Origin of the sequence: Lentibacter sp. (assembly GCF_965657785.1) — a bacterium.
GTDB lineage: Bacteria > Pseudomonadota > Alphaproteobacteria > Rhodobacterales > Rhodobacteraceae > Lentibacter.
The window spans coordinates 1-54,602 of sequence record NZ_CBFHPP010000012.1 but is presented as its reverse complement, the minus strand read 5'-3'; the positions used below and the strand labels follow the sequence as shown (position 1 = coordinate 54,602).

The 54,602-nt window shown below is 59.2% G+C and carries 59 protein-coding genes (1 of these 59 running past the window's edge); 35 read left to right on the top strand and 24 right to left on the bottom strand.

Going from position 1 to position 54,602, the window contains the following annotated elements:
* The 3 genes from ACTF58_RS08770 to uvrC form a co-directional block, all read left to right on the top strand.
* Nucleotides 1–149 carry the 3' portion of a calcium/sodium antiporter gene (locus ACTF58_RS08770; protein ID WP_438991600.1) on the top strand. It extends 820 nt beyond the left edge of the window, so only the last 149 of its 969 coding nucleotides appear in the window; its start codon lies off the left edge, out of view; it ends in the stop codon at nt 147–149.
* Entirely contained in the window at nt 146–928 is a 783-nt protein-coding gene (locus ACTF58_RS08765) for an SDR family oxidoreductase (protein WP_438991599.1), read from the top strand. The genes ACTF58_RS08770 and ACTF58_RS08765 overlap by 4 nt, the downstream gene beginning before the upstream one ends.
* 301 nt (nt 929–1,229) lie before the next feature.
* Nucleotides 1,230–3,098 (top strand): excinuclease ABC subunit UvrC, encoded by a 1,869-nt coding sequence (uvrC, locus tag ACTF58_RS08760; RefSeq protein WP_438991598.1) that lies wholly within the window; start codon nt 1,230–1,232, stop codon nt 3,096–3,098.
* Between the two features lie 10 nt (nt 3,099–3,108).
* On the opposite strand, the gene ACTF58_RS08755 is transcribed toward uvrC, so the two are convergent.
* Entirely contained in the window at nt 3,109–3,513 is a 405-nt protein-coding gene (locus ACTF58_RS08755; protein ID WP_438991597.1) for a BrnA antitoxin family protein, read from the bottom strand.
* 177 nt (nt 3,514–3,690) lie between these two features.
* Here ACTF58_RS08755 and pgsA point away from each other — a divergent pair, with 177 nt between their 5' ends.
* The 4 genes from pgsA to ACTF58_RS08735 are packed head-to-tail and all read left to right on the top strand — an operon-like array spanning nt 3,691 to nt 6,209.
* The gene (gene pgsA, locus ACTF58_RS08750) at nt 3,691–4,356 is read left to right on the top strand and encodes a CDP-diacylglycerol--glycerol-3-phosphate 3-phosphatidyltransferase (protein WP_438991596.1); all 666 of its coding nucleotides are present in this window, start codon (nt 3,691–3,693) and stop codon (nt 4,354–4,356) included.
* 3 nt (nt 4,357–4,359) lie between these two features.
* On the top strand, nt 4,360–4,605 hold the full coding sequence (gene moaD / locus ACTF58_RS08745; protein ID WP_438991595.1) for a molybdopterin converting factor subunit 1: 246 nt from the start codon (nt 4,360–4,362) through the stop codon (nt 4,603–4,605).
* Nucleotides 4,606–5,055: a molybdenum cofactor biosynthesis protein MoaE gene (locus ACTF58_RS08740; protein ID WP_438991594.1), complete on the top strand. Its 450-nt coding sequence runs from the start codon at nt 4,606–4,608 to the stop codon at nt 5,053–5,055.
* Nucleotides 5,052–6,209, top strand: a complete 1,158-nt coding sequence (locus ACTF58_RS08735; protein ID WP_438991593.1) for a winged helix-turn-helix domain-containing protein — start codon at nt 5,052–5,054, stop codon at nt 6,207–6,209. The genes ACTF58_RS08740 and ACTF58_RS08735 overlap by 4 nt, the downstream gene beginning before the upstream one ends.
* Here the strand turns inward: ACTF58_RS08735 and ACTF58_RS08730 are convergent.
* The 3 genes from ACTF58_RS08730 to ubiA are packed head-to-tail and all read right to left on the bottom strand — an operon-like array spanning nt 6,206 to nt 9,490.
* Nucleotides 6,206–6,544, bottom strand: coding sequence for a hypothetical protein (locus tag ACTF58_RS08730; RefSeq protein ID WP_438991592.1), 339 nt, complete (start codon nt 6,542–6,544; stop codon nt 6,206–6,208). The genes ACTF58_RS08735 and ACTF58_RS08730 overlap by 4 nt on opposite strands.
* Complete coding sequence (locus tag ACTF58_RS08725) at nt 6,541–8,460, bottom strand: OmpA family protein (protein ID WP_438991591.1); 1,920 nt, start codon at nt 8,458–8,460, stop codon at nt 6,541–6,543. The genes ACTF58_RS08730 and ACTF58_RS08725 overlap by 4 nt, the downstream gene beginning before the upstream one ends.
* A 58-nt stretch (nt 8,461–8,518) precedes the next feature.
* Nucleotides 8,519–9,490, bottom strand: coding sequence for a 4-hydroxybenzoate octaprenyltransferase (gene ubiA, locus ACTF58_RS08720; protein ID WP_438991590.1), 972 nt, complete (start codon nt 9,488–9,490; stop codon nt 8,519–8,521).
* A 12-nt stretch (nt 9,491–9,502) separates the two neighbouring features.
* Between ubiA and ACTF58_RS08715 the strand changes: the two genes are divergently transcribed.
* The 3 genes from ACTF58_RS08715 to ACTF58_RS08705 are packed head-to-tail and all read left to right on the top strand — an operon-like array spanning nt 9,503 to nt 12,174.
* On the top strand, nt 9,503–10,237 hold the full coding sequence (locus tag ACTF58_RS08715; protein ID WP_438991589.1) for a 16S rRNA (uracil(1498)-N(3))-methyltransferase: 735 nt from the start codon (nt 9,503–9,505) through the stop codon (nt 10,235–10,237).
* Nucleotides 10,234–10,773: a hypothetical protein gene (locus ACTF58_RS08710; RefSeq protein ID WP_438991588.1), complete on the top strand. Its 540-nt coding sequence runs from the start codon at nt 10,234–10,236 to the stop codon at nt 10,771–10,773. Before ACTF58_RS08715 ends, ACTF58_RS08710 begins: the two co-directional genes overlap by 4 nt.
* A gap of 30 nt (nt 10,774–10,803) precedes the next feature.
* On the top strand, nt 10,804–12,174 hold the full coding sequence (locus ACTF58_RS08705; RefSeq protein WP_438991587.1) for a glutamate--cysteine ligase: 1,371 nt from the start codon (nt 10,804–10,806) through the stop codon (nt 12,172–12,174).
* A gap of 198 nt (nt 12,175–12,372) precedes the next feature.
* Here the strand turns inward: ACTF58_RS08705 and plsY are convergent, their stop codons facing one another.
* From plsY to ACTF58_RS08680, 5 genes are read right to left on the bottom strand one after another with little or no spacing between them, the layout of a single operon-like run.
* Nucleotides 12,373–12,981 carry a glycerol-3-phosphate 1-O-acyltransferase PlsY gene (gene plsY, locus ACTF58_RS08700; RefSeq protein ID WP_438991586.1) on the bottom strand — a complete coding sequence of 203 codons (609 nt, stop codon included), beginning with the start codon at nt 12,979–12,981 and terminating at the stop codon, nt 12,373–12,375.
* A complete protein-coding gene (gene pyrC, locus ACTF58_RS08695; RefSeq protein ID WP_438991585.1) occupies nt 12,981–14,249 on the bottom strand; it encodes a dihydroorotase in 1,269 nt (422 codons plus the stop codon). The genes plsY and pyrC overlap by 1 nt, the downstream gene beginning before the upstream one ends.
* A gap of 1 nt (nt 14,250) precedes the next feature.
* Nucleotides 14,251–14,661 (bottom strand): hypothetical protein, encoded by a 411-nt coding sequence (locus ACTF58_RS08690; protein WP_438991584.1) that lies wholly within the window; start codon nt 14,659–14,661, stop codon nt 14,251–14,253.
* Nucleotides 14,658–15,170, bottom strand: coding sequence for a hypothetical protein (locus tag ACTF58_RS08685; protein ID WP_438991583.1), 513 nt, complete (start codon nt 15,168–15,170; stop codon nt 14,658–14,660). Before ACTF58_RS08685 ends, ACTF58_RS08690 begins: the two co-directional genes overlap by 4 nt.
* The gene (locus ACTF58_RS08680) at nt 15,163–16,137 is read right to left on the bottom strand and encodes an aspartate carbamoyltransferase catalytic subunit (RefSeq protein WP_438991582.1); all 975 of its coding nucleotides are present in this window, start codon (nt 16,135–16,137) and stop codon (nt 15,163–15,165) included. Before ACTF58_RS08680 ends, ACTF58_RS08685 begins: the two co-directional genes overlap by 8 nt.
* A 103-nt stretch (nt 16,138–16,240) precedes the next feature.
* Between ACTF58_RS08680 and ACTF58_RS08675 the strand changes: the two genes are divergently transcribed.
* From ACTF58_RS08675 to ACTF58_RS08655, 5 genes are all read left to right on the top strand, one after another.
* On the top strand, nt 16,241–17,029 hold the full coding sequence (locus ACTF58_RS08675) for a uracil-DNA glycosylase (RefSeq protein WP_438991581.1): 789 nt from the start codon (nt 16,241–16,243) through the stop codon (nt 17,027–17,029).
* Nucleotides 17,026–17,568 (top strand): molybdenum cofactor biosynthesis protein B, encoded by a 543-nt coding sequence (gene moaB, locus ACTF58_RS08670; protein ID WP_438991580.1) that lies wholly within the window; start codon nt 17,026–17,028, stop codon nt 17,566–17,568. The genes ACTF58_RS08675 and moaB overlap by 4 nt, the downstream gene beginning before the upstream one ends.
* Complete coding sequence (locus ACTF58_RS08665) at nt 17,565–18,017, top strand: NUDIX domain-containing protein (RefSeq protein WP_438991579.1); 453 nt, start codon at nt 17,565–17,567, stop codon at nt 18,015–18,017. The genes moaB and ACTF58_RS08665 overlap by 4 nt, the downstream gene beginning before the upstream one ends.
* 72 nt (nt 18,018–18,089) lie before the next feature.
* Nucleotides 18,090–19,550 carry an efflux RND transporter periplasmic adaptor subunit gene (locus ACTF58_RS08660; protein WP_438991578.1) on the top strand — a complete coding sequence of 487 codons (1,461 nt, stop codon included), beginning with the start codon at nt 18,090–18,092 and terminating at the stop codon, nt 19,548–19,550.
* A 3-nt stretch (nt 19,551–19,553) separates the two neighbouring features.
* Entirely contained in the window at nt 19,554–22,934 is a 3,381-nt protein-coding gene (locus ACTF58_RS08655) for an efflux RND transporter permease subunit (protein WP_438991577.1), read from the top strand.
* On the opposite strand, the gene ACTF58_RS08650 is transcribed toward ACTF58_RS08655, so the two are convergent.
* Nucleotides 22,919–23,698 (bottom strand): protein-disulfide reductase DsbD domain-containing protein, encoded by a 780-nt coding sequence (locus ACTF58_RS08650; RefSeq protein ID WP_438991576.1) that lies wholly within the window; start codon nt 23,696–23,698, stop codon nt 22,919–22,921. The two genes, ACTF58_RS08655 and ACTF58_RS08650, sit on opposite strands and share 16 nt — an antisense overlap.
* A 128-nt stretch (nt 23,699–23,826) precedes the next feature.
* Here ACTF58_RS08650 and ACTF58_RS08645 point away from each other — a divergent pair, with 128 nt between their 5' ends.
* A complete protein-coding gene (locus ACTF58_RS08645) occupies nt 23,827–24,387 on the top strand; it encodes a YqgE/AlgH family protein (protein ID WP_438991575.1) in 561 nt (186 codons plus the stop codon).
* Nucleotides 24,388–24,509: 122 nt separating this feature from the next.
* On the opposite strand, the gene ACTF58_RS08640 is transcribed toward ACTF58_RS08645, so the two are convergent.
* Nucleotides 24,510–25,457 (bottom strand): L-threonylcarbamoyladenylate synthase, encoded by a 948-nt coding sequence (locus ACTF58_RS08640; RefSeq protein WP_438991574.1) that lies wholly within the window; start codon nt 25,455–25,457, stop codon nt 24,510–24,512.
* 96 nt (nt 25,458–25,553) lie between these two features.
* Between ACTF58_RS08640 and ACTF58_RS08635 the strand changes: the two genes are divergently transcribed.
* The 5 genes from ACTF58_RS08635 (at nt 25,554) to ACTF58_RS08615 (ending at nt 29,603) form a co-directional block, all read left to right on the top strand.
* The gene (locus tag ACTF58_RS08635; RefSeq protein WP_438991573.1) at nt 25,554–27,275 is read left to right on the top strand and encodes an acyl-CoA dehydrogenase; all 1,722 of its coding nucleotides are present in this window, start codon (nt 25,554–25,556) and stop codon (nt 27,273–27,275) included.
* Nucleotides 27,272–28,312, top strand: a complete 1,041-nt coding sequence (locus ACTF58_RS08630) for an MBL fold metallo-hydrolase (RefSeq protein WP_438991572.1) — start codon at nt 27,272–27,274, stop codon at nt 28,310–28,312. The genes ACTF58_RS08635 and ACTF58_RS08630 overlap by 4 nt, the downstream gene beginning before the upstream one ends.
* Before the next feature lie 4 nt (nt 28,313–28,316).
* On the top strand, nt 28,317–28,772 hold the full coding sequence (locus ACTF58_RS08625) for a DUF6173 family protein (RefSeq protein ID WP_438991571.1): 456 nt from the start codon (nt 28,317–28,319) through the stop codon (nt 28,770–28,772).
* Nucleotides 28,773–28,852: 80 nt separating this feature from the next.
* Nucleotides 28,853–28,987, top strand: coding sequence for an aa3-type cytochrome c oxidase subunit IV (locus tag ACTF58_RS08620; RefSeq protein WP_438991570.1), 135 nt, complete (start codon nt 28,853–28,855; stop codon nt 28,985–28,987).
* 4 nt (nt 28,988–28,991) lie between these two features.
* On the top strand, nt 28,992–29,603 hold the full coding sequence (locus ACTF58_RS08615; RefSeq protein ID WP_438991569.1) for a hypothetical protein: 612 nt from the start codon (nt 28,992–28,994) through the stop codon (nt 29,601–29,603).
* Here the strand turns inward: ACTF58_RS08615 and ACTF58_RS08610 are convergent.
* Together ACTF58_RS08610 and ACTF58_RS08605 are read right to left on the bottom strand one after the other, a co-directional pair.
* Nucleotides 29,600–29,926, bottom strand: a complete 327-nt coding sequence (locus ACTF58_RS08610) for an AzlD domain-containing protein (RefSeq protein ID WP_438991568.1) — start codon at nt 29,924–29,926, stop codon at nt 29,600–29,602. The two genes, ACTF58_RS08615 and ACTF58_RS08610, sit on opposite strands and share 4 nt — an antisense overlap.
* Complete coding sequence (locus ACTF58_RS08605; RefSeq protein ID WP_438991567.1) at nt 29,923–30,639, bottom strand: AzlC family ABC transporter permease; 717 nt, start codon at nt 30,637–30,639, stop codon at nt 29,923–29,925. Before ACTF58_RS08605 ends, ACTF58_RS08610 begins: the two co-directional genes overlap by 4 nt.
* A gap of 55 nt (nt 30,640–30,694) precedes the next feature.
* Between ACTF58_RS08605 and ACTF58_RS08600 the strand changes: the two genes are divergently transcribed.
* From ACTF58_RS08600 to ACTF58_RS08580, 5 genes are read left to right on the top strand one after another with little or no spacing between them, the layout of a single operon-like run.
* Complete coding sequence (locus tag ACTF58_RS08600) at nt 30,695–31,570, top strand: formate dehydrogenase accessory sulfurtransferase FdhD (RefSeq protein WP_438991566.1); 876 nt, start codon at nt 30,695–30,697, stop codon at nt 31,568–31,570.
* Complete coding sequence (gene mobA, locus ACTF58_RS08595; protein WP_438991565.1) at nt 31,567–32,154, top strand: molybdenum cofactor guanylyltransferase MobA; 588 nt, start codon at nt 31,567–31,569, stop codon at nt 32,152–32,154. The genes ACTF58_RS08600 and mobA overlap by 4 nt, the downstream gene beginning before the upstream one ends.
* The gene (gene mobB / locus ACTF58_RS08590) at nt 32,151–32,642 is read left to right on the top strand and encodes a molybdopterin-guanine dinucleotide biosynthesis protein B (RefSeq protein WP_438991564.1); all 492 of its coding nucleotides are present in this window, start codon (nt 32,151–32,153) and stop codon (nt 32,640–32,642) included. The genes mobA and mobB overlap by 4 nt, the downstream gene beginning before the upstream one ends.
* On the top strand, nt 32,639–33,472 hold the full coding sequence (locus ACTF58_RS08585) for a molybdopterin guanine dinucleotide synthesis (protein ID WP_438991563.1): 834 nt from the start codon (nt 32,639–32,641) through the stop codon (nt 33,470–33,472). The genes mobB and ACTF58_RS08585 overlap by 4 nt, the downstream gene beginning before the upstream one ends.
* Entirely contained in the window at nt 33,456–34,730 is a 1,275-nt protein-coding gene (locus ACTF58_RS08580; protein ID WP_438991562.1) for a molybdenum cofactor synthesis domain-containing protein, read from the top strand. The genes ACTF58_RS08585 and ACTF58_RS08580 overlap by 17 nt, the downstream gene beginning before the upstream one ends.
* A 134-nt stretch (nt 34,731–34,864) precedes the next feature.
* Here the strand turns inward: ACTF58_RS08580 and ACTF58_RS08575 are convergent, their stop codons facing one another.
* Nucleotides 34,865–35,809 carry a glycosyltransferase gene (locus tag ACTF58_RS08575; RefSeq protein ID WP_438991561.1) on the bottom strand — a complete coding sequence of 315 codons (945 nt, stop codon included), beginning with the start codon at nt 35,807–35,809 and terminating at the stop codon, nt 34,865–34,867.
* A gap of 209 nt (nt 35,810–36,018) precedes the next feature.
* On the opposite strand from ACTF58_RS08575, the gene ACTF58_RS08570 reads away from it, so the two are divergent.
* Nucleotides 36,019–38,757 carry a DUF4214 domain-containing protein gene (locus ACTF58_RS08570; RefSeq protein ID WP_438991560.1) on the top strand — a complete coding sequence of 913 codons (2,739 nt, stop codon included), beginning with the start codon at nt 36,019–36,021 and terminating at the stop codon, nt 38,755–38,757.
* 82 nt (nt 38,758–38,839) lie between these two features.
* Here the strand turns inward: ACTF58_RS08570 and ACTF58_RS08565 are convergent, their stop codons facing one another.
* From ACTF58_RS08565 to ACTF58_RS08550, 4 genes are all read right to left on the bottom strand, one after another.
* The gene (locus ACTF58_RS08565) at nt 38,840–39,826 is read right to left on the bottom strand and encodes a DUF2793 domain-containing protein (protein WP_438991559.1); all 987 of its coding nucleotides are present in this window, start codon (nt 39,824–39,826) and stop codon (nt 38,840–38,842) included.
* 125 nt (nt 39,827–39,951) lie between these two features.
* On the bottom strand, nt 39,952–40,875 hold the full coding sequence (locus ACTF58_RS08560) for a LysR family transcriptional regulator (RefSeq protein ID WP_438991558.1): 924 nt from the start codon (nt 40,873–40,875) through the stop codon (nt 39,952–39,954).
* Nucleotides 40,875–41,267 carry a hypothetical protein gene (locus tag ACTF58_RS08555; RefSeq protein WP_438991557.1) on the bottom strand — a complete coding sequence of 131 codons (393 nt, stop codon included), beginning with the start codon at nt 41,265–41,267 and terminating at the stop codon, nt 40,875–40,877. The genes ACTF58_RS08560 and ACTF58_RS08555 overlap by 1 nt, the downstream gene beginning before the upstream one ends.
* 321 nt (nt 41,268–41,588) lie before the next feature.
* Nucleotides 41,589–42,056 (bottom strand): hypothetical protein, encoded by a 468-nt coding sequence (locus tag ACTF58_RS08550; protein WP_438991556.1) that lies wholly within the window; start codon nt 42,054–42,056, stop codon nt 41,589–41,591.
* A 193-nt stretch (nt 42,057–42,249) separates the two neighbouring features.
* On the opposite strand from ACTF58_RS08550, the gene ACTF58_RS08545 reads away from it, so the two are divergent.
* Nucleotides 42,250–42,399 (top strand): hypothetical protein, encoded by a 150-nt coding sequence (locus ACTF58_RS08545; protein WP_438991555.1) that lies wholly within the window; start codon nt 42,250–42,252, stop codon nt 42,397–42,399.
* Nucleotides 42,400–42,407: 8 nt separating this feature from the next.
* Here the strand turns inward: ACTF58_RS08545 and ACTF58_RS08540 are convergent, their stop codons facing one another.
* The 6 genes from ACTF58_RS08540 to ACTF58_RS08515 form a co-directional block, all read right to left on the bottom strand.
* Nucleotides 42,408–43,151 (bottom strand): CDP-alcohol phosphatidyltransferase family protein, encoded by a 744-nt coding sequence (locus tag ACTF58_RS08540; RefSeq protein WP_438991554.1) that lies wholly within the window; start codon nt 43,149–43,151, stop codon nt 42,408–42,410.
* Nucleotides 43,148–43,840 carry a phosphatidylserine decarboxylase gene (locus ACTF58_RS08535; protein ID WP_438991553.1) on the bottom strand — a complete coding sequence of 231 codons (693 nt, stop codon included), beginning with the start codon at nt 43,838–43,840 and terminating at the stop codon, nt 43,148–43,150. The genes ACTF58_RS08540 and ACTF58_RS08535 overlap by 4 nt, the downstream gene beginning before the upstream one ends.
* 76 nt (nt 43,841–43,916) lie before the next feature.
* Nucleotides 43,917–45,575: a phosphoethanolamine transferase gene (locus ACTF58_RS08530; RefSeq protein WP_438991552.1), complete on the bottom strand. Its 1,659-nt coding sequence runs from the start codon at nt 45,573–45,575 to the stop codon at nt 43,917–43,919.
* A gap of 77 nt (nt 45,576–45,652) precedes the next feature.
* The gene (locus ACTF58_RS08525) at nt 45,653–46,048 is read right to left on the bottom strand and encodes a carboxymuconolactone decarboxylase family protein (protein ID WP_438991551.1); all 396 of its coding nucleotides are present in this window, start codon (nt 46,046–46,048) and stop codon (nt 45,653–45,655) included.
* Entirely contained in the window at nt 46,045–46,341 is a 297-nt protein-coding gene (locus ACTF58_RS08520) for a DUF1330 domain-containing protein (RefSeq protein ID WP_438991550.1), read from the bottom strand. Before ACTF58_RS08520 ends, ACTF58_RS08525 begins: the two co-directional genes overlap by 4 nt.
* Entirely contained in the window at nt 46,334–47,026 is a 693-nt protein-coding gene (locus tag ACTF58_RS08515) for a GntR family transcriptional regulator (protein WP_438991549.1), read from the bottom strand. The genes ACTF58_RS08520 and ACTF58_RS08515 overlap by 8 nt, the downstream gene beginning before the upstream one ends.
* Before the next feature lie 87 nt (nt 47,027–47,113).
* On the opposite strand from ACTF58_RS08515, the gene ACTF58_RS08510 reads away from it, so the two are divergent.
* The 7 genes from ACTF58_RS08510 to ACTF58_RS08480 form a co-directional block, all read left to right on the top strand.
* A complete protein-coding gene (locus tag ACTF58_RS08510; RefSeq protein ID WP_438991548.1) occupies nt 47,114–47,716 on the top strand; it encodes an amino acid synthesis family protein in 603 nt (200 codons plus the stop codon).
* On the top strand, nt 47,688–48,512 hold the full coding sequence (locus ACTF58_RS08505; RefSeq protein WP_438991547.1) for an alpha/beta fold hydrolase: 825 nt from the start codon (nt 47,688–47,690) through the stop codon (nt 48,510–48,512). The genes ACTF58_RS08510 and ACTF58_RS08505 overlap by 29 nt, the downstream gene beginning before the upstream one ends.
* Nucleotides 48,509–49,432, top strand: coding sequence for a flavin reductase (locus ACTF58_RS08500; RefSeq protein ID WP_438991546.1), 924 nt, complete (start codon nt 48,509–48,511; stop codon nt 49,430–49,432). Before ACTF58_RS08505 ends, ACTF58_RS08500 begins: the two co-directional genes overlap by 4 nt.
* Nucleotides 49,432–50,469: an LLM class flavin-dependent oxidoreductase gene (locus tag ACTF58_RS08495; RefSeq protein WP_438991545.1), complete on the top strand. Its 1,038-nt coding sequence runs from the start codon at nt 49,432–49,434 to the stop codon at nt 50,467–50,469. The genes ACTF58_RS08500 and ACTF58_RS08495 overlap by 1 nt, the downstream gene beginning before the upstream one ends.
* A 9-nt stretch (nt 50,470–50,478) precedes the next feature.
* Entirely contained in the window at nt 50,479–51,945 is a 1,467-nt protein-coding gene (locus tag ACTF58_RS08490; RefSeq protein ID WP_438991544.1) for an aldehyde dehydrogenase, read from the top strand.
* Nucleotides 51,946–52,020: 75 nt separating this feature from the next.
* Nucleotides 52,021–53,502, top strand: coding sequence for a protein adenylyltransferase SelO (locus ACTF58_RS08485; protein WP_438991543.1), 1,482 nt, complete (start codon nt 52,021–52,023; stop codon nt 53,500–53,502).
* A gap of 476 nt (nt 53,503–53,978) precedes the next feature.
* Nucleotides 53,979–54,602 (top strand): AMP-binding protein (locus ACTF58_RS08480; RefSeq protein ID WP_438991542.1); only part of this gene is annotated, 624 nt, incomplete at its 3' end.

The window sequence follows — 54,602 nt, the reverse complement described above, 5'->3', positions numbered from 1 at the left end:
AGTTCCTTAAGTTTGATCTTTGGGTGATGCTTGCGTCTTCCTTACTGCTCATTCCGTTTGTGTTCCTCAAACGCGATATCACCCGCAGCTGGGGTGTTCTTCTGGTCGGGCTTTACCTTGCTTATATCAGCGCCGTGGTGCTCTCATGAGCGGGGCAGCACTCATCACAGGCGGTGCCCAGCGTCTCGGAGCGGCCATGACGCGCTATCTGGCGCAGCGCGGCTATGCGGTGGCGATCCACTACAATAGCTCTTCAAAAGAAGCGGATGCTTTGGTTGCCGAATTGACAGCCGCGGGGGGGCGCGCGGTTGCTTTGCAGGCAGACCTGCTGGATGAGGACGCAACAGAAACACTGGTGGACCGTGCCACAACGGCTCTGGGTCAGCCGCTCACCTGCCTGATCAACAACGCCTCGATTTTTGAGTATGACACGCTTCAAACCGCAACCCGCACAAGCTGGGAGCGCCATATCGGCTCCAATCTGCGCGCGCCTTTCGTCTTGATGCAGGCCTTCGCGGCCCAAGCCCCCGCTGTGACCCAAGACGCCAACGGCGAGCCGCTTGCCACAGCCCTTGTGGTCAATATGGTCGATCAGCGCCTGCGCAAGCTCACTCCGGAATTCAGCACCTATACCATCGCCAAGATGGGCCTCTGGGCGCTGACCCAGACGGCCGCTCAAGGCCTTGCGCCCGCAATCAGGGTGAATGCGATCGGACCAGGGCCAACCCTTCAGGGGAGCCGCCAAAGCGAGAGCCATTTTGCCCTCCAACGAGAGAATACTGTGTTGCAACGCGGTTCCAACCCTGCCGATATCACAGCCGCGCTGGGCTATTTTCTAGATGCGCCAGCCGTGACAGGGCAGCTCCTCTGCGTGGATGGCGGCCAGCATCTGGCATGGCAAACGCCTGACGTCTTAGGGGTCGAATAGACCGAATAGGCGCATCAGTGATAGAAGTTTTGCACGGGCGCTCAAGGCGGGTCACAAATGCTTTACAAAAACTTAATGAAACCAAAGCCTTGCTCATCCTATATTAAAATATACATTAGAAACAATGGCTTATAAAAGTGCCTAATTTTTAGGCAATTCAATCAAACTGGTTAAAAATAAAGAAAATTTCCGCTTCGCCTTTGGTTATACTCAGACTTATCCACAGGAATCGGGGAGAGCTTTCCTCTTGCTCCCGTCGGGGTAACATTGCAGCCAATAGGCGAATCGAGACAGAGCCGTGATGAACGACATAAATCCAGAAACCGTCCCCAAGGGGCACAAGGTGATTGCCGATTATGTGAAATCTCTCACAGGCGAGCCGGGTGTTTATCGTATGCTCGATGAGCAGGCTCGGGTGCTCTATGTTGGCAAGGCGCGCAATCTCAAAGCGCGCGTTTCAAGTTATGCGCGCCAGTCAGGCCATTCGGGCCGGATCGCACGGATGATCTCTGAAACCGTCACGATGATGTTTCTCACCACAAAGACCGAAACAGAAGCGCTGCTGCTTGAGCAAAACCTGATCAAACAACTCAAGCCCAAATATAACGTGCTTCTGCGCGACGATAAGAGCTTTCCCAATATTCTGGTGACAAACCACGCCTTCCCGATGATCAAAAAGCATAGGGGCGCCAAAAAAGAAAAAGGCCGCTACTATGGCCCCTTCGCCTCTGCGGGAGCGGTGACGCGCTCTCTGGCACAGCTTCAGCGCGTGTTTTTGCTGCGCAATTGCTCTGACAGCGAGTTTGAGGGCCGCACCCGCCCGTGCCTGCAATATCAGATCAAGCGCTGCGCCGGCCCTTGTGTTGGCAAGGTCACGGCCGATGAGTATCGCGAGCACGTCCGGGACGCCGAGCGCTATCTGTCTGGCCGCTCGACCGACCTTCAGGAAAAGCTGGCAAAAGATATGCAGTCGGCCTCGGATGCGATGGAGTTTGAAAAGGCAGCGGCCCTGCGCGACCGTATCAAAGCGCTCACGCAAGTGCAGAGCACCCAAGGCATCAATCCGCGTGGAACAGCCGAGGCGGACGTCATAGCGCTCCACATGGACAAGGGCCAAGCCTGCGTTCAGGTTTTCTTTATCCGCGCAAACCAAAACTGGGGCAATCGCGACTTTTACCCCCGCGTTGGCTCAGAGGAGATCGAGGCCTCAGAAGTGCTCGAAGCCTTCATTGGCCAGTTTTACGACAGCAAGGAGCCACCGCGCCTTTTGTTGCTGTCCCATCCGATCGAAAACATAGAGCTGATGGCCGAGGCGATGAGCGAAAAGGCGGCACGCAAAGTTGAAATCCTGCTTCCCAAGCGGGGCGAGAAGGCCGAGCTGGTCGAGTTTGCCCTGCGCAACGCCCAGCAAAGCTTGGCGCGCAAAAGTGCCGAAAGCGCGACCCAAGCCAAGCTTCTGAAAGGGCTGGCCGAGGCCTTTGATCTACCCGCGCCACCCCAGCGGATCGAGGTCTATGACAACTCTCACATTCAAGGCGCTCACGCGGTTGGCGGTATGATCGTCGCGGGGCCTGACGGGTTTATGAAGAACCATTACCGTAAGTTTAACATCAAGGGCGACGAGCTGACCCCAGGCGATGACTTTGGCATGATGAAAGAGGTGCTCGAGCGCCGCTTCAAACGCCTGATCAAGGATGATCCGCTTAAAAAAGAGGGCCTCTGGCCTGACCTTCTGCTCATTGATGGCGGGATCGGGCAGGTCTCGGCCGTGCGGGCGATTATGGATAAAATGGGCGTGTCCGACATTCCCATGGTTGGCGTGGCCAAAGGGGTTGACCGCGACGCAGGCAAGGAAGAGTTCTACCGCACAGGCAAGCCGCCCTTTGCGCTCAGACACAATGACCCCGTGCTTTACTTCGTGCAGCGGATGCGCGACGAGGCCCACCGTTTTGCAATCGGAACCCACCGCGCCAAACGCTCCAAGGCGATCAGCGCAACGCCGCTAGACGATGTGCCCGGTGTCGGCGCAACCCGCAAACGCGCCTTGCTCACCCATTTCGGGAGCGCCAAGGCCGTCAGCCGCGCGGCTCTGGCCGACCTTAAGGCGGTAGACGGAATTTCCGATACAATCGCCGAAACCATCTATGATTACTTCCACGAAAAGGGCTAGGGCGCGGCGCTCATTCGGGCGGCGGCTCTAGGCCCATGTCACGCATCCGTTCTTCCCGCTCCAGACGGGACAGCTCGATTTTGCGCTGGATCATTTCTTCAAACAAAGGGGTGACTTGTGTGTCGTCATAATGCGCACGCACCATTCCCGTGATCAGAGCTGTCCAATAAATCCGTAGCACAGTGTTGATCTTGGCCTGATAGCCGGGGCCAAGGCTACGAAACCATTTGAGCATATCCGCATCCAGCCTGATGGAGATTTTCTCTTTTTGGCCGCTATAACCAAAGGCGCTGATAGATCCGTTCCACTCCTTTGGCAGCGAGCGATTGACCCAGTCTTGTCGGAGATCCTCCTGCAAGATTTTCAACTCCTCAAACATGGTGATACGGGCTCTGTCTTTTGTCATCCGTGGCATGGGGCGTCCTTTTGCTGAAGAGCCGTCAGATTGGTGCTCAATAATTAACAAACCTAAAGCTCAGCGCACGTGCCCAAGCTGTCCATACTGGTGTATGCACTGCTTGCCCTATAGGCTGCCCCACAGCGTAGATTGTTGCTTTTCCCCCGCCTTTAAACGAGCTAAAAGAGCCTCATTATGATTTGGAATGTGCCTAATATTTTGACAATCCTGCGCCTGCTCGCCGCGCCTGCGGTGGCGGTGATGTTCTTTTCTTTTGCAAGACCTTACGCAGATTGGTTTGCGCTGATCCTCTTCGTAACTGCGGCCATCACAGACTGGTTTGACGGCTATCTCGCACGGACATGGAAACAAGAAACCAAGCTCGGCGCGATGCTCGATCCGATCGCCGATAAGGCCATGGTCGTGATCGCCCTCATGGTCATCATCGGGTATTCCGACACAAGCTGGACACCATGGCTTGTGTTGCCCGCCACGTTTATCCTGTTTCGCGAGGTCTTCGTTTCAGGCCTGCGCGAGTTCCTTGGCGACACGGCAGGCACCCTCAAAGTCACAAAACTCGCCAAATGGAAAACAACCCTACAAATGGTGGCCATTGCTGTTTTGTTTTCCAAAGGCGTGTTCGAACATTACCTCGTTATGGCCGCATGGGGCATGGACGAGGCTCTCTTTGAGGCGATCATGAGTGGCGCTGAAGACGATCTTCAGGGCCTGCGCTGGAAGGCCGAGGGAATGTATTGGGCGGGCCAGGTCGGTGTCGTCCTGCTTTGGCTGGCCGCGATACTCACAATGGTCACCGGCTGGGATTATTTCCGAAAGTCTCTGCCACATCTGAAGGATTAAGCTATGAATGTGCTTTACTTCGCTTGGGTGCGCGAGAGGATTGGTCTGCCACGGGAACAGGTTGAAACCAAAGCAAAAACAGTGGCCGATCTGGTTGTTGAGCTGAGCGCACGCGAAGAACGTTATGCGCTGGCTTTTGCAGATATATCTGCTTTGCGCGTTGCGCTCGATCAAGTGCTTTCAGATTTCGATGCGCCGCTGGACGGCGTTAAAGAAGTGGCTTTTTTCCCTCCGATGACAGGCGGATAAATGGACATAAGGGTTCAGGAAGAGGCGTTTGATCTCGGGGTAGAAGCACGCGACTTTGCGCAAAAGACGCGCGCGTCAGGAGCGGTTGTCACCTTCACAGGGATTGTGCGTGATACAGCCGATGGAACCCTCGACTATATGGATATCGAGCATTACCCTGGCATGACGGAAGCGGCGCTGCGCCAGATTGCGGATGATGCGTTAACCAAATGGTCATTAGAAGACGCAATGATCCTTCACAGGATTGGCAAAATGCGTGCCGGTGAAATGATCATGATGGTCGCCACAGCCGCACGTCACCGGAAGGATGCTTTTGAGGCTGCGGAGTTTTTGATGGATTTCCTCAAATCACGCGCACCGTTTTGGAAGAAAGAAGTCACAAAAGAGGGTGTCACTTGGGTCGAGGCGCGTGATGAGGACGAAGACGCGCTTTCCCGCTGGTCCTCATGAGTGATTTAAGCCTGAGCAACAGCAGCGCGCGCAGGCTTTGGCTCGATCGGCATGGTCTTTGGGGCGCGCCTGCCGGGGCGCTTGATGTGCCACAGATCGGTGCCGATCTGGGCTTTGTTCAGCTTGACTCTATCCGCCATGTAGAGCGCGCCCATGATCATATCTTGTGGTCTCGCAACGCGTCCTACCGTGCCGGATATCTCGGCAAGCATCTGGAAAATCGTGATTTTTTTGAACACTTCACCCATGATGCAAGCCTGATCCCGATGCAATACTTGCCAATGTGGCGGCGGCAGTTTCTCCGCCACGCCGAGAAAATAACCAAAGCGGGCTGGTGGAAAAATATGCCCGATGCAGAAGGGCGTGCAGCCCTTAAGGCGCGCATTGCCCGAGAAGGCCCGCTGTCGACCAAGGATTTTGACAGTGCCGCGCCGCGCCCCAAGGCTATGTGGCAAAGGCCAGCCCATAAGCTTGGGCTGGACTATATGTGGTATGCGGGTGAACTCGCGACCTCGCACCGCAAGAATTTTGTAAAGTATTACGATCTAGCAGAACGTGTTTTTCCAAAGCAATTACAATCTGTTATGTTGAGTGACGCGGAACAGATCGACTGGCTTTGTCGCGCGGCTCTTGAGCGGCTTGGCTTTGGCAACGCTGGCGACATCCAGCGCTTCTGGGGCGCGTGCACAGCAGCCGAGGTCAAAGCATGGTTGGAAGCGCAAAGGGGCGCGCTACTGTCTGTTTCCGTGCAGCAAGCTGATCATAAAACAGCGCAGCTTTGGGCCTTGCCTGAGCTTGAGGCGCGGTTGGCTGGTCTTGCAAAGCCAAGCCGCTCCATGCGTTTGCTCAACCCGTTTGATCCTGCGATCCGTGATCGTAAACGCACCGAACGCTTGTTCGGCTTCTCGTATCGTAACGAGATATTTGTGCCCGAGGCACAGCGCCAATGGGGGTATTACGTATACCCGCTTCTAGAAGGCGAGCGTTTTGTCGGGCGGGTTTTACTGCGTGCCGATCGCAAGTCAGGATGTCTGCACATAACAGAGCTTTGGCCTGAAGATGGCGTGAAATGGGGGGCACAGCGCGGCAAAAAATGGCAAGCCGAGTTCAAGAGATTCGCCCGCTTTGCTGGCTTGGAACCCGTCTTGGATTAGCTATTGCTGTTGCCGCTGCTCACACGCTCGACATAGGCGCGCATTTCTTCGGCCTCGTGACGCGCGTCGCGTAATCCGTCCATAGCAGCGGCTAGTTCTGCTTCCGTTTGTGACAGTTGATTGGTTAGCTCGGCTTCGCGCTGCTGAAGATAGGTGATGGCCTGATCACGGGTTTCTTCGGCTTCATGCAGCTCTTGGGCCATTTTCTCAAGCTCCTCCATGTCACCACGCGAAACCCGCGTGAACCGGTGGATCAGCCAGTTTACAAACCAGCCCATACAAAACGCAATAAACAGGATGATCGCGGTCGCGATGATGAACTCTGTTCTGGTCATTGGTCTTGCCCTTCGCTCGTTGCCGCGTCTTCTGCGGCTTGATCTGTGGTGTCTGATGCACCAGTTTGCTCTTCGCTTTCAAGCGTTGTTTCAACCTCCACAAGAGGTTCAGGGCGCACAAGTGTAATTTCGATACGCCTGTTGGCTTCGCGTCCTTCTTCGGTGTCGTTGGAGGCGATGGGTTGGGTTTCGCCATAGCCTTCGGCTGTGAAACTGCTGGTTGCGACGCGTCTGTCGCGAAGGGCATTTAACACAGCGAGCGCACGTGATTTGGAGAGCGCTTGGTTCATGGTTTCGCGCCCCTGGCTGTCGGTGTGGCCTGCAATTTCCATCCGCAGTTCTGTGCAGTTGCCAAGCACCTCACTGATCTCGTCCAGAGTGCCCAGAGAGGCAGCATCTACAGTGTCACTGCCCGGCTCGAATGTAATTTTGCGAACCTTCAAAATTTCGGCGATTTTGGCTTCGCATTCATCTGGCGTGAGCAGACTTGCAATCGGGTCGAGCTTCTCAAGATAGGTCACATCTACAGAAAACCGTGCGCCCTCTCCGAGCTTGTCTGACAGAATTTTGCTGATCTCGGAGCGTGCGGTTGTGCTGCCGGTGTTGCCTGTGATGGTGATGTCTTCTGCGGTGACACGGGCCGAGCCGTTTGACAAAAGCGAGAGCGCTTCCAGACCCGAGAGGACACGCAGGGGCCACGCGCTGGGGAGCGTTTCGTCCGTGCGGGCGCGGTTGCTGACTGTGGCGCTGCCAAAGCGGGCGGTGGCAAAGCTTTCGGCTGTTTGGGCGACAATCTCGTCGTTCAGCCGTCCGTTGAGCTGCACCAGCCCTTCGGGGCTGAGCGTGGCGATGAATTCGGCAGGGCCTTGGCCCGGATCGGAGGGGTCAGGCGTCAGAACAGCGTGAAGTGCAAAGACATCTGGCAGGCTGTTTTCAAGCGCGCCGACCACACGGTCAAACGCGCGCTGGTCAACCCCCGGGGCGGAGACCAGAGTAATATCAGCATCAGAGAAAGTAACAGACCCGCCGTTCAATTCCGCGATTGCAGAGATTGACTGAGCCGCAGCATCTGACCAGTGAGGCGAAGGCACGCCAAGCCCGATGCGGCAGTCTACGTCGCCCTCAATGCCGGCTTTGCGCGCGGCTGCGACAATTTTCAGGCGGCCTTCTTCAGTATGGGCAGAACAGGTGTCAAACCGTGGCCCAGCCTCGTCTTGCAAGAACCGAAGCGTAAATGGTGTGATCACGGGGCGGGGCGAGGAGATATCAAAGCCGACACGCAAACCAGACGGCGCATCGCGCTTGAGGCGGGCTTCGACCTTGAGCTTGCGTGCTTCACTTTCGGCCATGGCCGTGATGGTTACGCGGCGTGCGTCAATCGAGATTTTTGAGCGGGGCAAAGCCTCGAGCGCTTCAAGGCCAAAATCAACGGCATTGTCCCAACCATCTGGGATGTCATAGTCGGCGCTTTCCAGCAGGTCGGCGATTTCGTCATCGTTCGAGATCTGGGCAAGGCGGCTAATGAGGTCTTCCCGGTCTGCCGTTGAGGGGATCAAACCGATCAGTGAGACATCATTTTCGTTGCGCAATATTTCGATGGAAAATCGCGGCGGAGCCAAGGCAGCAAGGGCTTTTACGTCCATTTCGTCGATTACGCGAGCGGCATCGACAACTGTTCCTGCTGTGCTGATGGCAAGAAAACGGTTGGCTTCGGAGGGGGCAGTGCCGGTGAGCACAACCTGAAGCCCGTCAGCGTAAACTTCGGCCCAAGTCAGCGCCTTTGCATCAAGCGATTGGCGAACGCTATATTCGGAGGTTTCTTCCACAAGAGTCACCGCAAAGCGCGCGGCGATCAGGCTCAACAAAGCGGCACTCGCAAAAGTTCCGGCAAGGATAAGTAGGGATGATACGCGCATAAGACCTATTTTCAGCGGTTACCCGACCTCTCTTAAGGGGTGACATCAGGGGTTTCAATCAAACTAAAAGCGCGACGGCGAAAAACAGCAGAGGGATCAGGCCAGCGTCGCGGTTTGATCGGAAAAGTTTAACCAATTTTGCGCCATCATCAGGTGTAAAATGATTGAGTTGCCAGAGCATATGCCACCCCATCACGCAGGCTCCAAAAAGAGCAATCACCAGAGCAATCGGGCCGCTTGCACTGCCGAGCATGGCGGCAAGGATGGCAACGCCCAGAAGCGTCACCGTGCCTGCGAGAAAGCGCGCAAGCCACATGGGGCTTTGGCTTCCGAACAGGCGGGCGGTTGATTTGATCCCGATGAGGGCGTCATCTTCGGTGTCTTGGTGGGCATAAATCGTATCGTAAAAGAGCGTCCAGACGATCCCTGCGGCGTAGAGATACAGGGCTGGGGCCTCAAGCGCGCCGCGGTGGGCTGTCCAGGCGAGCAGCGCGCCCCAGTTGAAGGCGAGGCCAAGGAAGACCTGTGGCCACCATGTGAAGCGCTTGGCGAAGGGGTAAATGGCGACGGGGACGAGCGCCAGAACCCCCAGCAAGACGGCGGCTGTGTTGAATGTCAGCAAGATGCCAAAAGCGATAAGGGCTTGAAGACACATCCAAACAGCGGCTTGGCGGGCGGTGACTTGGCCCGAGGGAATGGGCCGCGAACGGGTGCGCTCGACCGCGCCGTCAAAGTCGCGGTCTGTGATGTCGTTCCATGTGCAGCCTGCGCCACGCATGAGAAATGCCCCCGCCGCGCAGGCCAGAAAAATCCAGAGATCATGCCATGTGGCGAGGCCGTCATGGAGCATGGCGAGCAAGAGGCCCCACCAGCAGGGAATGAGCAAAAGCCATGTGCCAATGGGCCTGTCGGCGCGCGACAGGCGCAGGTAGGGGCGGGTGCGGGCTGGGGCGTAGCTGTCGACCCAGTTTCCTTTGACGGCGTCAGAAACCTGTCCGTTCTGCTCTGGCGTATTCTGGTCGCTGCTCATATGTTTTGGCCCATGACAGATGTGAAGATCAGATTGTTTGTAGATCACCCGCTGGGGGCGGGGCAATCGCTGGCTTTGGATAAAGCGCAGTCGCACTACCTTTTTGGCGTGATGCGCCAGCAGGTTGGGGCGAATATTGCTGTGTTCAACGGCCGTGAGGGTGAGTGGCTGGCGGAGGTCAGTGAGGCCAGCAAACGGGGCGGTGTTTTGCTCTGCAAGGCGCAGCGCGGGCCGCAGGTCAATCCGCCTGACCTGTGGCTTTTGTTTGCGCCGATCAAGAAAACGCGGACGGATTTTATTGTCGAGAAAGCGGCCGAGATGGGCGCGACACGGATTGTGCCTGTGCAGACAGATTTTACCAATGCGGAGCGGATCAGGCAGGACCGTTTGCAAGCCCATGCGCTGGAGGCCGCAGAGCAGTGTGGCGGCACATTTGTGCCTGAAGTCACTGATTTGGCAAAGCTTTCTGCGCTGTTGGAGAGGTGGCCAGCGGAGCGAAAGCTGATGTTTTGCGATGAAGGGATTGCGGGGCAAGCGGGCGCACAGGCGGCTCTGAAGGCAGCCGGCGTCGGGCCTTGGGCTGTGCTCATCGGGCCAGAAGGGGGCTTCTCGGAGACCGAGCGCGCGCGGCTTCATGCGGCAGAGTTTGCCTATCCTGTGAGCCTTGGGCCACGGATTTTGCGGGCCGATACGGCGGCTGTGGCGGCGCTCACGGTTTGGCAACAGGCTTTGGGGGATTGGGCGTGAGCTTTATCAGGCCTGAGGCTGAAAAATTATTGAGCAAATACAAGGCGGTATTGCTTGCGGGCGTTGTTTTTGCGCTTGGCGGATATTGGGCGTTTTTCTCCTATGGGCTGCTGCCTTGGCTTGGCTATATCGTGATGGGCGCGTCGGGGCTTTTGCTGTTTTCCTTTCTTCAGCGGGCGTGGTTTGCGCGGGGCGAGGGCGGGCGCGGCTTTGTCGAGGTGGACGAAGGCCAGATCAGTTATTTTGCGCCCGACAGCGGCGGGATGATTGCGGTGCGCGAGCTCAGCGAGCTCTCTTATGATGGGCGGCCAAACCCGCCTGTCTGGACCTTGCGTCAGGCAGGGCTGCCTGATCTTGTTATCCCCGTGAATGCCAAGGGCGCAGCAGGGCTTTTTGACGCTTTTGCAGCGCTTCCCGGCCTTTCGGCGGACCGTTTGCTCACAGCACAGCGCGGCGCAAAAGATCATGTGCGCATCATTTGGCGAAAAGATGCGTTGCTGCGCATTGACACCCCGCGCCCGCGGCTGCACTCCTAACGCCTCACGCGAACACATCGGAGCGAACATATGTCTATTCCTCAGTCCGGCGGCGGCCCGATCGAACATTACTCGCAATTGGCCGAATATATGGCCGAGGGGTGTAAGCCCAAGGGGGAGTGGAAGATCGGGACCGAACACGAGAAGTTTGGTTACTGTAAAGACAATCTCTTACCGATTCCTTACGAGGGGGAGCGCTCGGTGCGGGCTGTGCTCGAAGGTTTGCAGCAAAAACACGGCTGGTCGCCTGTGTTTGAGGGCGAAAATATCGTTGGATTAGAAAAGGATGGGGCCAATGTGAGCCTTGAGCCGGGCGGGCAGCTCGAGCTGTCTGGTGCGCCGCTTGATTCGATCCACCAGACCTGTGACGAAGTGAACCTCCACCTCAAGGAAGTGAAAGACATCGCCGATGCGGTCGGCGTGGGCTTTATCGGGCTTGGCGCAGCGCCAATCTGGACTCATGAGCAAATGCCGCTCATGCCCAAGGGCCGCTACAAGCTGATGAACGATTATATGCAAAAAGTCGGCACCATGGGCCGTGATATGATGCGGCGCACCTGCACTGTTCAGGTCAACCTTGATTTTGCTTCAGAGGCCGACATGGTCAAGAAGCTGCGCACCGCGATTGCGCTTCAGCCTGTGGCGACGGCGCTCTTTGCCAATTCACCGTTTTTTGAAGGCAAACCGAACGGCCACAAAAGCTGGCGCAGCCGCGTCTGGCGCGATCTGGATGATGCGCGCACGGGGATGGTTCCGTTTGTGTTTGAAGAGGGCTTCGGCTTTGAACGCTGGGTAGACTATGCGCTCGATACGCCGATGTATTTTGTCTACCGTGATGGCAAATATATCAATGCCTTGGGCCAGTCTTTCCGCGATTTTCTCAAGGGCGAGTTGCCAGCACTTCCCGGTGAAACACCGACGCTGTCTGACTGGGCAGACCACCTGACCACGCTTTTCCCAGAGGCGCGGATCAAGAAATATATGGAGATGCGCGGGGCCGATGGCGGACCGTGGCGCAGGCTCTGTGCGCTGCCTGCCTTCTGGGTGGGTCTGATGTATGACGAGAGCGCCTTGGACGCGGCTCTGGACCTGACCAAAGGCTGGGATGCGGAGACCCGCGAAGCACTGCGCGTGGCCTCATCCGAGCAGGGCCTTCATGCGGAAACACATGGTGTGAAGATGTATGATCTGGCCCGTGAAGTTGTGAAGATTTCGGAAAGCGGGCTGAAGGCGCGGGCGCGTGAGGGCGCGGGCGGAATGATTCCAGATGAGACCCATTTCCTGAGTGCTTTGCAGGAGTCCCTTGAGAGCGGGGAAGTCCCTGCGGATGAGCTTTTGCGCCGTTATGAGAGCGATTGGGGCGGCGACTTGAGCCGTATTTACGCCGATTATTCATACTGAGCCAAAACCGCCTTGGTTAACGCAGCGTCCCGCTTGGTTAACGGAGGCAAAATGGCCTGATTCTAGCGGGGTGTTTTGTGTGCACCCCCCGTGCACCGGGCGTGCACCGGGTGAAACGACCTTTGATTAAGAGAAAATTAGGTAATGCACCGTTCGGTGCTGTGAGGGGTGTGCCGCTATTGCACGCCTCTTTCTGTGTTACTTTTTGCCGCCAAACTTCGGCTCGGTGCCTGCGCGCAGGCGCTCGATATTGGCGCGGTGGGTGAAGAACACCAGCACCGTCAGCGCGATACCGAGAAGCAGAAGCGGCTGCGCGCCCAGAGCGGTCATCCAGAGTGTTGAGACGCTGGCCGCGGCGATGGCGGCGAGCGAGGAGATCCGCCAGATTGCGAAGGCGAGCAGCCATGTGGCGCAGACGGCAAGGCCAACGGCCCAATTGAGCGCGAGCATGAGGCCGATAAATGTGGCGACCCCTTTGCCGCCCTTAAAGCGCAGCCAGACGGGGAAGCAATGCCCGAGGAAGGCCATGAGGCCGGCAAGTTGGGCGGCGTCTTCGCCTGCCATGGCGCGGGCGATCAGCACGACAACGGCGGCTTTGCCACCATCCAGCAGAAGCGTGAGCAGCGCGGCTGTCTTGTTGCCTGTGCGCAAAACATTGGTGGCGCCGATGTTGCCCGAGCCGATGGCGCGCAGATCGCCAAGGTTCATCACACGCGAGACCAGGACGCCAAAGGGCACGGAGCCGAAGAGATAGCCGATAAGCGCCCAGAGGGCGAGGACGGCGGCGGAATGTTCTATCAGGGGCATCAGCCGAAGACCTTTTTACCAGCGACATAGGTTGCCACGACTTTACCTTGCAGGCGCTGGCCGTCAAAGGGCGTGTTTTTGGACTTTGACAGAAGCGTGGTGCGGTCGAGCACGAAAGGCTTGTTTGGGTCAAAGAGCATGAGATCGGCGGGCGCGCCTTGTGCGAGGCGGCCAGAGGCGAGCTGAAGCCGCTTGGCCGGGTTGAGCGCGAGCGCGCGGAAGAGCTGCGCCAGCGTCAAGCTGCCGGCGTGAACAAGGCGCAGCGCGGCGGGCAGCAGTGTCTCCAGAGCGACCGCGCCAGAGGCGGCCTCGGCATAGGGCAGGCGCTTGCTCTCTTCGTCTTGGGGCGTGTGCATCGAGCTTATGGTGTCAATCAGGCCGCTGGCGAGGGCCTCGACGGTGGCGAGGCGGTCATCTTCGCTTCTGAGAGGCGGCTTCAGTTTGAAAAAGCTGCGGTAGTCGGCAACGTCAAGTTCGTTGAGCGTGAGGTGGTGGATCGAGGTGCCTGCGGTGATATCAAGGCCGTTCTTTTTGGCGCGCTCCAGCGCGGGGAGGGCGCGGGCCGTTGTGATCTGGTCGGCGTGGTAGCGCGCGCCTGTCATTTCAAGCAGCGCTATGTCGCGGTCCAGCCCCATGCGCTCGGCCATGGGCGAGACGGAGGGCAGGCCCCGCAGGGTGGCGAACTTGCCCGAGGTCACGGCGGCACCTGCGGAGAGGGTCGGCTCTTGGGGGTGGGCAATGACGAGCGCGCCGAGGGAGCGGGCGTATGTCAGGGCGCGTTGAAAGACTTTGGTGTTGGTCACGACAGCGTCGCAATCGGAAAAGCCGACCGCGCCCGCATCCATGAGGAAGCCGATCTCTGTCATCTCTTTTCCCTCGCGCCCCTTTGTGAGCGCGGCGAGGGGGAGGACATTGACGGCGCTGTCTTCATTGGCGCGGCGTTTGACAAATTCGAGCGCCTCGGGCGTGTCGATCGCGGGGGAGGTGTCGGGGCGGATCGCCATGGTTGTGACCCCGCCAGCGGCGGCGGCGCGGGCGGCTGAGGCGTAGCTCTCTTTGTGGCGTTCGCCCGGCTCGCCGACTTTGACGCCGATGTCGACAATCCCCGGTGCGAGGCAGAGGCCTTTGCAATCGACTGTCTCGTCGGCTTGGGGCGGCTCGCCCTGACCCATGGCCGCGATTGCGCCGTTTTGCACAAGGAGCCAGCCTGTGTCTTCGGTCTGGGCCTCGGGGTTGATGAGGCGGGCGTTTGTGAAGAGGGTTTTCATATCAGCTCCTAGCGCTCGGGGCGGCGTCGCGGGTCTTGAGAATGAGGCGTGCGCCTGCGGCGGGGTCGGGTTGGTATTTGATCAGGTATTTGTCGCCCGTTCGGGTCACGACTTGAAGGGCGGAGAGCATGGGCTTGGCATCGGCGACCGTCTTGAGGGGGATGTCGTGGCCGTCAGGGCCGATCAGCTTGGTGTCGGTGAGTTTCCAGACCATGCCCATCTGTTCGCTCATGGCGTAGGTGCCGCGCGCGCCGATGGCGAGGACGGAGCCGACCACGCCTGTCCAGGGGTGGGGATTGTCGATATAAAAGAGCAGCCCCGACAAGAGCAGCGCGCCGAGGGCGGCGAGCAGGATATGCTCGCGGATATAGGTGCTGCGGGCGGGGGGGAAGCTTGCGATGATCTCGGTCATGGCGTGGCCTTCTCGGGGCTGGGAATATCGGCTTCGTCAGCGAGTGTGCCCATGAGGGCGCGGCGGGCGATGTCGATCTCGCGCTCGATGGTGCGGGGGTTTTTGAGGTATTTCATCAGGACGGCTTGGCCTGTCTCAAGATCAAGGCGCAGGTTTTTGTAGGGCTTGCGCCGTGTGGCGTGGATATCGGCGAGATTGACGGCGGCGTTCTGCTCGGGGGCGTTTGTGTTTTCGTAGATGAGCCTGAGCGAGGTGAGGTGCCAGATATCGGCGCGGTGGGTGAGCCAGCTTGTATAATCATCAAAGATGAAGGCGGAAAACACCGTGGTGAACCCCATGATCGGCAGCCAGTATTCGGGCGGCAGGCCGATGAGCGGGCCGAAGACCACGGCTGTGATCAGGCCGATAATCAGCGAGCGCTGCACAAAGACCCAGATATCGGGTTGGTAGGTGCCAAGGAAGGCCTCGTCGTCCAGAAGGGGTGTGACAGGGGCGGGCGGCTCAGACATAGGCGTCCTTTGCGGCGTCCTGTGAGGCGGCGGCGCGGCTTTCGCGCAGGTTGCGCGCCAGAAGGTCCATCGCGGCCATGCGCACGGCGACGCCCATTTCGACCTGTTCCTGAATGACGCTTCGGGTCACGTCATCGGCGATATCGCCGTCGATCTCGACGCCGCGGTTCATCGGGCCGGGGTGCATCACAATTGCATCTGGTTTGGCGTGGGCGAGCTTTTCCGCCGTAAGGCCGAAGCGGTGATAATATTCGCGCTCTGACGGAATAAAGCCGCCATCCATGCGCTCTTTCTGGAGGCGCAGCATCATCACCACATCGACGCCCTCAAGGCCTTCGCGCATATCGTCAAAGACCTCGACGCCAAATTCGTCGATCTGGCTGGGCATCAGCGTGGGCGGGCCAATCAGGCGGACGCGATTTTCCATTTTGCCCAGCAGCATGATATTGCTGCGGGCAACGCGGGAGTGGGCGATATCGCCGCAGATCGCAATCGAGAGGCGGTGCAGACGGCCCTTGGCGCGGCGGATTGTCAGCGCGTCCAAGAGCGCTTGAGTCGGGTGTTCGTGGCTGCCGTCGCCCGCGTTGAGCACGGCGCAATTGACCTTTTGCGCCAAGAGATCGACAGCGCCTGAGTGCGGATGGCGCACAACAAGCAGATCGGGGTGCATGGCGTTGAGCGTCAGGGCGGTATCGACCAGCGTTTCGCCTTTTTTGATCGAGCTTGCGGCCATCGCCATATTCATGACATCCGCGCCGAGACGCTTGCCTGCAAGTTCGAAAGAGGCCTGTGTGCGGGTCGAGTTTTCAAAGAACATATTGATCTGGGTGAGACCCGCCAGCGCCTCGGAATGTTTGTTCTGGGAGCGGTTGAGCGCGACATATTTGTCGGCCAGATCGAGAATAGAGGTGATGTCGGATTGGGAGAGCGGCTCGATCCCGAGAAGGTGACGATGTGCAAAGCTCATGGGCTGTCCCTCGCAAATTTCATGCGCTTATAAAGCGAGGGTCGGGAGCGTGCAATCTGCTTTCGGTGTTTTGGCGGTCTCACTGATGCGCTAGGATCATGACATGGAATCGGCACAAGACTATTGGGCGGCGCGGGCGGCTCTTGAATGGCAGGTGGAACTTGGCGCAGACGAGGCGCTGAGCGAAACGCCTGTGAACCGCTTTGAACTTCTGGAAAAACCCAAAGCCAAGGCGCAGGCCAATACGCAGGCCAAGGCGGCTGTGGCGGCGCCGCAGGTGCAGAATATTCATGTGGAAGCGCTCAAGATTGATGCGGTGGCCGAGGCGACCAAAGCCGCAGAGGCGGCGCAGGATCTTGGCCAACTGCGCGGGGCGCTGGAGCGGTTTGAGCATTGCGAGCTAAAGCGCGGGGCGCGCAACCTTGTCTTTGGCGACGGCACGCTGGGGGCGCGCGTCATGATCCTTGGAGAAGCGCCTGACCGTGAAGGCGACCGTGAGGGCAAGCCTTTTGTCGGGCAGGCGGGTGCGCTTTTGGGCAAGATGCTGGGCGCGATTGGCCTGAGCCTTGAAGACAGTGTTTACGCCAGCACAGTGATGCCTTGGCGGCTATTGAACCAGTCGGGGCCAAGCCCTGAAGAGATTGCTATGATGCGGCCCTTTGTGGCGCGGCATTTGGCGCTGGCTGCGCCTGAGTGCGTTGTTCTGATGGGCAATATTGCCTGTGATGTGGTGCTGGGACAGCGCGGGATCACGCGGCTGCGGGGCACGTGGGGCAAGGCCTATGGCTTGCCTGTGATGCCGATGTTTCCGCCCGAGACATTGATGCGCCAGCCCGATCTAAAGCGCGCCGCATGGGCTGATTTGTTAGAGATTAAAGCGAGGCTAGGATGAGCAGGATTGACGAAAGCCGTGAGTTTATCCCTGTGAGGATCGCTGTTTTGACGGTGAGTGACACGCGCGCGCTGGCTGAGGACCGCTCGGGAGATGTGCTTGTGGCGCGGCTCACCGAGGCGGGGCATTTGCTTGTGAAACGCGAGATTGTCCGCGACGAGCGCGGCGATATTGCCCAGCAGTTGCGCGACTGGGTGGCGAGTGGCGAGGTTGATGTTATTATCTCGACAGGCGGCACGGGGCTGACGGGGCGGGATGTCACTGTTGAGGCGCATCGTGATGTCTATGAAAAAGAGATCGACGCTTTTGGCACGCTCTTCACCATGATCAGCTTTGGCAAGATCGGCACCAGCGCTGTGCAGAGCCGCGCGACGGCGGGGGTTGCTGGCGGGTGTTATCTTTTTGCGCTGCCGGGCAGTCCCGGGGCGTGTAAGGACGGCTGGGACGAGATCCTGAAGTTGCAGCTTGATTACCGCCACAGGCCCTGCAACTTTGTTGAGATTATGCCGCGGCTGGACGAGCACAAGCGGCGCAAATGAGCGATATTTTCGAGCCATTGGGGCCAAAGGCGGGGCTGCAAGACGGGCCGAACCTCATCAAGGTGGCGGCGATTTATGCGTGCGATGAGCATGGGCGCGCGCTCTGTCAGCTGCGCGACGATTTTGAGAGCGTCGCGGCGGGCGGTATCTGGGGCCTGTTTGGCGGCAAGATCGAGGCGGGCGAAAGCCTGCGCAGCGCGGCTGTGCGCGAGTTTTATGAGGAAACGGGGATTGTGATCGGGGAGAGCGATCTGGAGCCGATGGTTGAGGTGGCTTCGAGCGTTTTGCCGGATTGGCGGATTTATGTCTTTGGGCTGATGCGGCCTGTGCAGCCCGACCAGATCAGGCTCGGTGAGGGCGCGGGATTTGCATTTTTGACAGAGGCGCAGATTAGCGACTACGACTTTATTGCGACCTATAAACAGTTTTTTGAAAAGATTTTCGACTGAAACGCAAATCTCATGCGTATATACACAAGGGCCTTGACTGTGAGGCTCTATGACGGGGCAAAAGGAAGATAGATGCGGTTTTTGCAGCGTGGATTGACGGGGCTTTTTATCTTTTCGGTGACGCTCGGGCTTTTGGCCTATGGGGCGATCCTTGTGCGCGGGGCTGTTGAGGACCGCATGAGCCAGGAGGCGCGGGTTCCGCCGGCGCGGGAGCGGGTTTTTTCTGTGAATGCTCAAAGGGTTGCTTTGGACAGAGTCACGCCTGTGATTTCGGCTTATGGCGAGGTGAAGAGCCTGCGCACGCTTGAAATCCGCCCGGCTGTGGGCGGCACGATTGTGAAAATGAGCGAAAATTTTGTCGAGGGCGGGCGCTTTGCGGCGGGCGAAGTCATGCTCAAGATTGACGATGCGGACGCGCGGGCGGCGTTTGAGCGGGCCGAGGCCGACCAGATGGATGCGAAGGCCGAGGGGCGCGACGCGGCGCGCGCTTTGGCGCTGGCGGGGGATGAGCTGCGCAATGCAGAAGAGCAGGCGGCTTTGCGCGAGCGTGCGCTGGTGCGCCAACAGGATTTGAAAGCGCGGCGCGTGGGCACAGATGCGGCTGTGGAGGCGGCCGAGATTGCCGCGAGCGCGGCCAAGGCGGCTGTTCTCACCCGCAGGCAGGCTTTGGCGCAGGCCGAGGCGCGGCTGGACAGTTCGGCCACGCGGCTGGCGCGGGCGGGGATCCAGCTTGCCGAGGCCGAGCGGCGTCTGGCCGAGACCGAGATTGTCGCGCGGTTTGACGGGGTTTTGAGCAGTGTGAACGCCGTGGAAGGGCGGCTTGTGAGCGCCAATGAGCGGCTGGCGGAGTTTGTCGACCCTGACGCGCTGGAAGTGGCGTTTCGGGTCAGCACGCAGGATTACGGGCGGCTTTTGGACACGGAGGGACGCCTTAAGGCGACCAAGCTTAGGGTCATTCTCGAAGATTTTGGCACCGACCTTGCGACAGAGGCGCGGCTGAGCCGTGCGGGCGCAGCCAATCTGGGCGGGGAGACGGGCCGCGCGCTCTTTGCAGAGCTGGCCGAGGCCAAGGGCTTTAAGCCCGGTGATTTTGTCGGCGTTGAAATTGAGGAGGCCCCGCTTGAGGCGGTTTCGATGGTGCCTGCGACGGCGCTGGGCACCGATGGCTCTGTCTTGCGGATTGGCGAGGACGGGCGGCTTGAGCTTGTGCAGGTTCAGCTTTTGCGGCGGCAGGGGGACAGCGTGATCATTCGCGCGCCAGAGCTTGCGGGGCAGCTTGTTGTCTCAAAGCGCACGCCTCTTTTGGGCGCGGGGATCAGTGTCACGGCGGTTGAGGCAGGGGCCGAAGCGACCGCGCCTGCGGCGCCCGAGATGATCGCCCTCAGCGAAGAGCGGCGGGCCAAGCTTGTGGCCGCCGTGGAGGCCAACAAAATGATGCCCAAGGACGTGCAAGAGCGGCTTTTGACGCAGCTTAAGGCGCCTGAAGTGCCGCTCAAAATGGTGGAGCGGATCGAAAGCCGTATGGGGGGATAAGGGATGCGCGATGTGGGGCTGATCGGCGGACTTATCTCTTACTTCACGCGCCACAGGACTGTGGCCAACCTGCTTTTGGTCAGTCTCATTGTGGCGGGGCTTGTCGCGATGCCACGGATGCGGGCGCAGTTTTTCCCTGATGTGATTGTCGATAATGTTTCTGTGAGCGTCGTCTGGGAGGGCGCGGGCGCAGAAGATGTCGACGCGGGGATTGTGCAGGTTTTGGAGCCTGCCTTGCTCACGGTTGAAGGCGTGGCCGAGGCCTTTTCAACCTCGCGTGAGGGGCGGGCGCGGATTGATCTTGATTTTGAACCCGGTTGGGACATGGCGCGCGCGGCGGATGATGTGCAGGCGGCTGTCGATTTTGTCACGCTTCTGCCTGAGGAGGCAGAAGACCCCAAAGTCGAGCGGGGCGTCTGGCGCGACCGTGTCACCGATGTTGTGATCACGGGGCCTGTGGGCGCGGACCAGCTGGCGCGGTTTGCCGACGAATTTGTCGCGCGGCTGTTTCAGGAGGGCGTGACGCGCACCACGATCCGTGGCGTTTCGGGCCAGAAAACCAATATTATTGTCTCAACGCGCGATCTGATCGAGCATGACATAAGCTTTGCCCAGATTGCGGGAGCGATTGGCGAAGAGGTCAATGCCGACCCTGCGGGCGATGTGACGGGGGCGAATGCGCGGGTGCGCACCGGTGTGGAAAAGCGCAGCCCCGAGCAGATCTCCCAAATTGTGATCAAGGCGCTGGCCGATGGCTCCAAGCTGACGATTGGCGATGTGGCGCAGATCGAGGTTGAGGGCGCGCTGCGGGGCGAGACTTATTATGTCGGCGCAAACCCTGCCATTTCTGTGCGGGTGGACCGCTCGGCGAGTGGCGATGCGATTGGCATTCAGGCCTCTGTCGAAAAGGTTGCGGCCGCGCTTGAGGCGACGCTGCCGCCCGATGTGTCGATTGACCTTATTCGGACGCGGGCCGAGGCGATTACGGGGCGTCTGGATATTCTGCTCGACAACGGCCTGATGGGGCTTGGGCTTGTGGTTGTCTTGCTGTTTTTATTTCTCAATGCGCGCACGGCCTTTTGGGTTGCGGCGGGCATTCCTGTTTCGATGCTCGCGGCGATTGCGCTGATGTTTGCTTGGGGTCTGACGATCAATATGATCTCGCTGTTTGCCCTGATCATCACGCTCGGGATTGTTGTGGATGATGCGATTGTGGTGGGAGAGCACGCCGATGCGCGGCTCAGGAAGCTGCGCGAGGGGCCTGTGGAGGCCGCCGAAAATGCTGCCAAGCGAATGGCTATGCCTGTGTTTTCGGCCACGCTCACAACCGTCATTGCCTTTTTTGCGCTGACCTTTGTGGAGGGGCGCTTTGGCGATCTGATTTCGGATATTCCTTTCACTGTGGTTGTGGTTTTGCTGGCCAGTCTGGTCGAGTGTTTCCTTATTCTGCCAAACCATATGGCGCATTCGCTCAAGCACGCCTTTGAAACCCATTGGTATGATTTGCCAAGTCGGGTTGTGAACCGCGGCTTTGAGCATATTCGCGAGCGTTATTTCCGCCCCATGATGGCTTGGGTTGTGACGCTGCGCTATCCTGTTTTTGCGGCGGTGGTTCTTGTTCTGGCGAGCCAAGTGGCGCTGTTTGTGCGCGGCGATGTGCAGTGGCGCTTTTTCAATGCGCCTGAACGGGCCTCTATTTCGGGCAATTTTGCCATGGTTCCGGGGGCGAGCCGCGAGGACACTTTTGCGATGATGCGCTTGCTGCAAGAGACAGTGACCGAGCTGGGCGTGGAGTATGAGGCCAAGCACGGGCGCAACCCGATTGATTATGTGCTGGCGCAGGTGGGCGGCAACACATGGCCGCCGCTGGCGGGCGCAGACACCAAAGAGCCAGACGAGCTTGGCGCTGTGGCGATCGAGCTGATTGATGCGGATTTGCGGCCCTATTCGAGCTTTGCGTTTCTGGCCGAGTTGCAAGACCGCTTGCCGAGCCATCCGCTTTTGGAAACTGTGAGCTTTCGCGGCTGGCGCTCTGGGCCGGGTGGCTCGGCGCTTGATGTGCAGTTCTTTGGCGCAGATGCCAATACGCTTAAGGCGGCGAGCGAGGCCTTGAAAGAGGCGGTTGCGCAATACCCCGAAGTGAGCGGGGTTGAAGACGATCTGGCTTATGACAAGGGCGAGTTTGTGCTTGATCTGAGCGCGCAGGGGCAGGCGCTTGGCTTTACGATTGATGGCGTGGGGCGCGAGCTGCGCCACCGCCTCAGCGGGCTTGAGGCGGCGACCTATCCTGACGGTGCGCGCTCGGCCACGATCCGCGTGGAGCTTCCTGACGACGAAGTCACGGCGGATTTTATTTACCGCACCCAGTTGCGCGCGCCGAACGGGCAATATGTTGCGCTTTCGGATGTTGTGAGCGTGCGGGAGCAGGCGGGCTTTTCCACCATTCGGCGCGAAAACGGGCTGCGCACCGTTTCTGTGACGGGGGACATCTCCGAGGATGATGCGGCGCGGGCGGCCGAGATTGTTCAGGCGCTACAGGAAAGAATTTTGCCTGATATTGCCTCCAAATTTCAGGTCGAGTGGCGGCTGTCGGGGCTGTCCGAGCAGGAGGGCGACTTTCTCAACGACGCTTTGACAGGGTTTATCCTCTGTCTTGTGGGGATTTATCTTGTCCTCGCTTGGGTTTTTGCAAGCTGGACACGGCCTGCCGTTGTGATGGCGATTATTCCCTTCGGGCTGGTTGGGACGATCTATGGCCATGCGGCGTGGGATGTGCCTTTGAGTATGTTCACGGTTGTCGGCTTGCTTGGCATGACAGGGATTATCATCAATGACTCGATTGTTCTGATCACCACGATTGACGACTATGCCGAAGAGCGCGGGTTGATCCCCTCGATTGTGGATGGCGCGGTTGACCGCTTGCGGCCTGTGCTATTGACCACTTTGACGACAGTTCTGGGCCTTGCGCCGCTCTTGTATGAAACGAGCCAGCAGGCGCAATTCTTGAAGCCGACAGTGATCACGCTGGTTTATGGGCTTGGCTTCGGGATGGTTCTGGTTCTGTTGATTGTGCCCTCTCTGATCGCGATGCAGGCTGATTTTTCAAAGCAGATCAGAAGCCTGCGGCGGGCCTTGCGCGCCAAGGATGCACGGGCGGTTCAGTGGCCTGTCGCGGTCGGTGCGGCGCTTGTCGGCTTCTGGTTTGTGCTGTCGCTGGGGTGGTTTGCGGTTCTGGGGCAGTTTGCGCCGCTGATCGGCGGGCTGGCAGCGGCCAGCACAGCGCTGGCTGCGCTGGGTGTGTTTCTGGCGGGGGCGGGTGTGATTGTCTTGCTGGTCGCGGTGACTGGCATGGCGCTTTTGGCGCGGGCTCAGTCGCAGCCCTGAATATCAACCGCGTTGTCTGTTCCAATCAGGGTGAGGCGCAGGGCCGATCTGTTGAGCGCGAATGCGCCGCTGAGCGCGTGGACCAGCTCGGTTTTGAGCGTGACGGTCTGGCCCTTGCGGCTGATCTCCGGGTCGCTCGCCCAAACGAGGGGGTCGCCTGTCTCAACGGCGGCGTCTTCTGCCCCGCCAAGGTGGGGCAGGCGGGTGGAAACCGTGAGCAAGACACCGCGTGACCCGAGCGCCGTCTCGCAGCTCACCTCATGAGGCTGGCGGCGCGGCACAGTGGCGAGAGCTGCCTTGATCGCTTGGATGTCAGCGCTGTTGTCGGGCGCGATGGTTTCATCAACGGCGATTGCGAAGGGCACGCAGATGTCTTTGCAGACCCCGATATCGACTCTGCCCTTGAGGCGGATCGGCTTGCCCGAAGTCTCGGGCGTCAGAGCGAGGGGCAGCACAAGGCGCTCGGTGTAGATGATCGAGCGCATCCCGTTTTGGGTATAAACGGTGGGGCGGGGCCAGGCGGGTGTGGCGCGTTCAAGATTGCGCGAGCCTTGCCAGTCAAAGCTGGGGGGGATACCCGCATCTCCCGGTGCGCGCCAGTAACTGTGCCAGCCCTCGGCCAGAGTGAGCTCAAGTGCGGCCATGCGCGTGCCGTCAGCCTCGCTCCAGCCGTGCAAAATGCGGGTCTGGACCTTGTCGGCATAGGGGTTGGCCAGCGCAGGCAGCGCGAGAAAGGCCAGAATAAGAGCAAGGGCTTTTGTCATCTGCCCTAGATGGGCCAAAGCGCGCGCAACGACAACTCACAATAGAGCGAGAAAGATTTCGCGGGAGGCCTTGTCGGGAGCGGCGCGGCTTGGCTAAAGTGAGAGCAGGGGTAAAACGGAGCAAGACAGTGCGGAACGAGAGCGATCTGACAGGGCAGCTTCTGATTGCGATGCCTGACATCGGCGATCCGCGGTTTCAGCGCTCTGTGATCCTGATTTGTGAACATTCAAAAGACGGCACGATGGGCCTGATCCTCAATAAGCCGTCCAGTGATGTTTCTTTTGAGGATCTTGCCAAACAGCTTGAGCTGGGCACGCCTGTGGGCAAACAACAGGTCTATTTTGGCGGACCCGTCGAGATGGGGCGTGGGTTTGTGCTGCACTCAAGCGAATATGTTTCGGGCCGCTCGAGCCATCTGGTTCTGGAGGGGCTGCGCCTCAGCACCTCGCTGGATGTGCTCGAAGATATGGTCACAGGCACAGGGCCGGGCGCGGCCCTCCTGATGCTGGGCTATGCGGGTTGGGGCGCGGGGCAACTTGAGGGCGAAATCCTTGCCAACGGCTGGTTGAGCGGACCTGCGGATGCAGAGTTTGTGCTCGGCGGCGGCGGCACCGAAATGTGGAGCGCCGCCCTGAAGCGGCTCGGCGTGACGCCTCTGCATCTCTCGGCAACAGCAGGGCACGCGTGACCCCGTCCTGACGGCCTGCTGCTTTCTTTTTGCCAAAAATATCCTGGGGGGAGCGCGAGGGGGGCAAAGCCCCTCTCGCCCCACCGCGATTTGACGCAGTCAAAGCGCAATCCCTGACAGCGCTAGCGCGGCGCGGCGGCGCGGGCGAGCCTGTCATTGATGGCAAGCCCTATTCCGCGCGCAGGAATGGGCGAAACGGCGATTTTACCCGCTTGCGCATCCAGCGCGCGCAGCATGGCAAAGAGGTTGGCGGCGGCCTCGCGCAGGTCGCCTGCGGGCGAGAGATTGAGCGCTGCCTTTTCAACGGGGCCAAAGCCGAGCAGCGCTTCGTCAGCCTCGGGGGCTGTCACGTTGAGGCGCAGGGCGGCGTCGGGCGCATAATGTGACGCAAGCTGCCCCGGCGCTATGATGGCGGCGGGGGTTGTGGCCTCTGTGAGCGGCTCGCCGAGTGCGGCTTCCAGCTTCTCGCGGGTGATCGAGCCGTGGCGCAAGAGTGTGGGCGCGCCCGCGAGGCTGACGATTGTGCTTTCAAGCCCGATCTCTGCTGCGCCACCATCGAGCACGGCGGCGACACGGCCCGTCAGCCCTTGCAGCACATGGGCCGCCGTTGTCGGGCTGATCTTGCCTGAAGGATTGGCCGAGGGGGCCGCCACGGGGCCGTCAAAGGCCTTTAGAAGCGCTTGCGCGACAGGGTGAGCAGGGCAGCGGATGGCCAATGTGTCGAGCCCTGCGGTCACAAGGCTGGCAATGCCGTGGCCTGCGCGCAGCGGTAGAACCAGCGTGAGCGGGCCGGGCCAGAAGGCGGCGGCGAGGCGCGCGGCCCTGTCGGGCCAGTCAACATAGCGCGCGGCATCTGCGGGGCGCGCGACATGGACGATGAGCGGGTTGAAACTCGGGCGGCCTTTGGCGGTATAGATACCCGCCACGGCCGCGCCATTGCGGGCGTCTGCACCGAGGCCATAGACCGTTTCTGTGGGCAGCGCGACACGCGCGCCCGCGCGCAGGAGGGCGGCGGCCTCGGCTATGCCTGCGGGATCGGCGGAAAGAAGGTGGGTTTCTGAAAGAGTCATGACGCCGCGTTATTGCAGAATTGGGATTTGAAAGCTTGTAGGTCAGGGGCGAGGGCTTGCCAAGCGGTGCTTTGCGGGCCGAAGAAGGAGAAGACCATGAGCTTTCGTGCCCCCGTTCAAGACTATGACTACATCATGCGCCATATTGTCGGCTATGACAAAGTCAGCGCCACGGCGCGCTTTGAAGAGGTGGGTGAGGCGCTGACCTCGGCTATTTTGACCGAAGCGGGACGGCTTTGTGAAGAAGTGCTCGCGCCGCTTCAGCGCAACGGGGATCTGGACCCTGCGCGGCTTGAAGACGGTGTTGTGCACACCTCAAAAGGCTTTGCTGCGGGCTATAAAGCGATCCGTGAGGGCGGTTGGATTTCGGTGGCGGCCAGTCCTGAGTATGGCGGCATGGGGCTGCCTATGACGGTGACCACGGCGGTCAACGAGATGATGAGTGCGGCCTGTCTGAGCATCGCGGTCAACCCGTTGATGACGCAGGGCCAGATCGAGGCGTTGGAGCATCACGCCAGCGACGAGATCAAGGCGATCTATCTGCCCAAGCTCGTTTCGGGGGCGTGGTGTGGCACGATGAACCTGACCGAGGCGCAAGCGGGCAGCGATGTGGGCGCGCTCTCAAGCAAGGCCGAGGACAATGGCGACGGCACCTATGCGATCACCGGCCAGAAAATATATATCAGCTGGGGCGACAACGACTTTAGCGAAAATGTCTGCCATCTGGTGCTCGCGCGCCTTCCCGGCGCGCCTGCGGGCACCAAAGGGATCAGCTTGTTTCTGGTTCCGAAATTCCTGCCGGACGCAAACGGCGAGGCGGGTGTGGCGAACAGCCTTCATGTTGTCAGTCTTGAGCATAAGCTCGGGTTGCACGGCAGCCCCACGGCTGTGATGCAATATGATGGCGCGACGGGCTGGCGTGTTGGCCCCGAGGGCGGCGGTATGGCGGCGATGTTTACGATGATGAACAACGCGCGGCTGGGCGTTGGCTGTCAGGGCATCGGCGCGGGCGAGGGCGCCTACCAAAAGGCGCTGGCCTATGCCAAAGAGCGCAAGCAGGGGCGCACGCCTGTTGCGGGCGGCACCGGCGCGATCATTGATCATGCGGATGTGCGGCGGATGTTGGCGACCATGCGCGCCGAGCTTTTTGCAGCGCGCTGTATCGCCATGGCCAATGCTGTGGCGATTGATATGAGCCATGCCACGGGCGCGCCTGACTGGGCGGCGCGGGCGGCTTTGCTGACGCCGATCACCAAGGCGTTTGGCACGGATACGGGCATCAAGGTGGCCGATATGGGCATTCAGCTGCATGGCGGGATGGGCTATGTCGAGGAGACCGGGGCGGCGCAATATGCGCGCGATGTGCGGGTCACGGCGATTTATGAGGGCACCAACGGCATCCAGTCGATGGACCTTGTCGGGCGCAAGCTCATGGACGGGGGCGAGGCGGCGCATACACTGATTGATGAGATGCAGCGCTTTGCCGAGGGGGCGCGCGCGACGCGGCCACGTATGGCGGGGCTGATCTGGGACGCGACCGAAACCCTGCGCGAGGCGACAGAGTGGATGGTGTCACAGACGGATATGACCGCGCGCTTTGCCGGGTCGGTTCCGTTTCTGGCGGCCTATGCGCGGGTTTTGGGCGGGTATTATCACCTCTGCGCCGCTGTCGCCGAAGGCACCAACGGGCCGCGCACCAAGCTGGCACGGTTTTACATCAACCGCTTGTTGCCCGAGTATAAGGCGCTTCTGGATCATGCCATGCAGGGCGATGCAGACCTCTATGCTCTGGATATCGAGGATTTTGACGTCGCATGAGAGATGATTTGCAGGGCATAAGATATCCGTGGCCAGACGCGCCCGAACCGGGCGGGTGGGTTGAGGTGGCCGAGGGGGTGCTCTGGATCCGCTTGCCGCTTCCGATGGTGCTCGATCATGTCAATGTCTATGCGCTTGATGAGGGTGACAGCTGGACGCTGGTGGACACAGGGTTTCACACCAAGCGCTCTGTTATGATGTGGGAAGAGCTTCTCAAGACGGCGCTGGGCGGCAAGCCTGTGGGCCGTGTGATCCTGACGCATCATCACCCTGATCATATCGGGATGGCGGGCTGGTTTGTGGAGCGGGGCGCAAGCCTTTGGGCCTCGCGCACGGCATGGCTCTTCTCAAGGATGCTTATTCTGGATGTGGAAGAGACGGCGACGCCGCAGGCCGAGGCTTTCTGGCGCGCGGCGGGGATGGACCCCGATATTCTTGCCAAGCGGATGGGCGAGCGGCCCTATAACTTCGCGGACGTTTGCGCGCCTATTCCTGTGGGCTATACGCGGCTCAAGGACGGTGATGTGCTTCATGCGGGCGGGCGCAGCTGGGATGTGCGCGAGGGCAACGGCCATGCGCCCGAACACCTCACCTTCTGGAGCCGTGAGGACAGTCTTGTGCTGTCGGGTGATCAGATCATCTGTTCGATCAGCCCCAATATTGGCGTTTACCCGACCGAGCCGATGGCGGACCCTGTGGGCGACTGGATCGCCTCTTGCGAGATATTTTCCGAACTCGCCCAAGAGGACCATATTGTCCTTGCGGGGCACAAACGGCCCTTTACGGGGCTGCCGTTTCGGATGCGCCAGCTGCGGGAAAACCATGTCCACGGGCTGGACCGTCTGGCGGCCTATATCGAGACGCCGAAGACGGCGGTTGAGTGTTTTCCTGTGCTCTTCAAACGAAAAATTGACCTAGGCACATATGGATTGGCCCTTGTGGAAGCTGTCGCACACCTTAATCATTTGCTATTAGAAGGCCGCGCCGAGCGAAAGCTTGATGAAAATGGCGCGTGGCTGTGGAGTAGCAAAGGGTAGGTTTATGAGCGATATGATTGTCACCTCGGCGGAAGCGATGGAGGCAGACGCGCTGCCCAAACGGCACGAGGCGCATTGCAGCCCGCAGGCGCAGGCGGGCCACAAGCCCACCACCGTGACCCCTAAACCCGTCGCGCAGAAAAGTCCTGCCGAGTGGGCGCATGAGCGGCTGATTCTCTATATCCAGAACTTTGAAGAGCAGCTCGACAACGAACACGAAGTTGCCATGGGCTTTACGGGCGGGGACGCGGGCGTCCTGCGGATCGAGGGTATGGGCTTTTTTGACCCTGACATGGTCACGTTTTACGGCGCGGATGCGTCTGGCGCGAAAACCCAGCTTGTGCAGCACGTGAGCCAGCTTAATGTGATGCTGCGCGCGCTGCCCAAGGAAGTGCCTGCGGCGGCGCCAAACCGGATCGGCTTCCGGCTGGCCAAAGCGCTGGAAGAGGGCGAGGCCTAAAATGCCGCAGCTTGCGGCAATCTAGTGACAGGCGCGCGCAAATGCAGTAATCAGCCCCAAACGCGAATAAGGAGACAGTTATGAGCGACCACAAACACGGCGAAATGGACACCAAAGTTCAAGAAGAAACCTTCAGCGGCTTCATGACTTGGGTCACACGCACAACGATTTTTTGCATCTGCTTGCTGATCTTCGCTTATATGGTCAACGGCTGATCTAATGTTTTGTTTTGCAAGGGGTTTTGCGGCGCTTTTGTTGGCGCTGTCGCTTATGGCTTGCTCAAAGCCTGCCACTTGGGCCTCTGACGAAGACCTTGCAAAAGTGCAATATCGCGACGCGGGGCCGACCAAGCTGACCCTGTTCACGATGATCAACAACCGTTCGGGCGCGGGGGCGCATACCTCGCTTATGATCAGCGCGAGCCAGCGTGTGATCTGGGACCCTGCGGGCAGTTTTTATCATCCGACTATTCCCGAGCGCAACGATGTGCTCTTTGGCATTCGCCCACAGGTGGCGGATGCTTATACGCGCTATCACGCACGCGAGACCTTTCATGTGATTGTGCAAGAGATTGAGGTTTCGCCTGCTGTGGCGGAGCAGGCTTTGCAACTGGCTTTGGCGCGGGGCAATGTCGGGGATGCGCAATGTGCGCTGTCGACCTCGGGGATTTTGAGCCAGCTTGAGGGCTTTGAGAGCCTCAAGGTGGGCTGGTATCCCAAAAAGCTGGCAGAGCAGTTCGGCGCTTTGCCAGGGGTTACGGAGCGCAAGCTCTATGAATATGACAACGCCGATTTGCGCAGCTATGACCCCGCAGAGGTCAAGCTCGATTAACCCAACAGATAGAGCGCCAGATAGAGCGTGGCTGCGCCTGCGGTGATCGAGATCAGGATATTGCGGAACCAAAGCCCTGCGGCCAGTGTCACGAAGGCGGCAAGGCCACGGGGCAGATCAAAGCTGCCGCCTGTGGCGGCGGGCCAGATGATCATCGGGGCGATGAGCGCGGGCAGCACGGCAACGGCCGTATAGCGCAGATGCCGCAGCAGCCATTCTGGCAGCGGCCTGTCGCCGACAAGGCCGAGAAACGTGAAACGCAGCAGGAAGCTGCCAAGGGCCAGAGCGGCGATCACATACCAGAGTTCGGGACGGTCGATCATTTGAAAAGCCCCCGTTTGGTGAGCATGAGTTCGGCTTGTGCGCCTGTGATCATGCCCAAGCTGGCCGCGATGATGAGGCCGAGATTGAAGGGAACCCATGTCAGGCACAGAGCGGCGAGACTGGCGATAAGCGCTGCTGCGAGATGGGCGGGGGTGCGCATCATGGGCGCTATGATGGCGAGGAATGTGATCGGCACGGCAAAGTCGAGCGCAAAGCTTTCGGGGACGCTTTCGCCAATGAGCGCGCCCACGAGGGTCATCAGATACCACATGGGCACAACGGGAATGCAGGCGGAAAAGAAATAGGTGATGCGCTGTTTGAGGCTCCAGCCCGGATTGCGCTCAAAGGCGGCCACCGAGCAGGCGTAGGACTGATCGACAGTGAGATAGGCCACAAGGGCGCGCTGCCAGAGCGGGGCTGCGCCCAAGTGGGGCGTCAGGGAGGCCGAATACATCGCCATGCGCAGATTGACCGCGAGGCCCGAGAGCAGCGCGATCACGGCGGGGGCGTTTTCATTGAGCAGTTGAAGCGTGGTGAACTGGGCGGCACCGGCTATGACCGCGACGGAGAAGAGGAGCGTCTCGGCGATGCTGAGGCCTGCTTCTGTGGCGACGACGCCAAAGACGAGTGCAAAGGGCGAGACAACAAGGATAAACGGCGCGGCGTCGCGTATGCCTTGTTGAAGCGGCGTTTTTGGTGTGGTTGCGCGCATGGCTTGCCTCTACATTGGGTGTAATCGGGCTAACGCGTTTTGGGGGGGAAGGTAAATGGGCAAAGAGACAGACGGCTATATCCTTGCGCCTGACCCTGCGGCGGCGCGGCTGACGCGGGCCGTGGAGGGGCGCGACCAGAGCGGGGCGCTCACCGAGATCAACGTGGTGGAAGAGCGGCCTTTGACGATCTTTCTCAACGCCCGCGAGATTGTCACCGCGATGACGATTGGAGATTATCCCGAGTATCTGGCGCTCGGATTTCTGCGCAATCAGGGGATGATCACCGAGGCCGACAAAGTCCTTGGTGTGGAGTATGACGAGGAGTCCGAAGCCGTGGTTGTGCGCACCGACCAGCGCACGCGGTTTGAGGATAAGCTGGAGAAAAAGACCCGCACATCGGGCTGTGCTGTGGGCACTGTTTTTGGCGATATGATGGAAGGGCTTGAGGGGCTTACGCTTCCTGAGGCGCAGGTGAAACTGTCTGATCTTTATGCACTTTCTGCCAAGATCAACCGCACGCCCTCAATCTATCTGAGTGCAGGGGCGATCCATGGCACGGTGCTCTGCGAGGGCGGCAGGCCGCTTGTTTATATGGAAGATGTCGGGCGGCACAACGCTGTCGACAAAGTCGCGGGGTGGATGCTGTCTGAAGGCGTTTCGCCTGAAGGGAAGCTTCTTTACACCACCGGAAGACTGACCAGCGAAATGGTGATCAAGACGGCGCTGATGGGTATTCCTGCGCTGGTGTCGCGCTCGGGCTTTACCGCTTGGGGCGTTGAAATTGCGCGGCAAGTAGGGCTGACGCTTGTCGGGCGGATGCGGGGGCATCGCTTTGTCTGTCTTGCGGGCGAAGAGCGGCTTCTTTGGGATGCGGACCCTGCGTCTGTGCCCGAGGAGCCGAAGAAAAGCGGACGTAAGGGGGCGCTATGAGACAGCCAGCAGGGGTTATTCTGGCGGGGGGGCTTGCCACGCGGATGGGCGGCGGGGACAAGTGCCTTTTGCCGCTTGGCGGCGCGCCGATGCTTGCGGGGATCATTGCGCGGCTCGCGCCACAGGTGAGCGACATGGCGTTGAACGCCAATGGAGATGCGGTGCGGTTTGCGGGCTTTGGGCTGCCTGTTGTGGCGGATAGCATTGAGGGCTTTGCAGGGCCGCTTGCGGGCGTCTTGGCGGGGCTGGATTGGGCCGCAGGGCAGGGCCATGAGAGCATTGTGACCGCGGCGGGGGATACGCCGTTTTTTCCGCAGGATCTGGTGGCGCGGTTGCTGACTGCCACGGAGGGCATGGACCATCCGCTCGCGCTCGCGGCGACGCCAGACGGGCGACAGCCGACCTTTGGGCTTTGGCCTGTGGCGCTGCGTCATGATCTGCGCGCGGCCCTGACGGGCGGGCTGCGCAAGGTTGTGATCTGGACCGACACGCACGGCGGGCAGATGGCTGAGTTTGCGGATGCGGGGGCCTTTTTTAACATCAATACGCCAGAAGACTTGGCAACAGCAGAGGCGAACTTATGAAACTATACGGGGTCGTTGGCTGGAAGAACGCGGGCAAGACGGGGCTTATGGAGCGGCTTGTGGCCGAGATTTGCGCGCGCGGGATTACTGTTTCGACGGTGAAACACGCGCATCATGCGTTTGATGTCGACCATGAGGGCAAGGACAGCTACCGCCACCGTGCGGCGGGGGCGAGCGAGGTTTTGCTCGCGTCCCGCAAGCGGGTGGCGATTATGCAGGAGATGCGCGGTGCGCCCGAGCCGAGCCTTGAGGCGCTTCTGGCGCGGCTTTCGCCTGTCGATCTGGTTTTGATTGAAGGGTATAAGCGCGACAGCCACCCGAAAGTGGAGGCGTTTCGCGCCGAGACGGGCAACAGCCTGATTGCGACGGAGGATGCGACTGTGAGGGCTGTGGCCTCTGACACGCCGATGGCGCTGGACCGGCCTGTATTTGACCTTGATGACACCAAAGCGATTGCTGATTTCATCTTGGCAGAGGTCGGGCTTTGAGCCTTTTTGACAAGGTTATTATGGTCGATTGGTCGGGTGGAAACGACCGAGGGCCGCGCCCCAAGAAAGACGCGATCTGGGCCTGTGTCGCAGGGGAGGCACCCGTTTATCTGCGCAATCGCGCGCTTGCGGAAGACTGGATCGGAACAGAGATTGCGGCTTGTGAGGGGCGGGTGCTGATCGGGTTTGACTTTCCGTTTGGCTACCCTGACGGCTTTGCCGAGGCGGTGACAGGGCAGGCAGATCCGCTGGCGCTTTGGGCGTGGTTTGAGGCGCGGGTTGAGGACAGCCCGAAGGCGAACAACCGCTTTGATCTGGCGGGGGAGCTGAACCGCCAGTTTGACGGCGTGGGGCCGTTTTGGGGCAATGCTTTGGCGCGCGAGATTGCGGATTTGCCGCGCAAGGGCCGCGCGCGACAGGGCCATGGACTGCGCGAAACGCGGGCTGCGGAGGCGGCGGCCAAGGGCGCGTTTGCCTGCTGGCAGATGTCAGGGGCTGGCTCTGTGGGCGGTCAGGCGATGATGGGGTTGCCTGTCCTGGCGCGGCTGCGGGTGCGGTTTGGGGCGGCGGCGTGGCCGTTTGAGCCTTGGCGAGAGGCCCGTGTGGTTTTGGCAGAAGTCTGGCCCTCGTTGATTGCGCCGCAAGTGGCGCAGGCGCAGGCTGTGGGTGAAATCAAGGACGCGGCACAGGTGCGCGTTCTTGCGGGGAAGATCGCGGGCTTGTCTGAGGCGGTGCTTGCGGCCATGTTGGACGTAACGGAGCCGCGCGCTTTGCGTGAGGGCTGGATTCTTGGGCTGGGACGGGAGGCTGACTTTGAGTGCTGGGACTAAGACAGGATTGAAGCCGCCGCCCCTGCGCGATGATTGTTTTGCGCTGCCTGCGGGTGTGGATTGGACGCCTGTGGAGGCGGCTTTGGCGGGGCTGCGGGCGCGGCTTCATACTGTGGTTGGGCAAGAGAGCCTGCCGCTGTCTGCCGCGCTGGGGCGGGTCTTGGCGGCGGATGTCGTGGCCGAGCGCTCCAATCCGCCTTTGCCGAATGCGGCAGTCGACGGCTACGGCTTTGCTTATGATGCGCTGGGCGCGGGGGATCAGACCCTGCCCCTTATCAAGGGGCGCGCGGCGGCGGGTGTGCCGCTTGGTCATGCGGTTCCATATGGATCGGCGGTGCGCATATTGACGGGGGCGGCGCTGCCTGAGGGGGTTGATACTGTCATTCTGGAAGAGGATGTGAACGCCAGCGCAGAGGCTATTGCCTTTCGGTCTGGTGTGAAGCCGCGCGCCAACACGCGCAAGGCGGGGGAAGATGTGGCGGCGGGCGATGTGATCTTGCGGCAAGGCGCGCGGCTCGGGCCTGCCGCGCTTGCGCTGGCTGCGGCGACGGGGCTTGGCGCTGTGGATGTGTTCGAGCCTTTGCGGGTCGGGGTTCTTTCGACGGGGGACGAGCTTGTCGAGCCGGGCGCTGTGGCGGGTGCCGCGCAGATATATGACGCCAATCGGGTGATGCTCTTGGGGCTTGTGGCGGAGATGGGCTTTTCGCCTGTCGATCTGGGGCGGGTGGGCGACAACCGCGCGGCGCTGCGTCAGCGGCTTGATGAGGCGGCAAAACAGAGTGATGTGATCCTGACCTCGGGGGGTGCATCAAACGGAGATGAAGACCATATGTCAGCGCTTTTGCGCGCGGCGGGGGCGATGCAGGAGTGGCGCATTGCTGTGAAACCCGGGCGGCCTCTGGCGCTTGGGATGTGGGAGGGCACGCCTGTCTTCGGGCTGCCTGGCAACCCTGTGGCGGCGCTGGTCTGCACACTTGTTTTTGCGCGCCCTGCTATGGGCGTTTTGGCGGGGCGCGGGTGGGCCACGCCGCAGGGGTATCTGCTGCCTGCGGGGTTTGAGAAAGCCAAAAAGGCGGGGCGGCGCGAGTATTTGCGCGCACGGCTGCGCGACGGGCAGGTTGAGGTTTTTGCGAGCGAAGGCTCGGGGCGGATCAGTGGGCTGAGTTGGGCGGAGGGGCTTGTCGAGCTGCCAGACGCGGCGCTCAATATCACGCGCGGAGATGCTGTGCGCTACATTCCTTACGCAAGCTTCATTTAGGCTGCCATGGTTGCGCGCGATTGAGCGGATCGGGCGGTATTGGTGCGGGTCTGGCAAGACAGGCAGGCCCCTGACCCCGCTGCGCAAGGGCCTTCGCAGAGTGTTCGCAGAGTGTTTGCAGAGTGACCGTGCGATCAGCAGCGGCCCAGCAGGACGGAGATCCATAGGGCTGTTGTGCCAAGCCTGCTGTGACGCCTGTTCCCATAGCGGCGCAGGGTACGCAGCCTTTGGAGAGCAAATATCTGTTTGGGGGCCTGCTCCAAAGCCGTGAGCGTGCGTTTGGCTTGGGGGGTTAGGCGTTGCTCGATGTGGCGCAATGCGGCGGTATTTGCGGCAAGCCATGCGCCATATGTCGCCCCTAAAAGCTGTAGAGCGCGGCGCAGGCCAGCGCCGAGCCCGTGGTTGGCGCCCATCGTGTTTCTGCTGTGCTGGCGATAGAGCAGCACCTTTTGGGGACGCACAATCACAACCCCGCCCGCCCCTGTGACGAGTTGGTAGAGCCACCAGTCATGATAGGGGATGTGCTGTGGCACGCCCGCATCCCGCACCAGCGCCAGCGCGGGCGCGTTGAGCATGGCGGTATGACCGCTGACGATATTCTGGACCAAGGCATTGGCAAAGCTGGGTGGGGGGGAGCGCATTGGATTTGGGGGCTGACTGTGCCCAAGGGGCACGAGATCGGCGTTGGTGGGTATGCTCTGGGCGCCGTAAAGGCAGGGGCGCGCCATCTGGATTTCGGCCAGGCCGAGGGCCAGCTTTTCGGGCAGCCAGACGTCATCCTGATCTGACAATGCGCAGGGCGCTTGGGGGAACTCGGGGTGACACAGGAGCGAGAGGAAATTTGCGGCGACACCTTTTTGAGGCCCTTCCAGAATGCGGATGTCACGGTTGTGACCATGGGCTTTTGCAAAATCCTCAAGGATTGTGCGGGTGGTGTCGCTTGAGCCGTCATCACTGACCCAGAGGTCCCATGCCGTATGGGTCTGTGTCAGATAGGAGGCAAGCTGGGCCTCCAGATGCTCTGCGCCATTGAAGGTGCAAAGGGCAATGGTAACGCGGGACTTGTGACCATCTGACATGATGAAAACCCTGTCGAAAAAAACAAACCGTCCAAAGAGGGCAACGGAAACCGAACAAAACCACGGCTGGCTCTACTGTATGAGCTTTGAGATAAATAGCCGGTAAATGTTAAGAAAACCTTTTGTAAATGACATAAATACGCCGTGCCGCGTCCCTCGTCTTTGCCACATCCCTGCACCAGTCATGGGGGGCTTAACAAGGATTGGCCATGGGGTATTTCAGGCATTTGTCGACGTCTGTGAGCGGCACAGACACGCATATCACGGGGATCAGCGATCTTGCGCTCCTGCAGACGGCGGCGGGTGTGAAGCTTTATAGCGCAAGCGGGCGCGGCGGCGGGGTCCAGTTGCGCGACGCGGGGCTGACGCTTGAACAGGAGGCGGATTATGTTCAGGCGGGCGGGCTTGGCGCGCCGACGCAGTTTGTTTTGACCACGCTTGGCGGGCAGGAGGCGCTTTTGCTTGCGGGGCCGTCTCAAGACGGGTTGACGGGCTGGTGGCTTGAGTCTGCCGGGCGTATTGCGGGGCGCATTGATCTGGCGGGGCCGCGAGTGGAGGCTATGACTGCGATTGAGAGGGTCGCGCTGGGCGGGGGGGAGTTTTTCTATTCGGCGGCGCGCAATACCTCTGGGATCACCACATGGCAGGAGAGCCAACAGGGCAGCTTGAGCCTTGTGGCCCAGACGCCTGTTTCGCAAGAGGCGGGGGCCAATGACATTTTCGCGCTGGAGCATCTGCGCGCAGGCGGACGTGATTATCTGATGGCGCTGTCTTTGCAGGACAACAGCCTGAGCAGTTTTGAGCTGCTGTCAGACGGGTCTATGCAGCTCGTCGACAGCCTTGCGATGCGCGACGGATTTAACGTTTCGATGCCGAATTCTCTTGCCACAGTGGAGTTGGGGGGGAGTGTTTTTGTGCTTGTGGGCGCGTCTGGCTCTTCGACGATCACGGTGTCGCGGCTTGAGGAAGATGGCACCTTGGTTGTGGTGGAGCAGGTAGTCGACGACCGCGAAACGCGGTTTCAGTCGATCTCGGTTTTGGAGACAATTGTCGTTGATGGAAAGGCCTATGTTGTGGCGGGCGGGGCGGACGACGGGTTGAGCCTGATGACCCTGCTGCCGGACGGGCGGCTCTTGCATCTGGAAGCGATTGCAGATGATCTTCAGACCGCTTTAAGCAACCCAGCCAGTCTTGCGCTGGCTTTGGAGGATGGCAAGATTGCCCTCTATACGGCGGGGCTGACGGAGCATTCTTATGGCGCGTCGGGGATTGGGCGGTTTGAGATTGATCAGAACGCTGGCGGCGTGTCGGGGCAGGTTCTGCAAGGCAGCGCCGAGGCGGATGTGATCAATGGAGGCAGTGGTTCCGACCAAATCTCTGGTGGCGCGGGGGACGACAGCCTGAGCGGTGCGGGCGGCGCAGATATCATTATCGACGGGGCAGGGCAGGACCGTCTTTGGGGAGGGGCGGGGGCTGATATTTTTGTGCTGTCGGCGGACAATGCAAACGACACCATTGAAGACTTCGAGCTGGGTGTGGACCGCATCGATATGTCGGATATGGGGCGCTACTACAGCTTTGAGGCTCTTGCTTTTCAGTCGACCAGTTTCGGGGCGATTTTGGGGGTCGGGGAGGAGACTTTGACGCTCAGGACGGCGGGCAATGTGAGGTTGTTGGCTGAAGATTTCCAATATGTTGATCTGTTTGATTTGACGCATTTGTCGACGGCTGTCTTGTCGGATGAAGATTTGCTGCCCTGGGACGGGGGCGACCCTGACCCCGATCCCGAGCCTGACCCCGATCCTGACACGGGGGGCGGGGAGGGCGGCTCAACCATCCTGACAGGGGGGACGCCGCTTGGGGGTGTGTTCAACGGGCGCGGAGTTGAAGTGTTCAACGGTGGGACGGTGGACCCCGTTTTTGACCCTGTGGCGGCCTCGGTTTACCGGCTCTACCGCGCCACGTTGGACCGTGCGCCTGATCTGGACGGGCATCGAAACTGGACCGTGGCTTTGCTGGAGGAGCGGCTCGATCTGGAAACGGCTGCGGGGGGATTTGTCGGCTCGCGGGAATTTCAGAATGTTTATGGCGATTTGAGCGATCTGGCTTTTGTGACCCAGCTTTACAACAACGTTCTGGACCGCGCTCCCGATCAGGGCGGGCTTGAGAACTGGATGGGGGCGCTGTCGGGCGGGTTTAGCAGGGCCGAGGTTGTGATGGGGTTTTCGGAAAGCCGGGAGTTTATCAACGCGACCTTTCAGAGCGCGCTTGAATTTAGCCGTGAGGGATATCGCAGCGAATGGACGGATGATGTCTATCGGCTTTATCGCGCGACGCTTGACCGGGAGCCGGATGTGGCCGGCCTCGAGAACTGGACCTATTGGCTGGCGGGGGGGCGGCCTATTACGGATGCGGCGGCTTTGTTTGTGGCCAGCCCCGAATTTCAGAGAACCTATGGCACGCTGTCAGACGCCGAATTTGTCACGCTGTTGTATAACAATGTCCTTGACCGCGCGCCCGACCAAGGCGGATTTGTGAACTGGACCAATGCGCTTGCTGCGGGGATGTCGCGCGCGGACGTTGTTGCGGGGTTTTCACAAAGTGCGGAATTTGTGGCGACGACGCGCTCTGCTGTCACCGATTGGGTGCGGGGGCAGGGCGTTGACGATGTGTTGGAGGGCGGTGGCGGGCAAAATGTTCTGTTTGGCGGGATGTGGGCCGACAGTTTTGTTTTTGACCCAAGCCTTGAGGGCGTTCATGAGGTTGTGGGTCTTGAGGTCTGGGACCAGCTTGTGTTTCGCGACTTTGGCTACACGGGGCCTGAAGATCTGCGCGCGCATTTGCAGCGCGAAGATGCGGATATGGTTTTTTCTGATCAGGGCGTTGAAGTGCGCTTTCTTCAGACCGATGCCGCATTCTTGGACAATGATGATTTGTTCGGCTGGTGAGGCGCGCGGCTGGACCATATCAGCTGCGCAGGCCGAACGCCCCCTTTGCGCGAGATACTCTGCGCAGAGGGGGCGGCCGCGGTTAGCGCCAGCTGTTTGTCCATGTGATGCAATAGTCCAGATCAAGCGCGCTGGGGTATTCATTGCGGATCAGGAGTGTTCCGTCGCTTTGGGCCGCGAGGGCGACCTTGCCTGCGGGCACATTTGCGGCGGTTGGAGGGGTGTTGCCCAGATTGTGGATAGCACCCCCATGCCAAACAACAATCAGCTGTGGCGAGAGGCCGACATCATAACAGATAATCATGCTTGCGGCACTTTGCGGGAAATTGGGGCTGACGGATGAGATCATGGCAAAGCCCGCAGGCGAGGGCGGCGTTATTGTCAATGTGCTGCCATGAACGGCGGTGACGCGCGCACTTTCAAGGCCCTCGGGCGCAATCATGCGTGCGGTTTGGGCGTCGACCTGTAAGGCATTGCGCCATGTGGCCCCGTCAGGGGAGACTTTGACCGAAAAATCGTCATTGCCCGCCAAGCCCATTTCGGCACGGCCTGAAAAGTCGTTTTGAAAGAGCAGGCTGGCTGTGTCGGAGGCTGTGGCTTTGTTGACTTTGAGTTGATGACCCGCGCCCTCATGATTGAGCAGGCTTGCGGGGGCAGAGAGGCTGAGCCTGTTTGTCAGGTCTGCGGTGGCGTTGATGCCGAGCTGCGGGGTGGTTTCAAGCGTCGGGGTCACGTTTTGCCAGCCTTGAGTTTCGTCAAACAGAGCCGTGCCTTTGGGGTTGAGAACCTGTGCGCTCCAGCCTGGTAAGGGGGTGATAAAGATCCAGTTGGTGCCTGTATAAACTGCGATGTCGCCCTCATGGCCCGCCCATGCGCCACTGCCTGAGGGGGCGACGATATAGCGGTCACCCGTCTGCGGAGTTTGGGGCGGCGTGGCTTGGTCAGAGGCGATCACGACCAGCTGAACCACAGCGTCAAGGATCTGTAGGGCCTCGTTATGGGTGATATGTTTTTGCGCCTGTGACGGTTGTATCAGGGGCAAGGACAGGACGTGAGAAGTATCAGACATCAACAGCTCCAGAGGATTTCATATGAGCGGGAATGTTTGAGTTCGGGGTCTTTACAAATTGGTAATAGAGCGCACGGCAGATGAGCTGTTGGCGCAACGGGGCGGCGGCGCAACGGGCGCGCGCTTTAGAGTATCGGTGCTTGGCTAATCACATTGCTATGTTTGCGGATGTTGCTTATGAGCGCTCTGATTTCAGGGGTGACACCCGCCGCGCGGCGGGTGACGATCCCGATAGAGATTTCCGGGGAGAGGTTTTCAAACGTATAACAGTTTAACCCGCCCAAGGCGTTGAGAGCCTGTGCGATCCCTCTGGGAAGAACGCAAACGCTGGGAAACTCTTCCAAGACGCCACGGGCAAATGGAATGGAGTCTGTCTCAATGCGCCGTTTGATCCTGTCTAGTCCGAGAGAGCGTAAGAATATTTTGGCTTGACTGTTGATGCTTGTGCCCGGGGCGGGAACCACAATCGGCAGGTCTTTTGCGTCTTTGAGAAGAGCCTCTGGGCCTTCGGCATGGGCGAAGAACTTTTTGGAACAGACCAAGGAGAAGTAATCCTTGGTCAGCAGGGTGAATTTCAGCTCATCAGAGAGCAGTCTGTTGCCATTGCTCAGAACGCCAAGGTGCGAGCGGTGGCTTAGGACGCTTTCTTCGACTTGGGCGCTGTTTTGGGAGAGAACACGCACTGTTCCGCCGTCTTGTGCGAAAGGCTTGATGGCTTTGGGTAGCAAATAGGCCGCGGCACTTGGAATAGAGGAGATGACGATTTCTTTTCTTGCGGGCTGGGCCAGTGCGGCGGCTTCGTCTTCGGCGTTTTGGGCCAGCTGAACGATGGGCTGCACCCGTTCGAGATATTTTGCGCCTGCGGCTGTCAGCTCCACCCCACGGTTGCCGCGCAAGACGAGCCTCTGACCGAGGGCTGTCTCAATCGCATTGATGGCTTTGGTTACCGCCGTTGTGGAACAGCCGATAGAGCCAGAGGCCGCCGAAAAGCTCCCCGCTTCGGCGACTTCCTTAAAATAGTGCATTTGCTGCAGCGTGATTTTAACCACTATTCAAGTTCCATTGACAGATATTCGATCTCTGACTTGAGACGTTGCAACTCTAATTCATAAAGGCGAATACAATCCAGACGTTTCGGCTTTTTACCTATTGGAATAATCAAGCGGCCATAAACGGTGCCGCTGCTGCCATTGTTAAAAGACTGGGTGTCATTTTGCGTTTTAGCGACACCAATGTCAAAGAACGCGCCGCCTCCGTTGACGGACTGGCTGCATCGGCTTCCATCCATTGTTTGGATTGTATCAGATGAATGCCCCATGCTTCTGGGGGTTGGCAAATCTATTGAAAAGTTTTCCGCCTCAGTTGCGCTTGTGAGCAGTGTAAGCCCCACAAATCCTGAGCAAAGTATTTGAGTTGTTTTTTTGAGTGCTGACACAAACATTGACCTCTCTTTGTCGTTCGGTTTCTAAATTTCCGATAATCAAAATTATTTTACGTGTGGATTTCGGCCCGATTTTAAGGCGGCGCGGTTGGACCTTTACGGCTTTTTGCGGGGTGCCATCTGCTTGGGGCATGATCTCGACATCCACAATAATGCTGCGTTTGCCTTCGTTTAGGACGTTGAGATAAAAGCCTTTGCGATCCGAGGCGCTGTGACCTGACTTTTCCATTGGCATAAGGCCAATACTCTGGGCTGTGTCAGGGGCTATGCTGGCCAATCCAGCGAGCAAAAGCCCGTAGATTGGCCCTGCAAAGCTTTGCTTTATGGCGAGCACGTGATGACCGTGTCGATCTGGTATTGGCCTTCAACAAAACCGGCGTCGTTCTCTGTACGGCTGTCGAAAACGACCGAGGTCAACGGGATCACGCCAACTTGAAAGCTGGTTTCCGAGGCGGTGTAATCTTGGGACACACTGCTCAAGAGGCCATCGCCTTGGTAGGAGATTTTTGTTGTCTCTGCGCCTGCGGTATAGCCAGAGGGGTAGGCGGCAAGTGTGGGCGCGCCGACGGTGATCGTATTGTTGGCAAGGGAGACGATTGTGATCGCAGCCTGGGCACCGCCCAAGTCTTGCGAGCTGAGGCTTTTGCCGTCTGAGGCAAGGCCGAGCGCGCCGTCAGAGCCAACCCCCAAGGTGCACGAGTTTGCCATGCTGCCTGCAAACGAGACGATCTCGGCATGAGCCGATACAGGCAGGAGGGCCAAGAGGGACAGTGAAATAATTTGTTTCATAATATTCTCCTTATGGCCTGATACAAACCCTGTTTTGTGCGGCGGGGTGAGTCACAATAACGGGGCCAGATACAACCAAAGGGTGTAGCTGAAGGTCTGCTCTCTCCTCTGGTCTGCCCACGTTGGGCCGAGCCTGTCCTCGCACGCTGCGAAGGTTACGCTCTCTGGTGATGGCCGTGAGACGGATGATTTTTTGACGGATCTGATTGCGCAGCTTGATGGGGGCGAGGCGGATGGGCAGCTGATGTATGCCTCTGATCATGGTCAGTCGCTGGGCGAGGGCGAATTGATCTTCATGGTCCGCCAAGAGAGCGCCACTCAAGCAGCGGTTTGCCAGCCATAGGCGCCTTTTCAGCTCTCGGCGGCCTGCTGACGCTTTTGGGCGCGGTATGAGAAGGGCAAGGTTGTGAGATAGATCAGGTTGATCGCCATGAGCGTGGGCCATGGGTAGGACATCAGGCAGACGACCATTACAACCGCAGCCACAATCGCAAGGGCAAGGTGTTTGCGTTTGATGCTGGCGTGTTTGACCGAGAAGGTCGGGATTGTGCTCACGGCGAGAAGCCCCACCGCAACAATATAAAGTGTGCGCACCAGAGGGTAATCGAGGTGTTTCCAGCCTGAGAGATGGATAAAAATTGGCATCAGTGCAAGGCAGGCCAGCGCAGGGGCGGGCACGCCGACAAAGAAATTGTCTTTTGCCATCGCCACGCTGGTGTCTTTCATCGAAAGGTTGAACCGCGCAAGGCGCAAGGCGCAGCACACCGCCAAGACAAGGGCCGCCAACCAGCCGAGATTGGCGGCAGGTGTTCCGATATAGAGCGTGTTGTAGAGCAGGAAGCCGGGCGCGATCCCGAAGTTGAAAAAATCGGCCAACGTATCAAGCTCGGCGCCAAAGGGGCTGGCTGTGTCCAGAAAGCGCGCCAGCTTGCCATCGGCAGCATCCAGAAACACCGCGATCAGAATAAACGCCAGCGCTGTTTCCAGATGTCCTTCAAGGCTCATTCGCACCGAAGTCAGCCCTGCGCAGAGGGCGAAGACAGTCACTATACTGGGCACAACATGGCGCAGTTTGATGGTGCGATCGGTGCTCATCTTGAAACAGCTTTCAGGTTGGGGTGCGGGTTCGTCAGATCGGCCAGAATGGTTTCGCCTGCGACGGCTGTTGTGCCGAGGGGCACAAGCGGCTGCACGCCGACAGGCAGAAATACATCAAGGCGGCTGCCAAAACGGATCAGGCCGAAGCGCTCGCCCGCGGCGGGCTGATCGCCTGGTTTGACAAAGCAGACGATCCGCCGCGCCACGAGGCCGGCAATCTGGATCACCCCGATTTTGGCGCCTTTGGGGGTTTCGATTGTCAGGCAGTTGCGCTCGTTAAATTCGCTGGCTTTGTCCAGCGAGGCGTTGAGAAATTTGCCGTGGTGATAAGTGATTTGTGTCACTTTGCCAGCAATAGGCGCACGGTTCACATGGCAGTTGAAAACATTCATAAAGACCGAAACCCGCGTGACGGGCTCCTGGCCTAGCCCAAGCTCGGCGGGCGGCACGACCTCCTCAATCAGCGACACAACGCCATCTGCGGGCGACAGCACGAGGCTTTCGTTCTGCGGGATGACGCGCACCGGATCGCGGAAGAAATAATAGCACCAGACCGTTGCGCCACAGCCAAGCCAGAAGAGCGGCTCCCACAAGAAGCCAAGCGCCAAAGTGATAGCGGCAAAGACCGCGACAAACTTGCGGCCTTCCTTGTGCATGGGCACGGCGACGATTTTGAGCATATTCATGGGCGTTCTTTCGGTCGTTTTCATTTAAGGTTGCGCAGCACTTAGCTGCTTTGGCACGCTGCGCAAAGCTCTCAAATCAACTTTTCCTATTGTTTGCCGTGCAGGGGGCAAAAAGATCAAGCTTTCTGTCATAGACATCTGTTGTGATGTCCATCATCCCGAGGAGGGAATGAAACAGATTGTCATGGCTCAAAGCTGCGGCGCGACTGTTGTTCAAGCACTCTCTGTCATGACCGAATTGAGTTGCAAAGCGGTCTGACATCCAGAGCAGCATCGGCACGTGTGTTTGCTCCTTGGAGGCCATGAAATAAGGCGCTCCGTGCAAGTATAGCCCGCCTTCGCCGAGCGACTCGCCATGGTCTGAGACATAAAACATCGCGGTTGTGAGGCCGTCTAGGCTGCTTAACACGTCGATTGTTTCGGCCAATACCTGATCGGTGAAGGCAATGGTGTTGTCATAGGCGTTTGTCACTTCGTCAGCCGTGCATTTCTTGAGTTCGGGTGTTTGGCAGGCGGGCGTGAATTTTTCAAATTCGGGAGGGTAGCGCATGAAATAGGATGGCCCATGGCTGCCGATCTGGTGCAAAACCAGCACCGTGTCTTTGGTGAGGCTCTCGGCATAGGCCCTTAGCTCAGGAAGAAAAACGCCGTCGTCACATTCGCCCTGACGGCAGAATACGGGTATATCCTTGCCTAGAAAGTTTTGATTGGGCAGGCGGTCGGCGAGGCCTTTGTGGCCTGTGTTGTTGTCCCACCATTCGACATGGAGACCGGCGTGAGCCATCACATCAAGCAGGTTTTGCGCCGCCGCGCCGGCCTCAAACGAGTAGTCTTTGCGGGGCAATTTTGAAAACATACAGGGCAGGGAAACGGCCGTTGATGTTCCGCAGCTGCTGACGGTCTCAAAATTAACAATTGGGAGTGCTGCGAGATTGGGCGTTGTGTCGCGCGCATAGCCATTGAGGCCAAAGTTTTGCGCGCGCGCCGTTTCGCCGACCACAAGCACTGTCAGCACAGGCTGGTTTGCGCCGTTATAGGCGGTGCCCTTTATGGCGTCTTCGCCCAAGGGCTGCACCGTGATATTGAGCGTTTTGCTCATCATAGCCGCATAGCGAAAGCTGTTCACGATGGGCGCGCCAGGCTGGTAACTGGCCAGAAAGTCTTTGCGCTCGCGCAGGATCGAGGCGTAGGTTTTGAAGTTCGTGGCGAGCAGCCCGATGGTTATCAAAAAGCAAAGAACACCCGCCAAGACAGGCGCACCAAAGGCGACAAGCCTGCGCTGTGGCTTCAGCCTGAGCGCCAGCACAACAGCCGAGGGAAGCAGCCCGTAGAGGGCAACATGAAGGATAAAGCCAAGGGTGATCAGGTGTTTTGATTCAGTGATCGTGGTCACCATGACGTTCTGGATCATCTCGCGGTCAATGAACGCGCCGAGCGTGTCCATGTAATAGCCTGTGACGCTGCTCAGGATCAGGACGAAAATACTGAAAGGTTTGACCAGCCAAGGGAGCGCAAAAAGCGAAAACAGAGCCAGCGTGAGGCAGTAGAGCGCGCCGATCATCGCCGCCAAGGCAAGGGGCTGGCCTGAAAAAACCTCAGTTCCGATGCGCCAGAAGGTGCTGTTGTCGACAAGTAAAACAAAGAGAACCACGCTGGAAAGAAGCGCCAGCGGCGAGATCTGAAGCAGATCGCGGAGTCGGTCCAGCCGAGTGATGTGGGGCGAATAGTCCGTCATGATAGAAGGTGCCTCAATAGATGATATGCTTTTGCTAAAACACTATCTTTTAGCAGTCTTAGTCGGATGTGCAGACATTAAGGCGTTGTTTTATCAGCATCTTGAAGAACCTTGCGGGCCGCGCGGAAGCATTCCAGCCCTTGAGGGACACCGCAATAAATCGCGATCACATGGATGATGGCGCGGATTTCCTCGCGGCTCACGCCGTTGTTGAGCGCGCCTTTGCAGTGCAGTTCCCATTCGTGCATTTTGCCCAAAGCTCCGATCATCGCGAGGTTCATCATTGAGCGGGTCTTTGCGTCGATGACATCATCGCCCCAGCCAAAGCCCCAGCACCATGCTGTCATGGCCTCCTGAAACGGGCGGGTGAAATCATCTGCGGCGGCGAGGTTCTTTTCGACATACTCCGCGCCTAAGGTGGCTTTGCGCTGCTCAAGCCCTTTTAGAAACAAGTCTTCATCAAAGCTGCTCATGACGTTTCTAGTCCTTCTACGATCACGATCTGTGCGGTGCACGCGCCTTTGCGTTCGGCCCGTGCGGCGGCGTATTCGGGCGAGTTGTAACAGGCGAGCGCCGCGTCATAGCTGTCAAAACGAATAACGACGTGGCGCTCAAACGGCGCGCCTTCCAGCGTCTCGGCCTGCCCGCCACGAGCCAGAAAAGCCGCGCCATATTTTGCAAAAGCGGCGGGGGCGACGGCCTGATAGCCCTTGTAGGCTTCAGGGTCTGTCACGGTCACATGGGCAATCCAATAGGCCTCAGTCATTGTGCGTCTCCTGCGCTAGAACGGCTTGTGCTATTTTGGCGGCGTCCTTGATGTGCGCTTTGACGGCTTCGCGCGCGCCGCGCGCATCGCTGCGAATAATGGCGTCGGAAATTGCGCTCATATGGGCGAGTCCAGATGTTGTGCGATCTTTGGCCGAAAGCGTGAGAGCGCGCAAGCGGCTTATCCGCCCGTTGAGCCGCTGCACGATTTCCCAAGCGATGTTATGGTCTGCTTGCTTAAAGATTAGCTCGTAGAATGCTGTCGTCGCGGCAAAAATGACGCTCCAGTCTTGGGCGCTCATGGCGTCGTCAAGTTTTGTGAGAGCTGCGCGCAAGGCCAGCTCGAAGGCTGGAGTTGAGGCCTTGGCCGCGGCCTCTGCTGCTGCGCTTTCCAGCTGGCGGCGAATGTCATAGATCTGTTTGGCTTGGCTCCAGTTGAGCGTCGCGACGATCGGCCCCTTGTGAGCGATTGTTTCGACAAGCCCTTCGGCCTCCAGATAGCGGATTGTCTCGCGCACGACGGTGCGGCTGACCCCAAGTTGTTCACAGAGGGGGCGCTCCACAAGGCGCTCGCCGGGGGCAAAATGCCCCGACATGATCGCATCGCGCATCTTCGTTTGCACAATATCGCGCAGAGTTTGCGGCGCGGTTTCTATGCGGTCCAGCTTTATACCAGTCTGATTCATTTACATCTGCCTCGGAGAGCAATTGACAATTTGTATGATGGTATACCATATTGCAAAGCGACTCACCACAGCAAAAGGAATGCGCCTGTGCCTGCCGAAATCAGAAAAACGCTTTTGCACGTTGAAAACACGCTCATCGAGGGCGGCAAAGCGGCGAAGACGCCGCTCAAGCTTATGGCGGCCATGGCTGTCATCAAGAATCCTTGGGCAGGGCAGGGCTTTGTGGAGGACTTGTCACCTGCCATTCGCGATTGTGCGCCAGGGCTGGGCCAGATCCTGACCGATATGATCCTTGATGCCGCTGGCAGTGGCGATGTGATCGAGGGTTATGGCAAGTCTGCGATTGTCGGGCTTGACGGCGAGGTCGAGCACGCCTCGGCGCTGATCCATACGCTGCATTTTGGCAATATCTTTCGCGAGGCTGTCGGCGCAAAATCCTATCTATCGTTTTGCAACACGCGTGGCCCTGCCAATGCGCCACTGATGATCCCGTTGATGGACAAGAATGATGGTGGACGTCGCAGTCATTATCTCACCATCCAGACCTCTATCGCCGATGCACCTGCTGCGGATGAAATCGTCATTGCGCTTGGGGCATCAATCGGCGGGCGGCCGCATCACCGTATTGGCGACCGTTATCAGGACCTTAAGGAGCTTGGTCATGACTCTGACAACCCTGCGGCTGTCTAAGGCGGGAGCGAAAGTTGCCTGCCATTCGGTAGGGCGTGGCGCACCTGTTGTCTTGATCCACGGTGTCGGCCTGCAATCGGCGGCATGGGGGCCGCAGATTGAGGCGTTGAGCGCGCAAAATCACGTTATTGCGCTTGATATGCCAGGGCATGGCGGGAGTGATCCGCTTCCTGACGGCAGCCGTTTGGATGCGTTTGTCTCTTGGGCGGCTGAGGCTTTGGAGGCGCTTGCCCTTGGCCCTGTCAGTCTTGCGGGGCACTCTATGGGGGCGCTGATTGCGGGAGGGATCGCTGTGGACCATCCTGCTTTGGTGCGCCGTGTTGCTCTGTTAAGCCCCGTCTTTCGCCGCTGTCCTTCTGACCGTGCCGCCGTTGAGGCGCGTGCTGCCTTGATCCGCGAGGGTGAGATCAACCACGCGGCCCCACTGTCTCGCTGGTTTTCCTCCGCGCCTGAGGAGCGCGCTGTGCGGGCTGCGACGCAGGGCTGGCTAGAGGCTGTTTCGCCAACAGGCTACGCCACGGCCTACTCTGCCTTTGCCACTGGCGATGCCACCTATGCCAACCGAATGAACGAGATCAGCGCCCCGCTTTTGGCGCTCACAGGCAGCGAAGATGCAAATTCAACCCCGGCTATGGCACTGTCCATAGCCAATACCGTTCAAAACGGACGAACCAAGATTATCGAAGGACACCGCCACATGGTCAATCTTACTGCGCCCGATCTGGTCAACCATGCTCTGGCAGACTGGCTTTTGCAGTCTGGCACCAACACTTTGATCAATGAGGTGGCGTCGTGAGCGATTTTGATCTGCGCGCCCTGCGCTCGGCCTTTGGCGCGTTCACCACGGGGGTTACGGTTGTGACCAGCCATGACGGGGACGGTGCGCCGATCGGGTTTACGGCCAATTCGTTTTCCTCAGTGTCGCTCGATCCGCCGCTTCTTTTGGTCTGTATCGCAAACAGCTCCAGCAACTATGAAAACATGACCAAAGCCAAGGGCTTCGCGGTCAATATCCTAGCCGAAACGCAGGTTGATGTGTCCAATACATTTGCCCGCCCGGTTGAGGACCGCTTTGCAAGCGTGACATGGCAGGACGGCCCGCATGGGGCGCCTGTGTTTGAGGGGGTCTCGGCTTGGTTTGACTGCTCTATGCACCAGATTGTGGAGGCAGGCGACCATGCCATCCTGATTGGCCGTGTCGAGGCGTTTGACAGCTCTGCCACTGCGGGTCTTGGCTATGCGCGCGGCGCCTATGTAACGCCTTCGACAGCTGCTGAAGCCCTTGAGCCACACATGGGCCTCACCGTTTCGGCATTGATCGAGCGCGAGGGGCAGGTGCTTCTGGTTGAGGATGGCAAGGGCGGATTGGCGCTTCCTGAGAGCACGGTGAAAGAGCTGGGTGCGTCTGAAACGCTGCAAAAGCTCATAGCCAGCACAGGTCTCACGGCGGAGCCGGGATTTGTATATTCGGTCTTTGAAGATGATGCTGCAAAGCGCCAGCATATTGCCTTTCTGTGTCAGACCGAAGAGGGCGCGCCCACTCGTGGGCACTTTGTGCCTCTGACGGAAGAGGCGCTTGGCTCTGTCACTGACAATGTGATGCGCACCATGCTCACGCGTTTTGCTGCTGAAAACAAGCTTGGCAATTACGGCGTGTATTTTGGCAATCAAACCAGCGGCAAGGTCCGCCCGATCTCTTCTGAAAGGCAAGCGTAATGCGGTTTTCCCTTTTTGTGCATATGGAGCGTGTCAGCCCTGATCAGGACCAGCGCCAACTTTATCAGGACTTTCTGGCGCTCGCTAAAATGGCGGACGCAGGCGGGATGCACGCGGTCTGGACAGGCGAGCACCATGGCATGGATTTTACGATTGCGCCCAATCCGTTCCTGAGCCTGATCGACGTCGCACGTCAAACACAGAACATCCGCCTTGGAACAGGGACAATCATCGCCCCCTTCTGGCATCCGATTGCCCTCGCGGGCGAGGCTGCGATGGCGGATTTGATCACCGAGGGCCGGCTTGATCTTGGAATCGCGCGGGGCGCGTATAATTACGAATACGAGCGCATCATGCCGGGTATGGACGCTTGGGAAGCCGGTCAGCGGATGCGCGCGCTCGTGCCTGCGATCAAGGCGCTCTGGGCGGGGGACTATGCCCAAGAGGGGGAGTTTCACAGCTTCCCGTCGACAACCTCCTCGCCCAAGCCTGTTCAGGAGGGCGGCCCGCCCGTCTGGATAGCAGCGCGTGATCCGAACAGCCATGAGTTCGCTGTGGCCCAAGGCTGTCATGTGCAGGTGACGCCGCTTTGGCAGGGCGATGAGGAAGTGAGCAAGCTGATGGAAACGTTCAACGCGGCCTGCGCCAAATTTCCCGATATTCCGCGCCCCGAGATCATGCTGCTCAACCACACCTACATCGCCGAAAGTGCAGAAGACGCGCGCCAAGCCGCCGAAGAGATCAACCGCTTCTATTGTTATTTCGGCGCATGGTTCAAAAACGAGCGACCCGTCAGTCAAGGGCTGATTGCGCCGCTTTCGGACGCAGAAATCGCGGCACACCCTTTCTATACGCCTGAGGCTATGCTGCGTGACAATGTGATTGCGACCGCCGATGATGCCATTGCGCGGATCAAAACATATCAGGACATGGGCTATGATGAATATTCGCTCTGGATTGACTCAGGCATGAGCTTTGAGCGCAAGCGCGCCAGCCTTGAGCGCTTCATCAAAGACGTCATGCCTGTCTTCGCTTAAGGACATAAAATGCAAGAGTTTGAGCAGTATATCGGCGGGGCCTTCTCCAAGGGAAGTGCGCAGTTTGAAAGCCTTGACCCCGCGACAGGCCAAGCTTGGGCGCTGATGCCAGAGGCGCGCGAAGCGGATGTTAACGCGGCTGTTGAGGCGGCGCACGCAGCGTTTCTTGCGCCTGAGTGGGCCAGTATGACAGCCACAGCGCGCGGCAAGCTGCTCTATCGTCTGGCCGATCTTGTCGCCGAAAATGCCGCCGAGCTGGCCCAGCTTGAGACACGTGACACAGGTAAGATCATCCGCGAAACAACGGCGCAGATCGCTTATGTCGCCGAATATTACCGCTATTATGCCGGTCTTGCTGACAAGATCGAAGGCGCGCATCTGCCGATTGACAAGCCCGATATGGAAGTTTGGCTGAGGCGGGAGCCTGTTGGGGTTGTTGCGGCGATTGTGCCATGGAATTCACAGCTCTTTTTGGCGGCGGTCAAGCTTGGCCCCGCGCTGGCGGCAGGGTGCACTGTGGTGCTCAAGGCGTCGGAGGAGGGGGCTGCGCCCCTGCTTGCTTTCGCGCGGCTTGTCCATGAGGCGGGCTTCCCATCGGGTGTTGTCAATGTGCTCACAGGCTTTGGCCCGCGCTGCGGCGCAGTGCTGACAAGCCATGCGAAAGTGGCGCATATTGCCTTCACGGGTGGCCCTGAGACGGCCCGCCATATTGTGCGCGGTTCGGCTGAAAATCTGGCCTCCACCTCGCTCGAACTGGGCGGCAAATCGCCTTTTATTGTTTTTGAGGACGCTGATCTGGAGAGCGCGGCCAATGCGCAGGTCTCGGGCATCTTTGCCGCCTCTGGCCAAAGCTGTGTTGCCGGATCGCGGCTGGTTGTATCTGAGGCGATCAAGGACGCTCTTTTTGCCAAGCTTAAGGCTAAGGCCGAGGCTGTGGTGATCGGCGCGCCGGATGACATGGCGACAGAAGTTGGCCCGCTCTGCACGGAAGCACAAGTTGCGCGCGCGGAAGATATTATTGCGCGCTCGCTCGCCGCAGGCGCCAAGCTTGTCACAGGTGGTGCGCGTATTGCGGGGCAGGGCAATTACTTCCCGCCGACTATTCTTGACTGCACGGATGCGCCCGATGCGCCTTGTCTGACCGAAGAGTTCTTTGGACCCGTTCTATCAGCCGTGAGCTTTGCGTCTGAGGCCGAAGCGCTTGATATTGCCAACGATACAGCCTTTGGCCTTGCCTCTGGCGTGTTCACCAGCAGTCTCACCCGTGCCCATAGGATGATCCGTGGCATCCGCGCGGGTATCGTCTGGGTCAACACCTACCGCGCCGTGAGCCCTATCGCGCCCTTTGGTGGCCACGGCCTGAGCGGGCATGGGCGCGAGGGCGGGCTTGCCGCGGCGCTCGACTATACCCGCACAAAAGCTGTCTGGCTGCGAACCTCGGATGATCCGATCCCTGACCCCTTCGTGATGCGCTGAACTCTCGCTGCGTCAATGGTTGATCCCCGCCCGCTTTGGCCTACATTGGCAAGGCCCAAAGAGGACGCGCAGATTATGACCAAACTCCCCGACTTCTCCTTTGACAACAGCTATCACCGCGAGTTGTCGGGCGCTTATGCGCAGTGGCAGGGCGATAAAATTCCAGCGCCGCATATGCTCAAGCTCAATGTGGCGCTGGCCGAAGAGCTTGGCCTTGATACAGAGGCGCTGGCTGGCGAAGCAGGCGCGCTTGTGTTCTCAGGGATGCGTGCGCCCACGGGTGCGGCCCCTTTGGCTATGGCCTATGCAGGCCACCAGTTTGGCGGCTTCTCCCCCCAGCTTGGCGATGGTCGTGCGCTTCTTGTGGGGGAGCTGATTGATCGCTTGGGCAAACGCCGCGACCTTCACCTCAAGGGATCGGGGCGCACGCCTTTTTCGCGTGGCGGCGATGGCAAGGCCGCGCTTGGCCCCGTCTTGCGCGAGTATCTTATCGGCGAGGCCATGTATGCCCTCGGCGTCCCGACAACGCGTGCCTTGGCGGCTGTGATCACGGGCGAGAAAATCCATCGCGAGACAGGGGCAAAACAGGGCGCCGTGCTGGCGCGCATTGCGAGCTCGCACCTGCGGGTTGGCAGTTTCCAGTTTTTTGCGGCACGCGGCGACACTGAGATGCTGCAAAAGCTCGCGGATTACGCTATCGCGCGCCATGATCCTGATCTTGTGGGGCGCGAAGGCCGCTACCTCAGCTTTCTGAAGCGCATCGCCGAGCGGCAAGCCAGCCTTGTGGCGCAATGGGTCAATATCGGCTTTGTGCACGGTGTGATGAACACCGACAACATGACCATTTCTGGCGAAACGATCGACTATGGCCCTTGCGCTTTTCTTGACATTTATAGCCCCCAAGCGAGCTTTTCTTCTATCGACCAGCAGGGGCGCTACGCTTATGGAAACCAGCCCAACATGGCAGCTTGGAACCTTGCCCGCCTTGCCGAATGTCTGCTTGGTCTGATTGATGCCGACGACGAAAAGGCCATTGCAGAGGCCACTGATGTGATCAACGCTTTTCCCGCGCTCTATCAAGCGGAATGGCTCACAGGCGTGCGCCAAAAGCTTGGCCTTGCTGAAGCAAAAGACGGTGACCTTGCGCTTGCCAACGGTTTTCTCATGACCATGCAGGGCCAGAACGTTGATTATACAAACGCCTTCCGTGCTTTGTCAGAAGCCGTTCGAGGCAACACATCTCCTCTGCGCGCGCTCTATAAGGACCCCGCCAAAGAGCTGGACGCATGGCTCGCCGCTTATTTCGCTCGGATCGGTGAAGAAGCCCAAACAGCTGAGGCTCGCGCTGACGCGATGAACGCGGTGAACCCGCTCTACATCCCGCGCAACCACAAGGTTGAAGAGGCCCTGCAAGCAGCAGAGGCAGGCGATATGGCTCTTTTTGAGGCGCTCTTGGAAATTCTGCAGTCACCATGTGTCGAACAAGAAGGCGCAGCGGCGTATGCCTCTGGCGCGCCCGACAGCTTCGGCCCCTATAAAACCTTTTGCGGCACCTAGCTTGGCTTTTGAGGGGCCTGACGGCGGCGAAGTTCGTTATGGGAGCGCGACGTCCTGTTATCCACGGCAGGGTCATGCAAGGCATGATCCTAGGAGGGCATAAACGCCGTCAGAGATGCGCTCCAGCGATCGCGAGTTTTGATCGCGGAATTGAGCCGGGAACCGAGGCTCAATCTTCAGACGTTTTCCAAATGGCGAAGCACACGACGGTTGAGGATCAGAGGACTTGTCCAAGGGATCCGCGCTCAACGGTTTTCAGGGAAGAAGAGCAACCACTGTCTCATATTCCCTCTCCTGCGAGTAAGTATTTTGCGCACCGTCAGCTTATGATGAGTTATTACTCCCGGTTGTTCTTGATCCCTTTCCCTTCCGGATCAGATGCCGGACGTAGGCGTATTGCTCCCCATTTGTAAGTTTTTCTTACCGCGTTGCGCGCACCAGTAATGCTTGCTTGATGTAAAGTGGGAGGAATTTGGATGCAGATGAGTAAGATGCGCGACAGTGCTTCATTGACTGACGTTGTCTATGAGGTTGTGGATTGGGTTGCCTATCAGGCGAAGGTTAGCCCGAAAGCTATCGCAACACGCGAGCTTCCGTCAGGCCGCTCGCAAGGCTACGGCGAAATGCACCACCGTGTTGGGCGGTTGGCCGCAGCTCTGAGACGACTTGGGGTAACGCAAGGAGATCGCGTAGCATTCCTTATGCCCAATTCTTGCGATATCTTAGATATTGCTTTTGCGACTTGGCGTCTTGGCGGTTTGGTGCTGGCGCTAAATCATCGCCTTTCGGCGGCAGAGCTTAGCTTCATCCTCAATGACGCAGGTGCGAAGGTTGTGATCTGTGATCAAGCATTGAACGATGTTGTCGTGCAGATTGACGCCCCCAGTGTGCAGCATTGGATCGAGACTCTTGGTGACGGGCGTATGAGCCAGTTTGAAACAGCGATTGCAGCCGAGACGACCTCTATTCTTGATCGCCCAGCACAAGGGCTTGGTGAAGCCTGTATGCTGATGTACTCCTCAGGGACGACAGGGCGGCCGAAGGGCGTGATCATTACATATGGTATGCTGCACTTTTCGGCGGTGGGCAGCTTTGGTGCG

Coding starts and splice junctions, on each gene's coding strand:
- ACTF58_RS08765 (WP_438991599.1), top strand. CDS start 146: ATGAGCGGGGCAGCACTCATCACAGGCGGTGCCCAGCGTCTCGGAGCG.
- uvrC (WP_438991598.1), top strand. CDS start 1,230: ATGAACGACATAAATCCAGAAACCGTCCCCAAGGGGCACAAGGTGATT.
- ACTF58_RS08755 (WP_438991597.1), bottom strand. CDS start 3,513: ATGCCACGGATGACAAAAGACAGAGCCCGTATCACCATGTTTGAGGAG.
- pgsA (WP_438991596.1), top strand. CDS start 3,691: ATGATTTGGAATGTGCCTAATATTTTGACAATCCTGCGCCTGCTCGCC.
- moaD (WP_438991595.1), top strand. CDS start 4,360: ATGAATGTGCTTTACTTCGCTTGGGTGCGCGAGAGGATTGGTCTGCCA.
- ACTF58_RS08740 (WP_438991594.1), top strand. CDS start 4,606: ATGGACATAAGGGTTCAGGAAGAGGCGTTTGATCTCGGGGTAGAAGCA.
- ACTF58_RS08735 (WP_438991593.1), top strand. CDS start 5,052: ATGAGTGATTTAAGCCTGAGCAACAGCAGCGCGCGCAGGCTTTGGCTC.
- ACTF58_RS08730 (WP_438991592.1), bottom strand. CDS start 6,544: ATGACCAGAACAGAGTTCATCATCGCGACCGCGATCATCCTGTTTATT.
- ACTF58_RS08725 (WP_438991591.1), bottom strand. CDS start 8,460: ATGCGCGTATCATCCCTACTTATCCTTGCCGGAACTTTTGCGAGTGCC.
- ubiA (WP_438991590.1), bottom strand. CDS start 9,490: ATGAGCAGCGACCAGAATACGCCAGAGCAGAACGGACAGGTTTCTGAC.
- ACTF58_RS08715 (WP_438991589.1), top strand. CDS start 9,503: ATGACAGATGTGAAGATCAGATTGTTTGTAGATCACCCGCTGGGGGCG.
- ACTF58_RS08705 (WP_438991587.1), top strand. CDS start 10,804: ATGTCTATTCCTCAGTCCGGCGGCGGCCCGATCGAACATTACTCGCAA.
- plsY (WP_438991586.1), bottom strand. CDS start 12,981: ATGCCCCTGATAGAACATTCCGCCGCCGTCCTCGCCCTCTGGGCGCTT.
- pyrC (WP_438991585.1), bottom strand. CDS start 14,249: ATGAAAACCCTCTTCACAAACGCCCGCCTCATCAACCCCGAGGCCCAG.
- ACTF58_RS08690 (WP_438991584.1), bottom strand. CDS start 14,661: ATGACCGAGATCATCGCAAGCTTCCCCCCCGCCCGCAGCACCTATATC.
- ACTF58_RS08685 (WP_438991583.1), bottom strand. CDS start 15,170: ATGTCTGAGCCGCCCGCCCCTGTCACACCCCTTCTGGACGACGAGGCC.
- ACTF58_RS08680 (WP_438991582.1), bottom strand. CDS start 16,137: ATGAGCTTTGCACATCGTCACCTTCTCGGGATCGAGCCGCTCTCCCAA.
- ACTF58_RS08675 (WP_438991581.1), top strand. CDS start 16,241: ATGGAATCGGCACAAGACTATTGGGCGGCGCGGGCGGCTCTTGAATGG.
- moaB (WP_438991580.1), top strand. CDS start 17,026: ATGAGCAGGATTGACGAAAGCCGTGAGTTTATCCCTGTGAGGATCGCT.
- ACTF58_RS08665 (WP_438991579.1), top strand. CDS start 17,565: ATGAGCGATATTTTCGAGCCATTGGGGCCAAAGGCGGGGCTGCAAGAC.
- ACTF58_RS08660 (WP_438991578.1), top strand. CDS start 18,090: ATGCGGTTTTTGCAGCGTGGATTGACGGGGCTTTTTATCTTTTCGGTG.
- ACTF58_RS08655 (WP_438991577.1), top strand. CDS start 19,554: ATGCGCGATGTGGGGCTGATCGGCGGACTTATCTCTTACTTCACGCGC.
- ACTF58_RS08650 (WP_438991576.1), bottom strand. CDS start 23,698: ATGACAAAAGCCCTTGCTCTTATTCTGGCCTTTCTCGCGCTGCCTGCG.
- ACTF58_RS08640 (WP_438991574.1), bottom strand. CDS start 25,457: ATGACTCTTTCAGAAACCCACCTTCTTTCCGCCGATCCCGCAGGCATA.
- ACTF58_RS08635 (WP_438991573.1), top strand. CDS start 25,554: ATGAGCTTTCGTGCCCCCGTTCAAGACTATGACTACATCATGCGCCAT.
- ACTF58_RS08630 (WP_438991572.1), top strand. CDS start 27,272: ATGAGAGATGATTTGCAGGGCATAAGATATCCGTGGCCAGACGCGCCC.
- ACTF58_RS08625 (WP_438991571.1), top strand. CDS start 28,317: ATGAGCGATATGATTGTCACCTCGGCGGAAGCGATGGAGGCAGACGCG.
- ACTF58_RS08620 (WP_438991570.1), top strand. CDS start 28,853: ATGAGCGACCACAAACACGGCGAAATGGACACCAAAGTTCAAGAAGAA.
- ACTF58_RS08615 (WP_438991569.1), top strand. CDS start 28,992: ATGTTTTGTTTTGCAAGGGGTTTTGCGGCGCTTTTGTTGGCGCTGTCG.
- ACTF58_RS08610 (WP_438991568.1), bottom strand. CDS start 29,926: ATGATCGACCGTCCCGAACTCTGGTATGTGATCGCCGCTCTGGCCCTT.
- ACTF58_RS08605 (WP_438991567.1), bottom strand. CDS start 30,639: ATGCGCGCAACCACACCAAAAACGCCGCTTCAACAAGGCATACGCGAC.
- ACTF58_RS08600 (WP_438991566.1), top strand. CDS start 30,695: ATGGGCAAAGAGACAGACGGCTATATCCTTGCGCCTGACCCTGCGGCG.
- mobA (WP_438991565.1), top strand. CDS start 31,567: ATGAGACAGCCAGCAGGGGTTATTCTGGCGGGGGGGCTTGCCACGCGG.
- mobB (WP_438991564.1), top strand. CDS start 32,151: ATGAAACTATACGGGGTCGTTGGCTGGAAGAACGCGGGCAAGACGGGG.
- ACTF58_RS08575 (WP_438991561.1), bottom strand. CDS start 35,809: ATGTCAGATGGTCACAAGTCCCGCGTTACCATTGCCCTTTGCACCTTC.
- ACTF58_RS08570 (WP_438991560.1), top strand. CDS start 36,019: ATGGGGTATTTCAGGCATTTGTCGACGTCTGTGAGCGGCACAGACACG.
- ACTF58_RS08565 (WP_438991559.1), bottom strand. CDS start 39,826: ATGTCTGATACTTCTCACGTCCTGTCCTTGCCCCTGATACAACCGTCA.
- ACTF58_RS08555 (WP_438991557.1), bottom strand. CDS start 41,267: ATGTTTGTGTCAGCACTCAAAAAAACAACTCAAATACTTTGCTCAGGA.
- ACTF58_RS08550 (WP_438991556.1), bottom strand. CDS start 42,056: ATGAAACAAATTATTTCACTGTCCCTCTTGGCCCTCCTGCCTGTATCG.
- ACTF58_RS08540 (WP_438991554.1), bottom strand. CDS start 43,151: ATGAGCACCGATCGCACCATCAAACTGCGCCATGTTGTGCCCAGTATA.
- ACTF58_RS08535 (WP_438991553.1), bottom strand. CDS start 43,840: ATGAATATGCTCAAAATCGTCGCCGTGCCCATGCACAAGGAAGGCCGC.
- ACTF58_RS08530 (WP_438991552.1), bottom strand. CDS start 45,575: ATGACGGACTATTCGCCCCACATCACTCGGCTGGACCGACTCCGCGAT.
- ACTF58_RS08525 (WP_438991551.1), bottom strand. CDS start 46,048: ATGAGCAGCTTTGATGAAGACTTGTTTCTAAAAGGGCTTGAGCAGCGC.
- ACTF58_RS08520 (WP_438991550.1), bottom strand. CDS start 46,341: ATGACTGAGGCCTATTGGATTGCCCATGTGACCGTGACAGACCCTGAA.
- ACTF58_RS08515 (WP_438991549.1), bottom strand. CDS start 47,026: ATGAATCAGACTGGTATAAAGCTGGACCGCATAGAAACCGCGCCGCAA.
- ACTF58_RS08505 (WP_438991547.1), top strand. CDS start 47,688: ATGACTCTGACAACCCTGCGGCTGTCTAAGGCGGGAGCGAAAGTTGCC.
- ACTF58_RS08495 (WP_438991545.1), top strand. CDS start 49,432: ATGCGGTTTTCCCTTTTTGTGCATATGGAGCGTGTCAGCCCTGATCAG.
- ACTF58_RS08490 (WP_438991544.1), top strand. CDS start 50,479: ATGCAAGAGTTTGAGCAGTATATCGGCGGGGCCTTCTCCAAGGGAAGT.
- ACTF58_RS08485 (WP_438991543.1), top strand. CDS start 52,021: ATGACCAAACTCCCCGACTTCTCCTTTGACAACAGCTATCACCGCGAG.